Annotated in this window: 47 protein-coding genes (1 of these 47 only partly in view); 30 read left to right on the top strand and 17 right to left on the bottom strand. The window is 40.8% G+C overall.

The annotated features are described in order from the left end of the window. Positions 1–272, bottom strand: the 5' end (the start) of a protein-coding gene (locus V7L12_RS13250) for a glycosyltransferase family 4 protein (RefSeq protein ID WP_335084682.1). The gene continues 799 nt to the left of window position 1, outside the view; only the first 272 of its 1,071 coding nucleotides appear in the window; it begins with the start codon at positions 270–272; its stop codon lies off the left edge, out of view. Positions 273–731: 459 nt separating this feature from the next. On the opposite strand from V7L12_RS13250, the gene xth reads away from it, so the two are divergent. Then, positions 732–1,514: an exodeoxyribonuclease III gene (gene xth / locus V7L12_RS13245; protein ID WP_335084681.1), complete on the top strand. Its 783-nt coding sequence runs from the start codon at positions 732–734 to the stop codon at positions 1,512–1,514. Between the two features lie 110 nt (positions 1,515–1,624). Here the strand turns inward: xth and V7L12_RS13240 are convergent, their stop codons facing one another. Both V7L12_RS13240 and V7L12_RS13235 read right to left on the bottom strand, forming a co-directional pair. Further along, positions 1,625–2,713, bottom strand: a complete 1,089-nt coding sequence (locus tag V7L12_RS13240) for a T3SS effector HopA1 family protein (RefSeq protein ID WP_335084680.1) — start codon at positions 2,711–2,713, stop codon at positions 1,625–1,627. Between the two features lie 110 nt (positions 2,714–2,823). Further along, positions 2,824–4,083, bottom strand: a complete 1,260-nt coding sequence (locus V7L12_RS13235; RefSeq protein WP_335084679.1) for a phosphotransferase — start codon at positions 4,081–4,083, stop codon at positions 2,824–2,826. Between the two features lie 863 nt (positions 4,084–4,946). On the opposite strand from V7L12_RS13235, the gene V7L12_RS13230 reads away from it, so the two are divergent. Further along, positions 4,947–5,195 (top strand): hypothetical protein, encoded by a 249-nt coding sequence (locus V7L12_RS13230; RefSeq protein ID WP_335084678.1) that lies wholly within the window; start codon positions 4,947–4,949, stop codon positions 5,193–5,195. A 257-nt stretch (positions 5,196–5,452) separates the two neighbouring features. Here the strand turns inward: V7L12_RS13230 and V7L12_RS13225 are convergent, their stop codons facing one another. Next, complete coding sequence (locus V7L12_RS13225) at positions 5,453–5,773, bottom strand: TMEM14 family protein (protein WP_335084677.1); 321 nt, start codon at positions 5,771–5,773, stop codon at positions 5,453–5,455. 83 nt (positions 5,774–5,856) lie between these two features. Between V7L12_RS13225 and V7L12_RS13220 the strand changes: the two genes are divergently transcribed. The 3 genes from V7L12_RS13220 (at position 5,857) to V7L12_RS13210 (ending at position 10,057) form a co-directional block, all read left to right on the top strand. Next, positions 5,857–7,194 carry an ATP-binding protein gene (locus V7L12_RS13220; RefSeq protein ID WP_335084676.1) on the top strand — a complete coding sequence of 446 codons (1,338 nt, stop codon included), beginning with the start codon at positions 5,857–5,859 and terminating at the stop codon, positions 7,192–7,194. A 150-nt stretch (positions 7,195–7,344) separates the two neighbouring features. Then, complete coding sequence (locus V7L12_RS13215) at positions 7,345–8,634, top strand: tellurite resistance TerB C-terminal domain-containing protein (RefSeq protein WP_335084675.1); 1,290 nt, start codon at positions 7,345–7,347, stop codon at positions 8,632–8,634. Between the two features lie 94 nt (positions 8,635–8,728). Then, a complete protein-coding gene (locus tag V7L12_RS13210; RefSeq protein ID WP_335084674.1) occupies positions 8,729–10,057 on the top strand; it encodes an ATP-binding protein in 1,329 nt (442 codons plus the stop codon). A 48-nt stretch (positions 10,058–10,105) separates the two neighbouring features. Here V7L12_RS13210 and V7L12_RS13205 read toward each other — a convergent pair whose 3' ends face one another. The 3 genes from V7L12_RS13205 to V7L12_RS13195 form a co-directional block, all read right to left on the bottom strand. After that, a complete protein-coding gene (locus V7L12_RS13205; protein WP_335084673.1) occupies positions 10,106–11,533 on the bottom strand; it encodes a serine/threonine protein kinase in 1,428 nt (475 codons plus the stop codon). A gap of 305 nt (positions 11,534–11,838) precedes the next feature. Further along, on the bottom strand, positions 11,839–12,426 hold the full coding sequence (locus V7L12_RS13200) for a Uma2 family endonuclease (RefSeq protein WP_335084672.1): 588 nt from the start codon (positions 12,424–12,426) through the stop codon (positions 11,839–11,841). 71 nt (positions 12,427–12,497) lie between these two features. Then, on the bottom strand, positions 12,498–13,688 hold the full coding sequence (locus V7L12_RS13195; RefSeq protein WP_335084755.1) for an AGE family epimerase/isomerase: 1,191 nt from the start codon (positions 13,686–13,688) through the stop codon (positions 12,498–12,500). A 219-nt stretch (positions 13,689–13,907) separates the two neighbouring features. Here V7L12_RS13195 and V7L12_RS13190 point away from each other — a divergent pair, with 219 nt between their 5' ends. After that, positions 13,908–14,807, top strand: coding sequence for an aspartoacylase (locus tag V7L12_RS13190; protein WP_335084671.1), 900 nt, complete (start codon positions 13,908–13,910; stop codon positions 14,805–14,807). A gap of 40 nt (positions 14,808–14,847) precedes the next feature. Here the strand turns inward: V7L12_RS13190 and V7L12_RS13185 are convergent, their stop codons facing one another. The 8 genes from V7L12_RS13185 to V7L12_RS13150 form a co-directional block, all read right to left on the bottom strand. Further along, positions 14,848–15,207, bottom strand: coding sequence for a type II toxin-antitoxin system PemK/MazF family toxin (locus tag V7L12_RS13185; protein ID WP_335084670.1), 360 nt, complete (start codon positions 15,205–15,207; stop codon positions 14,848–14,850). Continuing rightward, the gene (mazE, locus tag V7L12_RS13180) at positions 15,194–15,424 is read right to left on the bottom strand and encodes a type II toxin-antitoxin system MazE family antitoxin (RefSeq protein WP_335084669.1); all 231 of its coding nucleotides are present in this window, start codon (positions 15,422–15,424) and stop codon (positions 15,194–15,196) included. The genes V7L12_RS13185 and mazE overlap by 14 nt, the downstream gene beginning before the upstream one ends. A gap of 193 nt (positions 15,425–15,617) precedes the next feature. Further along, positions 15,618–16,412, bottom strand: coding sequence for a Tab2/Atab2 family RNA-binding protein (locus V7L12_RS13175; RefSeq protein WP_334818283.1), 795 nt, complete (start codon positions 16,410–16,412; stop codon positions 15,618–15,620). A gap of 237 nt (positions 16,413–16,649) precedes the next feature. Continuing rightward, complete coding sequence (locus V7L12_RS13170) at positions 16,650–16,988, bottom strand: hypothetical protein (RefSeq protein ID WP_335084668.1); 339 nt, start codon at positions 16,986–16,988, stop codon at positions 16,650–16,652. 42 nt (positions 16,989–17,030) lie between these two features. Continuing rightward, positions 17,031–17,300, bottom strand: a complete 270-nt coding sequence (locus V7L12_RS13165) for a YciI family protein (RefSeq protein WP_289799149.1) — start codon at positions 17,298–17,300, stop codon at positions 17,031–17,033. Positions 17,301–17,405: 105 nt separating this feature from the next. Next, complete coding sequence (gene pheT / locus V7L12_RS13160; RefSeq protein ID WP_335084667.1) at positions 17,406–19,856, bottom strand: phenylalanine--tRNA ligase subunit beta; 2,451 nt, start codon at positions 19,854–19,856, stop codon at positions 17,406–17,408. 311 nt (positions 19,857–20,167) lie between these two features. Further along, the gene (locus tag V7L12_RS13155) at positions 20,168–20,662 is read right to left on the bottom strand and encodes a hypothetical protein (protein ID WP_335084666.1); all 495 of its coding nucleotides are present in this window, start codon (positions 20,660–20,662) and stop codon (positions 20,168–20,170) included. 434 nt (positions 20,663–21,096) lie between these two features. Next, positions 21,097–21,267, bottom strand: coding sequence for a hypothetical protein (locus V7L12_RS13150; protein WP_335084665.1), 171 nt, complete (start codon positions 21,265–21,267; stop codon positions 21,097–21,099). Between the two features lie 419 nt (positions 21,268–21,686). Here V7L12_RS13150 and V7L12_RS13145 point away from each other — a divergent pair, with 419 nt between their 5' ends. Then, positions 21,687–23,006 (top strand): hypothetical protein, encoded by a 1,320-nt coding sequence (locus tag V7L12_RS13145; RefSeq protein ID WP_335084664.1) that lies wholly within the window; start codon positions 21,687–21,689, stop codon positions 23,004–23,006. 272 nt (positions 23,007–23,278) lie between these two features. Here the strand turns inward: V7L12_RS13145 and V7L12_RS13140 are convergent, their stop codons facing one another. Continuing rightward, the gene (locus V7L12_RS13140; protein ID WP_335084663.1) at positions 23,279–24,664 is read right to left on the bottom strand and encodes a response regulator; all 1,386 of its coding nucleotides are present in this window, start codon (positions 24,662–24,664) and stop codon (positions 23,279–23,281) included. Between the two features lie 747 nt (positions 24,665–25,411). Between V7L12_RS13140 and V7L12_RS13135 the strand changes: the two genes are divergently transcribed. From V7L12_RS13135 to V7L12_RS13025, 23 genes are all read left to right on the top strand, one after another. Further along, the gene (locus V7L12_RS13135) at positions 25,412–26,086 is read left to right on the top strand and encodes a vWA domain-containing protein (protein ID WP_322660910.1); all 675 of its coding nucleotides are present in this window, start codon (positions 25,412–25,414) and stop codon (positions 26,084–26,086) included. 50 nt (positions 26,087–26,136) lie between these two features. Then, positions 26,137–26,919, top strand: a complete 783-nt coding sequence (locus V7L12_RS13130) for a PP2C family serine/threonine-protein phosphatase (protein WP_335084662.1) — start codon at positions 26,137–26,139, stop codon at positions 26,917–26,919. 57 nt (positions 26,920–26,976) lie between these two features. Further along, the gene (locus V7L12_RS13125; RefSeq protein ID WP_335084661.1) at positions 26,977–29,142 is read left to right on the top strand and encodes a tetratricopeptide repeat protein; all 2,166 of its coding nucleotides are present in this window, start codon (positions 26,977–26,979) and stop codon (positions 29,140–29,142) included. Positions 29,143–29,469: 327 nt separating this feature from the next. Continuing rightward, the gene (gene rfbF, locus V7L12_RS13120; RefSeq protein ID WP_292781938.1) at positions 29,470–30,243 is read left to right on the top strand and encodes a glucose-1-phosphate cytidylyltransferase; all 774 of its coding nucleotides are present in this window, start codon (positions 29,470–29,472) and stop codon (positions 30,241–30,243) included. A gap of 235 nt (positions 30,244–30,478) precedes the next feature. Beyond that, positions 30,479–31,693, top strand: coding sequence for an L-2-hydroxyglutarate oxidase (gene lhgO, locus V7L12_RS13115; protein ID WP_335084660.1), 1,215 nt, complete (start codon positions 30,479–30,481; stop codon positions 31,691–31,693). Positions 31,694–31,996: 303 nt separating this feature from the next. Continuing rightward, positions 31,997–33,025: an NAD-dependent epimerase/dehydratase family protein gene (locus V7L12_RS13110; RefSeq protein WP_335084659.1), complete on the top strand. Its 1,029-nt coding sequence runs from the start codon at positions 31,997–31,999 to the stop codon at positions 33,023–33,025. Positions 33,026–33,295: 270 nt separating this feature from the next. Continuing rightward, positions 33,296–34,249 carry a glycosyltransferase family 2 protein gene (locus V7L12_RS13105; RefSeq protein WP_335084658.1) on the top strand — a complete coding sequence of 318 codons (954 nt, stop codon included), beginning with the start codon at positions 33,296–33,298 and terminating at the stop codon, positions 34,247–34,249. A 38-nt stretch (positions 34,250–34,287) separates the two neighbouring features. Next, positions 34,288–35,295 (top strand): glycosyltransferase family 2 protein, encoded by a 1,008-nt coding sequence (locus V7L12_RS13100; protein ID WP_335084657.1) that lies wholly within the window; start codon positions 34,288–34,290, stop codon positions 35,293–35,295. A gap of 50 nt (positions 35,296–35,345) precedes the next feature. Continuing rightward, positions 35,346–36,188: a phytanoyl-CoA dioxygenase gene (locus V7L12_RS13095; RefSeq protein ID WP_335084656.1), complete on the top strand. Its 843-nt coding sequence runs from the start codon at positions 35,346–35,348 to the stop codon at positions 36,186–36,188. 21 nt (positions 36,189–36,209) lie between these two features. Continuing rightward, entirely contained in the window at positions 36,210–37,055 is an 846-nt protein-coding gene (locus tag V7L12_RS13090; protein ID WP_335084655.1) for a phytanoyl-CoA dioxygenase family protein, read from the top strand. Positions 37,056–37,187: 132 nt separating this feature from the next. After that, entirely contained in the window at positions 37,188–37,745 is a 558-nt protein-coding gene (rfbC, locus tag V7L12_RS13085) for a dTDP-4-dehydrorhamnose 3,5-epimerase (protein ID WP_335084654.1), read from the top strand. Between the two features lie 375 nt (positions 37,746–38,120). Further along, positions 38,121–39,434, top strand: a complete 1,314-nt coding sequence (locus tag V7L12_RS13080) for an NAD(P)H-dependent oxidoreductase (RefSeq protein ID WP_335084653.1) — start codon at positions 38,121–38,123, stop codon at positions 39,432–39,434. A 188-nt stretch (positions 39,435–39,622) separates the two neighbouring features. Then, positions 39,623–40,723 (top strand): glycosyltransferase, encoded by a 1,101-nt coding sequence (locus V7L12_RS13075; RefSeq protein ID WP_335084652.1) that lies wholly within the window; start codon positions 39,623–39,625, stop codon positions 40,721–40,723. 122 nt (positions 40,724–40,845) lie between these two features. Beyond that, complete coding sequence (locus tag V7L12_RS13070; protein ID WP_335084651.1) at positions 40,846–43,077, top strand: GumC family protein; 2,232 nt, start codon at positions 40,846–40,848, stop codon at positions 43,075–43,077. Positions 43,078–43,890: 813 nt separating this feature from the next. Next, complete coding sequence (hepC, locus tag V7L12_RS13065; protein WP_335084650.1) at positions 43,891–44,610, top strand: heterocyst development glycosyltransferase HepC; 720 nt, start codon at positions 43,891–43,893, stop codon at positions 44,608–44,610. Positions 44,611–44,821: 211 nt separating this feature from the next. After that, positions 44,822–46,672, top strand: a complete 1,851-nt coding sequence (hepA, locus tag V7L12_RS13060) for a heterocyst formation ABC transporter subunit HepA (protein ID WP_335084649.1) — start codon at positions 44,822–44,824, stop codon at positions 46,670–46,672. A gap of 183 nt (positions 46,673–46,855) precedes the next feature. After that, positions 46,856–48,016: a glycosyltransferase family 4 protein gene (locus tag V7L12_RS13055; RefSeq protein ID WP_335084648.1), complete on the top strand. Its 1,161-nt coding sequence runs from the start codon at positions 46,856–46,858 to the stop codon at positions 48,014–48,016. A 64-nt stretch (positions 48,017–48,080) separates the two neighbouring features. Beyond that, positions 48,081–49,073 carry a glycosyltransferase family 2 protein gene (locus V7L12_RS13050; protein WP_335084647.1) on the top strand — a complete coding sequence of 331 codons (993 nt, stop codon included), beginning with the start codon at positions 48,081–48,083 and terminating at the stop codon, positions 49,071–49,073. A 273-nt stretch (positions 49,074–49,346) separates the two neighbouring features. Continuing rightward, positions 49,347–50,561 (top strand): glycosyltransferase family 4 protein, encoded by a 1,215-nt coding sequence (locus tag V7L12_RS13045; protein ID WP_335084646.1) that lies wholly within the window; start codon positions 49,347–49,349, stop codon positions 50,559–50,561. Further along, on the top strand, positions 50,479–51,435 hold the full coding sequence (locus V7L12_RS13040; protein WP_335084645.1) for a glycosyltransferase family 2 protein: 957 nt from the start codon (positions 50,479–50,481) through the stop codon (positions 51,433–51,435). The genes V7L12_RS13045 and V7L12_RS13040 overlap by 83 nt, the downstream gene beginning before the upstream one ends. Before the next feature lie 63 nt (positions 51,436–51,498). Next, a complete protein-coding gene (locus tag V7L12_RS13035; RefSeq protein WP_335084644.1) occupies positions 51,499–52,968 on the top strand; it encodes an O-antigen ligase domain-containing protein in 1,470 nt (489 codons plus the stop codon). Between the two features lie 32 nt (positions 52,969–53,000). After that, positions 53,001–54,134, top strand: a complete 1,134-nt coding sequence (locus tag V7L12_RS13030; RefSeq protein WP_335084643.1) for a glycosyltransferase family 4 protein — start codon at positions 53,001–53,003, stop codon at positions 54,132–54,134. Between the two features lie 324 nt (positions 54,135–54,458). Beyond that, on the top strand, positions 54,459–56,108 hold the full coding sequence (locus tag V7L12_RS13025; RefSeq protein ID WP_335084642.1) for a GMC family oxidoreductase: 1,650 nt from the start codon (positions 54,459–54,461) through the stop codon (positions 56,106–56,108). A gap of 244 nt (positions 56,109–56,352) precedes the next feature. Here the strand turns inward: V7L12_RS13025 and V7L12_RS13020 are convergent, their stop codons facing one another. Next, a complete protein-coding gene (locus V7L12_RS13020) occupies positions 56,353–57,540 on the bottom strand; it encodes an MFS transporter (RefSeq protein WP_335084641.1) in 1,188 nt (395 codons plus the stop codon). Positions 57,541–57,671: the final 131 nt, after the last annotated feature.

The raw sequence follows: 57,671 nt of genomic DNA, 5'->3' as shown, positions 1-57,671 counted from the left end.
ATAATATCGAATTGGGTAGCACGTTGGTAAACTTGGCTTAGTTCTAGCATTTCGTACACTGCATACTCTTTCACATTTGGGTCTAAGCGTAATGCACGTGGATAAACTGCTTCTAAATGAGCCAAAGTTTGAGAATCACCAGAGGCAAATAAAGTTACCTCATGACCGCGACGAACAAGTTCATCAGTCAAGCGACTCACTACCAGTTCTATTCCTCCATAATTAGGAGGTGGAACCCTTTCCCATAAGGGGGCAACTTGAGCGATTTTCATAAGTTTTTCTGGTTCAGTCTATGAAATTGTCCTCAATATAATGAGCGACATCATTATTTTATGAGTAAAGAGCATTTGTACTTACTCTTTTGACATTTAAATTAACCTAACAGGCTAACAAAAGCACAATAACGGTTAACCGCACCGCAAATTTTCTACCAACAAATCTAACTGACTATCGGCGAAAGTCAACTCGGAGCTACACTTCTAACCGTATAGCTAATCTATTATTTGTTGCATCTGTCTTGGGGATCATAAAGAGGTAGAATGTTTTGTAGCAGAACTTACAAAATTAAATATTTGGTAGCTGACAATACTAAAATATTCAATGGGATCAAGTCATTAAAGCTTCATTTAAAGGTAATTAGCAAAAATAACAGAAATTATAAATATTAAGTAATTGTACAATAATTACATAATTTGTAATTAATAATTTACAAAAATTCTGATAATTAACTAATGAAAATCGCTACTTGGAACGTCAACTCAATTCGCACTCGCCTTGAACAGGTTATCGATTGGTTAACCCTGAATCCGGTTGATGTTCTCTGCTTGCAAGAAACCAAAGTTGTGGATGCTGAATTTCCGCGATCGCCTTTTGAGCAGTTAGGCTATAACCTTTATATGTCAGGACAAAAATCTTATAACGGCGTAGCCCTGATTAGCCGCCACCCACTCCTAAATGTCAGTAGCGGGTTTAGAGCGATTTTGCCAGATTTACATCACGAATGGGACGAGCAAAAGCGCGTGATTACAGGTGTAATTGATGGTGTTCAGATTGTAAACTTATATGTTCCTAATGGCGCTGCGGTAGGAACTGAGAAATACGAATACAAACTGCGCTGGTTGACAGCGCTACACGAGTATTTGCGATTGCTTGTGCTGTCACAACCCGCAATTTGTGTGTGCGGCGATTTCAATATCGCCTTGGAAGATAAGGATATTCACGAGCAAGTGAGTACAGAAAATCACATTATGGCAACAGAAACAGAGCGCCAAGCCTTACGGGATATTCTGAAACTAGGATTTGCCGATGCTTTTCGCAAATTCACCACAGAAGGTGGAAATTATAGCTGGTGGGATTATCGTTCCGCCGCCTTCCGTCGTAACTTAGGTTGGCGAATTGACCATCACTATCTCACACCCATCCTGTATGAGCGTGCGACAAGTTGCATCATCGATGTTGCACCCAGAAAATTAACTCAACCTAGCGACCATGTGCCAGTTATTGTGGAATTTTGAATGGGGATTGGGGATTGGGCATTGGGCATTGGGCATTGGGGAAAAACTTGCTGCAACTTCTCCTATAGTCCCTTATCTCCATGCTCCATGCTCCATGCCCAATTAATCAATCAATTTAACGGCTTATATATATCTTCAGAACTAGGATTGAGATAAGGACGCTGTAAATCTATTAGGTGTCGCGCAAAGTGTTGGTCAATAAGCCTCATCCGTTCCTCCATTGCATTTTTACCTTTTTGCCAAGCTTCCAACAAAGCATTAGCGACAATTTGGCAACGGTTCATCCCAAAACTTTCTTGTGCTGCAAATTTTTGGGTTGGTTCCTCAGCTAAACCTAACCCTGGAGCTAAAAATTTGGTAAACAAAGGAATTTCGGGCTGGAAATGGGATTGATTTTCGATATAAACAGTCTGAAGGATTGTGCGGATTGCTGGATAGTCGGGGAGTTCAAAGTAGAGTAGCCCCGAATCATAGCGTCCGTATGCAGACGGGTTGTGGAGAACCTGAAAGCTAAAGGGAATCGAGGCTGCATTTAGTTGCAGCGTCAAGCTTTCCATGAGAGCGATCGCACCAGATGCCGTAAAGTTAAAGTAGATTCGCCCTGCTCCTAAATCAGCATCGGGGTTGCTCTGCTGTTCCTGTCCAACATTGCTCACTGCCAAGTAACAGCCATTTTGCAGTCGATTTTTGGGCATCCAGATTGCTACCATGCCACCCACTTTGGTAGATTTCTTACTGGATTCTAGATGGCAATCTGGCTCAACATAAAGTGTTAAACCGCCTTTAGTTACCGCCATAGTCCCATCAGGTTCTTTCCGCAACACCTGCCATCGAGGGTCAAAGTAACCTATGCCGTGATTACTGGCGTGCAGTTGCTCATAAAAGTCCCAGTCAATCTCTAAAATAGAATTATCTGCTAAATTGTGCTTTTGCGGGCGATTAGTATTATCAGTATTGACTGCCAAAGTACTTTGCAGAGAGCCATTGTAATAGATTCCATAGAGAAAATTTCGCAGCAGGAGAGTGAGATATTTCTGTTGTAAATCTACGGAATTTTGCTGAAATCTATCGGCTATTTTAGTTGGCAGAGCGAAGGGTTGATAATTGGGATGGTAAATACAAAAGTTAGACTCAATTTGGATATTCTGAGCAATATCAAATAGAGAATTTAGCGATTGATTGATAGAGGAATTTAGCATTAATCCATTCAGAAATCAAACTAAAAAAAATAGAATTCAGGAGTCAGAATTTAGAATTCAGAATTTAATTCTGTGTGACTGGTGCGGTAGCGCAGTCTTATCCTTTGGGATTAACAACCACGCAGCCGAGTTTTTTCGTAATAAATCCGAAGTAACTGCTGCTCCTTTACAGGCTGAGGAAATTTATGAATCTTTGCCACAGGATTCAGGATTTCTGACTCTGATATCCCGAAGATGGTCAGTACAGCTTGCTCTGGCATTACAAGTAAACTTTTAGCTACTTGCAGCATACAGAGTTCAGCATTATTAAAGTGTTTCCGGCACGTAACCATCTCCTGAATTTGATGAATTAGTGCCAGCCCCGCAAACTGGATAACCCGCGAAATAAAGTCACGGCAGTATTCTAAAATCATCGGGAAAGCATTCACATAAGCTCTAATGAGGGCAATAAGTGAAGGTTGTAAAATCTCTAACGGTGTTAACGCCAAATGTAGAGATTCTTCTAACCCAATGGTGGGGTCTACAACCAGACTCTTAAGCCAAATTCCTAAATAGCTTGCCAGTAAAGTTCCTAAATCAAAGGCTGGGTCTCCCCAAGAACAAGCTTCCCAGTCAATTAGTCGTACTAGACAATTGTCTAGTTGCTCCCACCTAGAATGAACCAAAATGTTGTTCAATTTCAGGTCGTTGTGAGTTAAGCAGCAAGGATTCCAGCTATATGCCAAATCTGCGATCGCAGATGACAAACTCTCGTATTGTTGACAGAGAACATAGAATTTCAGTGCATCCGTGGGAACAGTCCCAAAAATCTCCGGTCCAATTGACCCTACCCCTTGGGCTGGATTGTAAAACCCATAGCGAAACTCTCCTTGGGGAGCAGTTGCCATAAAATTCCGATATTCTCGACGGTTGTAGGTGGCGCGATGCAGTCCCGCTAAAGTAGTGCCGATGGCAGAGGCAATTTCTTGTGGAAAAATCTCATTGTTGTGGTAGAATATCGCAATCTCTAAATATTCACTCAAGTAGTTGCGGACAAAAATAGAATTTTCTTGGTCAAAATGCACTACCAATGGTGCGTAGTTTACCGCCGTAGGCATAGCTGAAGTATTACCTAGAACTGGAAACTGTTGTAGCAACTGGTGAAACAGCCACTCCTGAAACAATTCATGAGGCGCGCCGTCATTGTTGTTAACGTTACGTTCTTGTTTAATGAGCAGTTGGCGATTATCTGCTAAAGTCACTAGTAAATTGAAATTGTTCTGACTACTTCCTGGCAACTCAGATGTGTCTGATGGGCCATCTTCTGAGCTACACAGACCCGCGTCTTGCAGATACTGGATAACGTTATGAGAAGACAGTGATAATACCATGTATTATTTCCTACCTCATTAAATTACTTAAACTTACCGTGTCAAATTTGCTTGGTCTTAAGAGTTTTCAGTAGATAGGAACTAATGCAAGAAGAGAGATGTGAATAACAATAAAGATTTCTACAATCTACTAATATCCCATATTTGGGAGAAAAACCTGCCAAAATGGCACCAAGTCCTTTGCAATTCCTTTAAAATTTGCTTCAAAATAGCGTGACATCTTTACAGTTTATCAGCATAGTTACTTAGACCGATCTAAAGTAAGTTTTGTGGTAGAGCCGTTTGATATAGCTCCATCTCCTTTTTTTGTGGCAAAGAAGCATCCCCAGCAAAAAAAACTGATTGGCGCAGATGTTCCTTGATATTTAGTAGTCATCCTGAAAGCAGCGAAGAATTTCAGTAATCCTTCGCAGGACAAAGCATGACATTCAACACTATTACTTTTATTTATCATCACAAAGCCAAAAAAACCGGACTTTTTAGGCGGTTAGTTATTATTTTTGTCTGTAATTTTGAGAATTTCTGCCTGGAAGACTTGTTATAACGTCATTTGTGTCACCTAAAAATTGTAGATGACTATGGGCGATCGCAAACAAAGGCTACATGAGTCCATCTTATGTAACTGCACTTTTGTCAAGGTTGTGAAACAGGGTATTTTTCAAGTATGAGTTGTGATGATGCGCTGGCAATGTCTGGTGACAAGCTGCTTCTCTACGAGACGCTCTGGGAATGCGTCTACGCATGACCGAAGAGGACAAGGGGAAAAAAGAAAAAACCCCTTGTCTACACAGTTTCAGAGCAACTAAATTTATCTATGGGGTTTTCCCCTTATCCCCCATCGCCTTGTCCCCTTGTCTTCTTCAATGACCCGACAACCACACGACCAATTTGCGAAACAATATTTAGAATGGCGGGAAGCTACACTACAAGAAGGAGTCCAAGAAGGACAGCGCCAAGTAGTAAAAAACTTGTTGCGTGTACGGTTTGGTTCGCTAAATGACGAATTAGAACGAGTAATTGAGCCTTTGCTACAGTTACCACCGCCAGAGTATAGCCGCTTGTTACTCGAATTATCCCGCGATGAGTTGTTGAGAAGATTTGGCGGTGGTTGAGTTCAAAATATTGACTATAGTTTTAAGGTTTTATACGTATTCAATTGAAAGATGAACAAGGGACGCATAGCTAGCTATGCGCCCCTACCCGTATACCTCATTTAAACAAAAATCGCCATAACTCATTGATAATGCTGAAAGTTATCAGGCAAGGGTAACAAGTCACAGTAATATAAATGTACTAATATAATTCAAAGCAGGCAGAGTCATGCCATATCAAAAAAAACAGGAAGGTGGTTATTGCTTAGAGACTAATGCTACCTTAAAGCCACAAATTGATTCATCATCACCGCCAATGCCAGCATACCCAAAATCGTCATTAATCCCGCAGGCATAAACTTGCGTGTTTTTGCCAGTCGAAATGCAAAGAAAACTACTAAAACAGCAGTAACTAACACTGCTAAAATCGCACCCCAAGTTTGTCCTTGGAGTTGAAAGTAAGCGGCAAGTATTAATAATAAACCGCTAATGCTACCACTTAGAAGTGAAACTCTACTTGTAGCTTGAATGTAGCCAATAACGCCACCAACAATCGCTAATATGCCGTAGGCAAAAGCAGCAACTATACCTAAATTCATTGTTAAAACCTATGTAGACTTTGACTTTACTGCCAGGGTCAGCAGACAATTTAGCATAGCTATTTAGCTATACCACACGATTAATGGATAATAAAGCGATGCCAATGGCAAGTACTTCCTCATATACAAAGGTTCAATATCTCCAGCGCCAAGCAGCCTCACTTTTACTGTACCAATCTGTTCTGCAAGGCGAAGTGGGGATGGCATTTCTGGAACTGTTGCAAGCGATACGTTACACTGAAGCCGATGCACGGGGTTGTCTCCAAGCCTACGGCAGTTACTTTCACGCTTTGGCTGCTAGAAATCAAAACTGGGAAGACTATTTAATTACTCAAATTCTCTTCTCTGAGAATCCTTTTACAAGGCTGGCGGGAGTGCAAGAATTTGAAGATTTGCCCCCAGCTTTAGTAACAGCAGTTCAGCATGATTTACAAGTATTGCAAAGTCTCTATGATTGTAGCAGCGCTTCTTTGAGCGAGTGGGTACAAGGCGTAGCTCACATGCCGATTTCACCAGTAGTGTGGTATAAAGAGCAAGAATTGGGAGGAGTAGAGACAAAATTCATTACATATCTACAAGAGTTAGATAATTGGGGTGATGCTGTAGAAGAGTTAGCAGCTTATTATCGGCAATGTGGCTCTGGTTTATTTGCAGAATATCGCGCTTTACGATGGCAATCTGGGCAGTTTATCGGTATTAGGTATTCTGACCCGGTTAAACTGGGTGCGCTTGTCGGTTACGAATCTCAAAAAGATGCTTTGCTGAAAAATACAGAGTTTTTATTATCAGGAGAGATGGCACTGCATGTATTACTTTATGGTAGTCGCGGTTCTGGCAAATCTTCTTTAGTGAAATCTTTGTTGAATGAATATAGCAATCGCAGCCTCCGCTTATTGGAAGTGGCAAAATCTGATTTAAAAGACTTACCAGAAATTGTGGAACATTTACGAGGTGTGTCACAAAAATTTATTATTTTTGTCGATGACCTTTCATTTGAAGAAGATGATGATGCCTTTAAAGCCCTCAAGGTAGTTTTAGAAGGTAATTTAACGGCGCGTCCTCAAAATGTAGTTGTGTATGCTACTTCCAATCGCCGCCACCTGATTCGGGAGTTTTTTGTGGATAGACCTACCCCCAAGGATAACGAGGAAATCCATGCCTGGGATACGATGCAGGAGAAGCTTTCGTTTAGCGATCGCTTTGGTTTAACCTTGACCTTTGAACCAGCCAATCAGAAAACTTATTTAAAAATTGTACAACATCTAGTGACACAAGCTGAAATTAATATTACCCAAGAAGATTTGGAATTTCAGGCATTACAATGGGCAACTCGTCATAATGGTCGTTCTGGACGTACAGCACGGCAGTTTGTTGATTTTTTAAAAGCAGATTTAAAACTCTCTCCCCGCTTACAGAGATAATTTAAAAAATCAAATCGGATTCCTATATATGTATTTTAATTACGAATTACGTTAGCGTAGCGATAGCGAGTCCGCGAGCGTCATTACGAATTACGAATTAGTATGAGAGCTACTTATTCAGATAATTTAACTACGCTAAAAACCAGCAATATGCAATCAGTAACGATCAGCAATCGATTTATACTAGTGATAGTTGCCTTTAGTGTGAGTTTTGGTCTTAGCCTTGTCCCAAGCTGGGATTTTAATAAAGCCTTTCTCACAGGTGTAATTACTGCCGTTACTATCCATACAACAGCATTATTCATAGACAAGCGGCGCAGAAATTATGAAATGTTTGTTTTAGGTTCTCTCCGCAAGCGAATTAAAGATATGGAGGGATTAAAGGCTCGTGTTGTCAGAGAAATAAATCAAATTGAAGGACATCATAATTTATTATATGCTGAATCACAACAGCTACAAAATCAAGTCATAGAAAGCCGTAGCCAAAGAGATAGTCTACATCGAGAATTAAGAACATTTGCAGGACAAAAGAAGCAATTAGAAACAGAAGTTAGTAGCCTGCAAACTGAAATTAATAATTTGCACAACAATCAAACTGAATTGAATTATGCTTTTTCTCTCCTCACAGCAGAGAAGCGCCGTTTAGAGTCCAATTGTAATGTATCTCGTGCTGAAATCACCCAATTGCAAAGTCAAATTTCCGAGCTAAAACACGAAAAACAAGAAATTGAAAGTAATTTAACTCTTTTAGGCAGACTCAAACCGCAATTAGAAGAAAAATTATACGAACTGCGAATTGTAATTCAAGAACTAGAAGTTGAGACAAATCAAAACAATCAATTGCTTGTAGCAACGAAAACCGAAAGAGAAAATATCCAAGCTATCCTGAATTCTTCACAAGCCCAATTAGCAGAACACAAAGCCGAATTACAGCAATTACAAGGACAAGTTTCATTATTGCAAGAAGAACGAGACTCATTGCAAAATCAAGTATGGGAATTACTACAACAAGTAGAAACATTCAATCCAGAGCCTTTGTCGGATAATTCCCAAGAAGATGATATTGAGTTGTTTCCATTTTCTGAAATAATTGAATCTTCAGATGTCATTGAAAATTCGGAAGTTGAGACATCGGAAAATATCCCTGAAGAATGGACTAATTTTCTCAGAAATCTCCCAGGACATGAGTTACAAGTATTAAAAGCTATAGTTGAACAGGATAATCCCAATAGTGCTATTAAAAAAATTGCCGAAGCAAATATCACTATGCCAAATTTATTAATCGATTCTATAAATGAACGGGCAAATGATACTATTGGGGAATTAATAATTAATTCTGATTCTGAAAGTCCAAAACTTTATCAGGAGCATATAACAGATGTCAAAAAAATGATTGCGATGTATGAAGGTCTCATGGCTAGACATACTTCGTCAAATTAAATTGTTATTGCCGTCGTAAGATTTAGTAGTAAGGTGATGTACCTTACCTACTTATTGCGTGCTTCTGCGTTTAGAATAAAGTGAAGTGTAATACATGGCAAAGCTCAAAATCTCGAAAAAAATCTCCACTGCTTTAATCAATTCCCTTGGTGCGGGGGTAGTACCAAGAGTGGGAGTTGAATATATCGCAGTAGGTCGAGAAAAAGAACTAAAAAGCCTATTACAAAATCTCGATGATATTGCAGAAGGTGTTGCAGCATTTCGCTTCATAATTGGTAACTACGGTTCCGGGAAAAGTTTTTTACTGCAACTAATTCGTAATCGAGCGATGGAGCAAGGTTTTGTAGTAGCTGATGCTGATTTATCCCCGGAACGCCGATTAGCTGGAAGCAACAATGAAGGTGTAGCGACTTATCGAGAATTAATGAGCCACCTAGCTACAAAAACTCGTCCTGATGGTGGTGCTTTAGTCTCTATTTTAGAAGGATGGATTAATAAAATTCAACAAGAAGTGGTTAAAGAAACTGAAATGCGTCCGAATGACGATGGTTTTGATGACCAAGTTGAATCGAAAATTAGGGAAGTAGTTCAGTATATTGAAGATTTAGTTCACGGTTTTGATTTTGGTAGCGTGATTATCGCTTATTGGCGTGGCTATCGAATGGATGATGATAATTTAAAAAATGCGGCGATGCGCTGGTTGCGAGGAGAATTCACTACTAAACTTGAGGCGAAAGCAGCTTTAGGAGTGCGGGTAATTATTGATGATGATAGTTGGTATGACTATATAAAACTGTTGGCGAAATTTGTAGCTGAGATTGGTTATAAAGGACTGTTAATCTTAGTTGATGAAGCTGTACATTTATATCAAATATCTACTACAGTCACGCGGGAAAAGAATTATAATCGACTCCTGGCAATGTTTAACGATACGATGCAGTGCAAAGCAGAACATCTTGGCATTGTCGTTGGTGGAACAACTAAATTTTTAGAAGACCCCAAACGAGGACTTTTTGCAGACCAAGCTTGGCAAAGACGCACAAAAGAAAGCCGTTTTGTTGCACAAGCTAATGTTCAGGAACATTTAGGGCCAGTGATTCGGCTAAATCCGTTGAGTGAAGCAGAAATTTTGACGCTTTTGCAACGTTTAGCTGAGATTCATGCACTCAATTTTGGGTATGAACAGACTTTGACAAATCGTGAGTTGAAGGAGTTTGTGCAAGAAATTATTAATCGCTTGGGTGCAGAAGCATTACTTACACCAGGGGAAATTGTGCGGGATTTTATGAGTGTGCTGAATATTCTTTACCAAAATTCAGGAATTGCATTTGGTGAGTTAATTCATGGCTCTAAATTTAAACCTACTACTATGGGTAAAGATGCGGATGTGGATGAAGATAATGCAGCAGAATTTAGTTTGTAATTAATATGAAAGCAGTATGTCAACAAAGTGTAACGCACCTTACGAAATTTACTCTTCAGTAATTGGTAAGCCAAGCCAATCGCTAAGTTCATGAGTTAGCCAATTAAGTTCTGGAGTAGTAACAGAAAAACTATCTAACTTATTGGCAAAAATTTTATAATTATTTCTCTTTCCTGCCCAGATTATTAGGCAAGGCCTATTAATCTTAAATTGTGTGCGTTCCAGTTGAGTAACATTTTGCTTGAGACTGAGAAGTGGCCTATGATGCTCAATCCCAAAAAGATTAGATGTTTGTGAAATCTTTTGTCTAGTGATACGCAATCGCATTTCCCCAAATAACTCTGGCAAAATATACAAAATCTTACCTAAAAAGCAAACTAAAAATAAGAAGAGTATTATTATTAGAAAAATTCTAAGTGAATCTAAATCGGAAGCCAAAGCTATTATCAAAAACAGCGTAGATAGCCCAGGCAGCATCATAAATGGAAAGAGGAAACAAACTATAATAAACATTTTCCATGAGCTTATAGCTGGAATAATAATTTCTATGAAATTAACATTCTTATTCAAAACTACTTTGCTACCAAGAGGTTTCTCTACCGTTGAAACCGTTGAAATAGTCGCCCTTCTCTGGGTCTGAGTTGCATTTCCAGGTTGTTCTAAGGCTTGCAATGCATCTTCAGCAGAAGTCAAGCGTTTACTAGCAATAGGTTCTGTCATCTGCCTCAACCAAATCCTAAAACCAGAGCTAATATTGGCTACTTGTTCAAATTCAATTCGTAGGTCTATTTGGGGTAAATCGCCTGGATGCTGACCTGTTACCAAGTAAATTAAAGTTGCGCCCAAACTGTAAAGGTCTGAAGCTGGAGTAGCTCTACCATTAAATTGCTCTGGTGGCATATAGCCGTAAGTTCCTACAACTGTCATAGTGCTACTTCTTCTGGCGATGGTTTGCACTGAGCCAAAATCTACTAAGTACACTTCACCCACACTATTACCAGAGCGATTTGTTAATAGAATATTACTGGGTTTGATGTCACGATGAATTACGGGTGGTTGACGCCCATGCAAATATTTGAGAATTTCTAGAATGGCTTTTGCCAGTTCCTTAACTTCTTGTTCACTGAAGCTACGTCCTGCTTCAAGTTGTGCTTCTAGAGACTTGGCTGGGATATAACTTTGTATAAGTGCAAATCCTCTGCTATTAGGTGAATCTAGCTCAAAGTAGTCAAGGTAGCCGGGAATGGCTGGGTGGGAGAGTGCTTTGAGAGTTTCAGCTTCTCGCTCAAACAGTTTGAGGTCGTTCCATTCAAACTCATTATTAAAGGACAGTATTTTGACCACTACTAATTCTTGAGTTTGTAAGTCACGAGTCAGCAGCGTTCGCCGTCCTGCTTTTTTGCCTAGTTGCTGCTGCACTTCATACCGTTTCAATAGTATCTCTTGGTTAGAATCTCCCGATTCCTGACTGGTCATTTGCTCCTGACTCCAAAGCTTTTTCGCTTTTATAGCTTTCTTCCTTGCCCCTACCCCATTGTAAGATTACTTAAGCCAGCAACAAGCATTAGGGAGAGTATTTTTCCAAAATTCGACCTACTATCTACTCAATACTACGTAGGTTTTGCCTAAGAATAAAAATGTGTAGGAATCAAACCCAACAAACCTCGCAAAATGTTGGGTTTCGCAAAGCCTCTACCCAACCTACAATTTTCCTTAACTAACTTATCTGAGCGATCGCAAAAACATAAATAGCTTAACTCACTTTAGGAGACGAGCGAAAATCATTCACTAGCACTCTCTGGAAACAACCGATTCAAGTATAATAATGCATCTTCAAATCCAGGAATCGCTACTAACTGGTTAGATAGAGAAATCTGCTTGCTGAGATAGCTAAACTTATTTTGAGCATTTTGATATGGCTGGCTATGACGCTCAAGTTGACTATCTGGCAAATTCACAATCCAGTAATGATAAATTCCGGCTTCTGCATACAAAGACAACTTGGTTGTTTGATCGTAATCTATGGTTTTATCCGAAATTTCAATTACTAACAAAATATCTTCGGGATACGGATGATGAGCAAGATAATCTTCATCTCTTCCTCGTGCAATGACAACATCCGGCTCAGGCTCACTCTGATTAGGAAGGGTGATGGGATCTTGTCCACGGATGACTGCTTGATCGCCTAAAAGCCGATCCAATTGACGGCATAGGATAGAACTACAAACTGTATGAGGTGTTCCCTTTGCTGTCATTTGAATCAGTTCCCCTCGAATTAACTCAATATGATTGGCCTCTGTGAGAAATCCGAGTTCAATCAATCGATGGTATTCAGCGATCGTAAATCGCTTAGGTGTCACAGCATTCATGAGACATCTTTCCAATAGTACTTGTACACTAGCAGAGATTAAACTGACTGCGTTGTTTACCGCCGCAGGCATCACAATGCCTCAAACTGCTGCCAACAAAGGTACAATGCACGCGGTACGTGGAAACATCCTTTCCATTTGCCACCTTTAAGGTTCAATAATACTTCTCCACGCCGATTGAGATAGCCAAACCATTCACCGTATTCTGAATCAGCAAAATGTGACCAGGTGTAATCGTGCATCTTTTGATACCATTCCCAACACACCTCACGCCCACTCAAGCGATAGCCCATCGCTAATGCAACCAAAGACTCTAGGTGAACCCACCACAGCTTTTGATCCCATTCCAATTGTTGTGGGGGATGACCATCTGCATCCATAAAGTAATACAATCCGCCGTACTCGCTATCCCAAGCAAAATTCAGGATGTTTAGCACCACATCAACGGCTTGGTTAATAGTTTTGGTGTCGTTTTTCCGACGCGCGATATCCATAATGAACCACATCGCTTCGATACCGTGACCTGGATTAATCAGCCGTCCCTCAAAACAATCTATGTGGGAACCGTCAGGGGCAACATTTTCGTACATTAGTCCCCGTTCTTGGTCGAGAAAATCGGTCATCACTTCCCGGACTGTCTCAGCTAGGACATTCTCTAGTGTTTCCTTTGGCAGCAACCATTCCATTTCTAGAGTCAGGTTGGCTAAAATCATCGGTACAGCCAATGATTTCATCGGGCGTGTGCCGGAATAGGTTTTATTATATTTGCCCTTGGGGTTATCTTTGCGGCGTAATACGTTGTTATAAGCCTGCATCGCCACATCCCTTGCCCATTCTTCACCGCCAGCGAGTGCATATTGACTAAATGCCATCGCTGCAAAGCAATCAGAAAAGATGTTGTAAGGTTGAACCAGTGGTTTCCCTTCACGGGTGAGGGCAAAGTACCAGTTACCATCGCTATCTCTGCCATGTTGGGCGAGAAAATTAGCGCCGTTGCTGGCAATTTTCAGCCAATTTTCGCGTTTTTCTAGCTGGTTGTAAAGCATAGAAAAAGTCCACACCTGGCGGTTTTGCAGCCAGATTAATTTGTCTGTATCATAAATTTTGCCTTCGCGATCGAGGCAGGTGAAATAGCCGCCTTGCTGCCAATCAAGAGAATATTTTTCCCAAAAGGGGAGTACGTCGTTGAGGAGGGCGTTTTTGTAAAGTTCAGCGTAGGCGTAGCCCGCACTTCGACAAAGCTCAGTGACCACCGGAGGCATCGCTTGAAAATCATACTCCATAAATTTCCTCCCCTTTTGTGCTAAAACCAACAGCTTAACAGTTATCATACTTTGGCTCGAACATGGAGCGTAGGCGTAGCCCGTCGTAGACATCGCGTCAGTCTTTTACAAGATTTAGTCAGCAGCAGTTATACTTCTATCTTGTATCTTGCAGCATTCTCAATAACTGTAGGGTAGTTTTTTAGATATGAGGTTGTTATGAGTCAGATTGAACGAGTTGCGATCGTTGGAGGAAACCACGGTAATGAGTTAACAGGAGTACATTTAGTTAAAAAGTTTCAGCAATATCCTAATTTAATTAACAGGGCGAGTTTTGAAACTCTGGCATTACTTGGTAATCTCAAAGCTATTGAAGAAGGCAAACGATACATTGACAAGGATTTAAATCGTTGTTTCACTAATCAAGGCTTACAAAATCCCCAACTCTCAAGTTATGAAGATACGCGGGCAAAAGCAATTAAACAGATATTGCAACCGCCAAATCAGCCTTTTGTAGATGTAATTGTTGATTTGCACAGCACAACTGCCAATATGGGGTTAAGTCTGATTTTTTCTGATCTGCATCCTTTCTTACTTCGATTAGGTGCTTATTTAAGTTCTATTAATCCTTTAGTGAAAGTCTGTATTAACCAGCAATCTCAAGAAAATGGTTTTCTCCGTTCTTTGTGTGAATTGGGTTTTGTTATAGAAGTTGGGGCTGTAGCTCAAAATGTTTTAAACGCCGAATTATTTCAGGAAACAGAACAGCTTATGTATGCAATTTTAGATTATTTTGAAGGGTGCAACCAGGGGAATGTTCCGCAGACAAGCAACCACCTTACACTTTATAAATACATTGGAACTGTCGATTATCCTAGAAGCGATGCCTACGGCGGGCTGCGCCTACGCGGGGAAATTCAAGCCATGATTCACCCCCAGCTTCAGTTTAGGGATTATGAACCTTTGCATCCAGGCGATCCAATGTTTCTGACTTTTGAAGGAAAAGATATTTTCTATGAGGGAGAGTCTACTGTTTATCCTATTTTTATTAATGAAGCGGCTTACTACGAGAAAGGAATTGCGATGTATTTAAGTCAAAAGCAGGAAGAAATAGTTTAATTTGTTCATCGCCTTCGCCTCACTTTTATCTCTAACAGCCCTAAACCACAAATCCCAGAACTACATTTAAAGCTGTATGAATAAGTTCCCAGTACTCTGACTCCAATACACCAACCAAACCCAAAATACGACTATGATCAACAGCACGAATTTGCCCAACATCAATAAAACGGTCTTGGTCTAGCCCATTATTTAGTGTTGCTTTTATATTGACAACATAGGGGGCTTGTTTAGTCCCGGGGCGAAATGGTATGACGATTGTCAGTAATCCATACTGATTCATGATGTCATTTTGCACAATCAAACAAGCGCGGATTTTTCTTGCTTCAGCCCCCACTGTTGGATCAAGATTCACCCAACGTATTTCTCCTCGCCGATAAGTTAAATTACTCCCTGGCATTTATGCCATCTCCTGCAACGCCATCCCAAGCCGCAATTTCAGCTTGATACTCTGCATCTTCAGCATCCTGCTTGAGGGCTGCAATCATTTCTGCTGCTAAAATTCGGCGGCGGTGTTCTGCCAGCAGTGTATTAATGTATGCACTACGGTTCCCCTGTGCATACTGATCTATAAATTGCAAAATGTCTTCTTCTAAAGTAATTGTGACTTTGAGCATTTATAATTAATTTTTAGTATTACTATTTAGTATGACTTTATTATCATACTAAAATTTGCTAAACTTATACATCTGGCCTATATAGGCAAATTACAGTAAAGCGTAGACACATATTCGCTTGCAGTCAGACATCGCTTTAGTCGATTTCTTTAGCTATAAAAATTAAGCAGACAAATATTTTTGGCAATTAATATCAATTTTCTGCCCGCAATAACCAAAAGCCGCTATAAGTCATACCAGAATCATCGGGTTGAACTAACAAAAAATGCAATCCTCGGCTTTGCTGTTTGCGTTGTTCAAATGCTTGAGCTGCTGTTGTAACTTCTGGATCTTCAAATGTGGCAACAATCCATCTATCCACCAAGCTAGCTTCTAATATTAAGCCATCCGGTGCGCCAGAAATGTAGTTCAAGCTTACGGGACGGGCTTGCTGCAACCACCGTGCTAGGCGCATTGATTGCCGTCCACCATAAATGACTACACCAGGAACAGGGACTGTTGATGCTAAACCCAAATTGATTGGTTTGAGATGTTCTGGGATGTGCAAAATGGGAATGGGGCGATCGCTAAATCTCGTTTCTACATCACTAGCTGCTAGAGTCGCAAAACGCCATTGTTCTCCCCAGAGGTTTTCTGGTAATGGTGCTGGGGGTGGTTTATCCAGCGTTAAGGGATATTGCTTTTCTTGTAACCACTGCTTTAACGCCAAGGTGTGGCGGGTAGGTTCGACATTAATACTTAAATTGCGTCCCGCCGCCTCAATTAAGCTTAGTGATTGAGGACGAAATACCTGAATTACATCTGGCAATTTTTCACCAGCAGCTAGCTCAAGTTGAGTGGCAACCCAATTAGAATTTGCTGCTGACTGGAGACAGGTGGCTTCATACTTAAAGCTGCGAGTTGCGTCACAAATCAACAACTCCCATAAAATTTGTCCAGACGCATCTTGTGAGGGACGACGATAAAAATCAACCTGCCAAATTTTCATAATGTGGTGAATGGGGAAAAATCAATTCAAAATTCAAAATTCAAAATTCAAAATTCAAAATTGTACCCTTATAGGGAAGCAAGCTAGCAAGAGCGTCTTGTAGAGAAGAAAAAGACTGGGGGTGATGTAGCTTTAGCTTTCCATAAGGTGGGAGATGGGGGAAAGTTACAGCTATTTTCAGGTAAATAGACCACGCGGTAGGGGCGCAAGACCTTGCGCCCCTACGACAGGTGTGGTTCAAATACATGAAAACTGCTGTAAAACTGAAAGTTTTAAGCTCAAAGGCTCAACGTTCATGCTCAAAGGTTCAACATTCATGCTCAGAGGTTCAACATTCATGCTCAGAGGTTCAACTTCCGAGTTCAAAGGTTCAACTTCCGAGTTCAAAGGTTCAACATTCATGCTCAGAGGTTCAACTTCCGAGTTCAAAGGCTCAACATTCATGCTCAGAGGCTCAACGTTCATGCTCAAAGGTTCAACATTCATGCTCAGAAGCTCAACTTCCGAGTTCAGAGGTTCAACTTCCAAGTTCAAAGGCTCAACTTCCGAGTTCAAAGGTTCAACATTCAAGCTCATCTTCCCATGCCCAATGCCCAATGCCCAATGCCCAACACCAATTTATAAAGCCTGAATCCATTCTTTGACTGAATATTCAGTCCAGATGCCATTTTTCCAGTAAGGATCGTTTTCAATTAACTGGCGCACAGTGGCTTCGTCTTCGGCTTCGTAAATCCCAAAAACTTTTGTAACATCCTTGGTGGGGCCGATGGTAATCAGCACACCGGATTCTTTCTGTTTTGCTAATCCGTCTAAATGAGCTTGACGATAGGGGGCGCGTTTTTCGATAACGTCTTCGCAGTAAGTTCCCCAGAGTACATATTTAGGCATAGCTAAGACTATTTTGGATTTTGGATTTTAGATTTTGCAGTCAGTGCATTGGGGAGTGAGGAATTATTAATTTCTCATTCCTAGCAAATGACAAATGACAAATGACTAACTTCTCAAGTTGACGCCGAATTTTTCCACCAAGGCTTCGCGGACTTTATTGTGTACTGGTTCCACTTCAGCCTCAGTAAGAGTGCGATCGCTAGCCCGATAAATTAAGCGGAATGCTAAACTCCGCTGTCCTTCGGGGACGTTTTCACCACGATATTCATCAAATAATTCCACTGATTCGAGCAAATCTTTACCAGCTTTGGTAATTACTTTTTCAATTTCGGCAACTGAGATTTTTACAGGTGCGAAAAAGGCGATGTCGCGATCGCTAGCTGGATATGTAGAATAAGGCTGGAATGTGGGGACGAGAATTTCAGCTTCTTCCAGAGAATCTAAAAGCACATCTAGATCCAATTGAAAAACATAAACGGAATCTGGTAAACCTTTTTCTCGTCGCAGTTGGGGATGGAGTTGCCCAAAAATCCCCAGTCTGTTACCCCGAATCCACAGAGAAGCGGTGCGTCCTGGATGTAAGCGCTCGTCGCGGCGATCGGGTTGAAATTCGATTTGCAAGCTAAGTTGCCGAAATACACTTTCTAAAATGCCTTTGGCTTCAAACCAGGTGATCGGTTCTTCGCGTCCACTTTTTGACCATTTGCCAAGGGTGCGATCGCCTCCGATAATTCCCGCCAAGGCTTCTGTTTCTTGCAAACCGTCTTCTTCTTGCCAGAAAATTTGCCCGATTTCAAAACCGTTGAGGGCACCATTACCCTGCTCTAAATTGTATTGAAAAGCATCAATTAACCCCGATATCAAATCGGTTCGCAGGGCTGAATATTCAACAAATAAGGGGTTTGACAGTACGATATTTCTGTCTTCTCCTGGTTTGACTAAAGAATAGTGGATTAATTCTGTCAATCCTTCAGCCCGCAGGAAAGCTCGTAACTTGCGAATCAGTTCTTGATCTAAAGGCAGATAACCAGCTTCCGCTTTTTCTGGTAAAGTATCGCAGAATTTGTTGTAGCCATAAAGACGGGCGATTTCTTCAATTAAGTCAATTTCTCGCTCTAAGTCGCGGTAACGATAGGGTGGGACAGAAACTGACCATGTAGGTTGATGGGTGCTATCTTCTCCTGAAGAAGTTAACTGACACCCCAATGCAGTCAGGATGCGCTCAACATCCTGTTTTTGCAGTTCACCTGTGTCTTCTTCTAAATCGATGGGCCCCAATATCTGATTAACTCGGTCTAAACGCAGGGCGATAGAACGACTCCAGGTAGAAGGATCGGGGCGGGTGTCAGCAATTTCTTGCTGAACTATAATTCCACTAGCTAATTCGCTAATTAAGGATAAGGCGCGGCGATTAGCTATTTCCAACTCAGCCCGGTTAACTCCCCTTTCATATCTGCCAGAAGCCTCACTTCTTAACCCTACACTCCGAGAAGAACGGCGAATTGCCACGGAATCAAATAAAGCTGCTTCTAGAACTAGGCTTTGAGTACCTTCATGGACTTCCGTTTCTTCCCCACCCATGACTCCCGCCAGTGCAACAGGTTTGTCGTTAGCGGTGATTAACAAATTTTGGGTTGCTAGGGCGCGAGTTTGTCCATCCAGGGTTTTGAGAGATTCTCCATTATTGGCGAAGCGAACGCCGATGCTTAAATTTTCGCTACTTGCAACAGATTTTAGGCGATCGCAGTCAAAGGCGTGCAGTGGTTGTCCCCATTCCAACAAAACATAGTTAGTAATGTCCACCACATTACTAATGGGACGTACCCCAGCCGCCCGCAAACGCTGTTGCAGCCATTCGGGAGATGGAGCAATTTTCACCTGTTCAATTACCGTACCAATGTATGCAGGACAAGCTTGGGTATCGGCAATTTTTAAAGCTAAATTTCCGGTATTTTTGGGAATAGAGACTTCAGCAGGTTCAGGAATGCTCAACTTTCCACCGGTTAAAGCTGCTACTTCTCTGGCTACGCCTACCATACTTAGAGCATCAGCGCGATTGGCAGTTGCGGTAAGGTCTAAAATTACATCATCTAAACCCAACAACGGCCGGACATCACTACCCAATGGTAAATTTTCCTGGGTAAAAATATGAATTCCGTCTATATCAGTGGGCAAACCGAGTTCCTTTAAAGAACAAATCATGCCCTGAGAGGGGACACCACGCAGTTTTGCAGGTTTGATTTTTAAATCAATTTTGGGTAAGTAAGTACCAGTAGTTGCCACTGGGACATAGATATCTGCCTTCACATTGGCAGCGCCACAGACAATATTTAAAGTCTCACCTGTACCGATATCCACTTGGCAAACACTCAATTTATCGGCGTTGGGATGGGGTTGACGCTCAAGCACTTTGCCAATAACCACGCCATTTGCCCAAGTGCGGCGGTCTTCAATTTCTTCAACCTCAAACCCTGCCATTGTCAGGGTTTCGGCTAATTCTTCTGGACTAAGTTTTATCTCTACTAGTTCGCGCAGCCAATTTAGAGAAATACGCATGGAATGTGCTTGTTTTAGGAATCGTCTTTTGCTCTTATTTTAGGGTGCCTGCTAGCGATCGATGGCTACTCGTCCCGCAAGGCTTACCCTTTCACTTGAACAATCCTACTACGTTAGACTAGCAATGTAAAAATAAAGTAAATACTGAGAATGTATCTATGCAGGGAAGTAAGACATTATTTTTATTTGGTTGATTTTGAGGTTAAACTACATACCCCCGGATTTCTCGCTTGTGAAAAATCCGGGGGTTTTGTTTTAGAAAAAAAGCGTGTCAACCCCTTTAGGGAAGTCAAAAGTCAAAGGTTAGTCATTTAGTTTCTACTAACAACAATTTTAACAATGTAGTCTTGGAGCGCGATCGTCTTTCCGTTGATTGGGTACGGAGAAACCCTGATCAATTTCACCGAAGATTTATCTGAAAGTTGAATTGGTAAAGGATCGCGACCTGGGATCAGGGTTAGCGTTAATGTTGAAACTTGCTTCCCATTTTTTATGATGTCTAATCCAATAATAACTTCCCCTTGCCAAATACAAGTTACATTAGAAGGACACCGAGAATCCTGGATAACTTCTGAAAATTTGATTTCAAGATTTTCAGTCGGGAGGTAAGCTGTCTTTCCATATTTAATATAAAATGGAGTATCTATAGTTCCAACTTTAGCCATCAATTGTTGATGATTACCTTGAGCAATTGATTGGACTTCGATTCTTGAAGGCTTGATATTTGATAAAATTCCATAGCTAGGAAGACAATTTACTCCACTAACAAATGTTAAGATAACTGCTGCGCTCACTACACTTTTCATTTTTATACTCCATAGTCAAGAATTTTATGATTAATTGAGCCAGAAAGCAGGCTGATAAATTGTTCTGTTTTCTGCTAGAGTGAAGCTTCAAAATACAAAATGCAATTAGCTAACGCGATGTGCGTAGGCGCAGCCCGTCGTAGACATCGCTTATTGCATAACCATTACGATTGAGAGCCGTTTGGTTTTTCACGCTTGAGCTAAAATACCATAAAACCAGCAATCTAAATACACAAGCTTTTTTCTGATTTCAAAAACTTCAACAGTGCTTTTCAAAGAATTTGTTGCTTAATTTATCTTGAAGATTGGCTGTAGTTTTACTTTCTAGCATTATTACTCCATATTTTAGCAATTATTACATTATGTAAAAGGGACATTATTTTTTCTCTGTTCTCAACAAGCCCAGTTTTTTGCGATGAGCAATGACCACGATTTCACAAGGCGTAGCCCATCGTAGACATGGCTTTGAGACTTGGAAAATAAATCAAATGAGAAATACTGATTTTTTCGTTGGTTCTTAACATTGGTTGCGATCGAGAGTAATTTAGATGCGTTTGCTTTGGCGATCGCAGAACTTGAATCTTTAAAACTCGATAAAATCTCACAAGTAATATTTTCTCACTCAATAGACTACAAAAATCACACTTCACTCTTTTTTGTAGTGTAATTACATTACATTGTATTGTAAAACTCCAAAGAGGTAAATTTGCCCTGTTTGTGCCGAAAAATCACTAGATAAACTGCCTCTAAAGCTTTCACCATAAGGATTGCCGGACATTTTTCTGAAATCTACCTCAACAAGATCGAAAGAATAGACAATCCAATCTAAAAAATCGGCAATACAATCGAAATTTTGTTCATTTTAAATATAAATTTGATTTTGTACACTTTTACTAAATGTGGTGATTGCTGTTTTTATTAGTATTTTTTATTGAAAATACAAGTAAAAAAATGCTTTCATTTATGCCGTTGATCTTCCTCTTGATAGAGGTATTTCAGTTTGAGTAATAGGAATTTAATTCTAATGGCAACTTCTGGCAATAGCAATCAAACTACTGGGTCACAAAGTACTAGCAACAATTTAACTGGTAATGGCAATTTTTCTTTCAGTGATGGCAAATGGCAGTCTACCGATGGCAGCAGTCTAGATAGTGGCAGTGGCTTTGGTGGCGCTGCTAGTGGTAGTAATACTTTCGCTTCCTTCATCGGTGGTGGTAACTCATCCACAACCAGTGAAGATGGAAAGTACAAATATAATTACGAGCGACCACTTGACGAGCGGGCTTTAACTGATACCAATAATCCGTTCAATCAACTCATCGGAGTCGTTGGCGGTGATATTACTGCCTTAGGTGATGGTAGCAACCCCTTTGGTGGTGCTAACGCATCTGGTGGCGGTAGCAACCCTTTAGCTGGTGGTGGCGCATCTGGTGGCGGTAGCAACCCCTTAGCTGGTGGTGGCGCATCTGGTGGCGGTAGCAACCCTTTAGCTGGTGGTGGCGCATCTGGTGGCGGTAGCAACCCCTTAACTGGTGGTGGCGCATCTGCATCTGGTGGCGGTAGCAACCCCTTAACTGGTGGTGGCGCATCTGCATCTGGTGGCGGTAGCAACCCCTTAGCTGGTGGTGGCGCATCTGGTGGTAACGCATCTGGTGGCGATAGCAACCTCCCTGGTAACTTACCATTTGGCAGCACTCCGCCTTCCAAGGAAAGTGGTAGCAACCTACCTGAAACTGGCAACGGTCAACCTGTACCTTATAAGAGCGACAACTGGATATCTGATATTCAAAAATTAGATGGTGCAAATGCTATCGGTAACAGTGGCCAAGGTAACGGTAACTGGCTATTTGGTAGTAACAACACAACCGACGGTAATGGTAACTGGAATTTTGGTAGCGGTAACACAACCAACGGTAACGGTAACTGGAACTACGGTGATGGCAGCAAAACCGAAGGTAATGGCAACTGGGGCTTTGGTAACGAGAACACAACCAACGGTAACGGTAACTGGAACTTAGGCAATAACAACGACATCCTTGGTAATGCCAATACATTACCTGGTAGTAAAAACGACATCCTTGGTAGTGGCAACACTGCCAATGTAACTAACAGCAATCTCCTTGGAAACCGGATTGAAGCCAGTGGTGATGACAAAACACTCATTGGTAATGAAGGCTGGAATTTCCCTGTTAGTGGCGAACTGATATCGCTAGGTAGTACTAAGCCTAGCCAAAATATAGGAACTGATGTCAGCAGTTTACTCAGTAGTTCTGACCTTGTAACATCCGCCATATCAAATCCAGGCTACAACAACCCAAATTATGATTTCTCTACCATAGCCTAAAAGTTTATAGCAGATAGGAGCCAGTTTTTGCATCGGTATGTCTGTCTATTGTAGCAATGACCTTTTTGCCAACTTGAGTTGATTACATTTTGAATACAATACTTCTGGATTAAGCTTTGCAGTTGACATTGCTCTCATTGAGCGGCGCAAGAATCAACCTTCTAGCACTTCAAGAATTTCAATCTGTAATTAACCCAGAAGTATTACTCTTTGAAATGTAGTGGGTAAGGTATAGAAAAAATAATTAACCGCAACTCATTGAAGTGGTTAATTTAAGTCAAATGCATAAAGACTATTTTCAGTAATTCGGCGCGAGTAAACGGTTTAGTCAGATATCCAGAAGCCCCGACTAATTTCGCTTTTACTTTGTCTACAATCCCTTTATTTCCAGTGACAAAGATAATAGGAGTGTTTTGAAATAGTGAATTGTTTCGTATAATCCGGCACAACTCATAACCATCTATTCCTAGCATGTTTAAATCCAACAAAATTAAGTCTGGTTTGTGCCTTATAATTGACAAAACTGCTTTCACTGGATCGTTAATAGTCACTACAGAAAAATTTTCATTTTCTAAGAAATAACTAATTTCTTTAAGAATTGTAGGACTATCATCTACAGAAACAATTTTGTGAACTTTTTGTACCGTTACAGTAGTAGCCGTTACTCTTTGGGAAGTAGAATTTATGTTATTTGATATTGTTGGTTCCTGAAAGTTTTCTTTTGAAGGAGTAGAAATCTGTGGTAATCGCTGAACAGTAACTATTTTCTCTTCAGGAATATTTGGGTAAGAATTGACAGTATTACTTAGTTCTTCTTTGGTGTCAACTAACCCTGAAATCAATTTTGAGAAAAGCGATTGCTCCTCAAAAATCTTTGGTAATTTATCATAAGGTGGATCTGGTTCATGGAGAATAATCGCACCCTTAAGGATGTAAGGGTATAAATTGCGAGCTAGTTGAATTTCATCTTGATTCAAAATTACAGCCAGATGACACAGGCTAAAACCCTTCATCCAGTTAATTAAATCTGGCTGTATATTTGGTAAATCTTGGTCATCAAACTTGCTGTTAATCAACAGATATGGACGTTGATATAGAGAAGAAATTTTCGGTATAAAAGCCTGCCAATTCTGTAATCTTACTTGGCAATACTCTAGAATTTTCTCTACACCTAGCCTGCAAATTTTTGGCATTCTATCGAGTGGTTCTGTTAATTCATAAGTACCTTCTTTGATGAGCAAAAATGATTCAATTACCTCTTTAACTAATTCTTGAACCAGCACAGCTGCTTGTGTAGAATGTAGATGTTGTTGACTAACAAGCCAGGATATAGCCTGATACTCAGGAGGGTGGCTTCTCGAATTACTGTCATTTTTGATTAACTGACTGTGTGAGTCAGGTTCAAACATCAGCCGTACTTGAACGCGAACCTCATTAGTAAGGAGTGGAATTTGCTGGCTGAGGCGTCGCAAATGGCGTTCTAGTCGATCAAATGGTTCCACAGAATGGGTAGCGTAAGTTATTTTGCCCTGTTCTAAGTAAATCGACCAAGAAACTGAGTTACTCAATACTTGTAAACAAGTACTGTCGGAACAATTGGATAATTGTCTTAACAAACTTAGAGGACGTAGTTTGGTGAATGTACCTGAGTTATTCATATTTTTCAAGTTTTTTGCGGAATCAACAACCGAACATTTGTAGATTTAAAATATGAGCTATAAAGTATTCTCTTATTTGTAATATTTTTCTACCCATAAATCATTTATTTGAAAATATGTACATATATTAAAAATTGTAAGGCTTATAATTTATTTGTTACATTTGGCACATTTTACTTAATTTCTCTCAAAAAACAAGTAGGTATGAATAAAGGTAAGCATCTATCATAGCTAGATTATCAGTAGATGTTGGTTAATTCTGGATTTGACTAACTACTGACAACTCTTGAGTGAAGACCTTAATAATGACGTTTATTTATGCCCACTCACTTCAAGAGGCAAATTTGATTCCAAGTTCGCGCAGTTACACTGGTATACTTATAGAGTTAACGAGCTTAATTATGGTTAATTACTTTTCCTTAAAGAAACGATTCTTCTACATAAAATCTTTAAAAACTTATCTAGGAAAGTTTACGTATTTATTGTACTGTAGGTTTAGTGGATATAACTTTTTGGTAGATACATTACAACAGGTAATGCTGGGTTTTGATAAACTATTTTTTGCTAAACTAAGCTGTACTCAAGTTCATCTTAAATATATAGAGAACTTCATGAAAATAATTTGTTTAATAAAGATTAGAGCATCTACCAATAGATACTATATTCTATAGTCGCCTCGGCGATTGAAACTATATACTCTGAGCAAAGGGAAATAAAGCTTTGGACTTTAACATAACACAAAAAGTTATGCATGATACATTAAGACTTGATGAAGTAGTAGAATTTGCTGAAAACCCAGAACCACGTTGTCCTTGTGTACTTTTATTAGACACATCTGGATCGATGCAAGGAGAGCCGATTGAGGCTTTAAATCAAGGTTTACTAAGCTTAAAGGATGAATTAGTCAAAAATTCCTTAGCCGCCAGACGGGTGGAAGTGGCGATCGTCACTTTTGATAGTAATATCAATGTAGTACAAGATTTTGTGACTGCCGATCAATTCAATCCGCCTATTTTGACAGCCCAAGGCTTGACTACAATGGGTGCGGGAATTCATAAAGCTTTGGACATAATTCAAGAGCGGAAATCTCAGTATCGTGCCAACGGGATTGCTTATTATCGTCCTTGGGTATTTATGATTACCGATGGAGAACCCCAAGGTGAGTTAGAGCAAGTGGTAGAGCAAGCATCCCAGCGCCTACAGGGAGACGAGGCGAACAAGCGGGTAGCATTCTTTACAGTTGGAGTAGAAAATGCGAATATGACGCGTTTAAATCAAATAACTGTACGTACTCCCTTAAAGCTTAAAGGATTAAATTTTATCGAGATGTTTGTCTGGCTGTCAACTAGTATGTCGGCTGTTTCTCATTCACAAGTAGACGAACAGGTAGCACTACCGCCGATTGGTTGGGGGACTGTTTAATTAAAAATTGCAGCTTGATGTTTACACAGCTAGCTGCTTGAAAAAAATTTATGAACATATCAAAACAGATTGCTCAATGGCGGATTGTGGCTGCGTCTGTATGTGGTACAAGTCACTTAAAAAACAATCAATTATGTCAGGATGCTCATCACTGGCAGATATTGTCAGATAATGTTTTAGTGGCGGCCGCAGCAGATGGCGCGGGTTCTGCTAGCCTTGGAAAAGTGGGAGCGATGGTTGCTGTGGAGACAGCAATAGAAAACATTTCTACCAAAGAGCTGACCCGAAAAAGTTTGACTGATGATACATTGGTGCGATCGCTCTTAAATGATGCCATACTAGCCGCCAAAAAAGCTGTGGAGGATGAGGCGGCTACTTGTGACAAACAGCCTCAAGATTTAGCAACTACCTTAATTATGCTGGTTGCCACACCAGAAGTTGTAGCTGTAGTTCAGATAGGCGATGGTTTGGCAGTGGCTAAAGATAGTATGGGCAACCTGCTGGCACTGACGATGCCTGATAGTGGTGAATACATCAACGAAACCACTTTTTTAACTTCGCCTAATGCCTTAGATACAGCACAAATGAGATTATGGCGCACAGACATAGTAAACGTTGGTATTATCACCGACGGATTACAAATGCTGGCTTTGAATATGGTTGTTGGCGAACCTCACAAACCATTCTTTTTTCCGCTGTTTGAATTTGTCGCCAATACCGAGGATAAGACAGAAGCGAAGGAGCAATTGGTAAAATTTTTACGCTCAGAGCGGATTACACAACGCACTGATGATGATTTAACACTCATTATAGCCGCATTCAACGACTCATGAGCAATCAATCTACAGGTTTCACATCTTACAATAACTCCCGTTAGCGGTAATTTCATTATGCAGGTACTACGTTGTTCCCCCAGAAAAGAAATCCTCAGTCTCAATGTCAGTTTGGGACGTGGCGGTGAAGCTTGTGTTTATGCAGTGCCATCTGATAACGACTTGGTGGCGAAGATTTACCACAAGCCAACCACTGCCCATGCAGAAAAACTCCAAGCGATGCTTGCCAACCCGCCAGAAAACCCTACAGCTAGTTTAGGGCATATCTCTATCGCTTGGCCAGAGGATTTATTACGGGCGGCAGATGGCAAAAATTGCATCCTGGGCTTTTTGATGCCACGTATTCAGGGGATGCGTCCAATCATCGACTTTTACAACCCCAGAACCCGTCGTCAACACTGCCCCCTATTCAACTATCAGTACCTGCTCCGCACGGCTCGTAACTTGGCGGCGGCTTTTGCCGCTTTGCACGCTAGTGGATATTGCATTGGTGATGTGAACGAGTCTAATATCCTCGTCAGTGACACAGCACTGGTGACTTTGATAGACACAGACTCTTTCCAAGTAACCAACCCAAACAGCAATGTTGTTTATCGCTGTCCAGTAGGTAAACCAGAGTTTACTCCACCAGAACTACAGAATAAAACTTTTGCCCAGCACGATCGCGAAATCTCTCACGATTTATTTGGGTTAGCGGTGCTAGTATTTCAACTCTTAATGGAAGGCACCCACCCATTTTCGGGGATTTTTCAAGGTGCGATTGAGCCACCACCTTACGAAGCACGCATTGCATCGGGTCATTTCACTTACAGCGGAAAGCGTTACGTACCCTACCTGCCGACACCCATTGCCCCCCCTTGGGAAATTCTCCATCCTAGCTTACAAGAACTATTTGTCCGTTGTTTTGAAGAGGGTCACAACAATCCACAGCTGCGCCCCAGTGCCCAGACTTGGCTCTCAGCAATCGCTGAAGCCGAAGATTCCCTGATTACCTGCACAACAAATCCCCAGCATCGCTACAACAACCACATGCGTAGCTGTCCGTGGTGTGAACGTACCGTGCGATTAGGTGGACGCGACCCCTTTCCATCACATCGGGCTATAGAAGCTAGAGAACATCTCCAACCGCGAATCAAAGCGAAAAAACGCTACACTCAGACACCGCATTTTCCCCAGCGAGCCATGTCACCGCAGCTAGCTAATTACTGGCAGCCAATGACTCCCAGCGGTTCATATTATAAACCTTCCAAAAAGTCAAAGTTGTACCCAATTATTTGTTGCTTGCTGGGTTTTGGTTTATTGGGATATGCAGACGTAATGATTAAATTTACTCAGCCGTTGGTTTCCCAAAATGCTTACACCCAACAAACAATTAAGTCTCCCCAGCCAAATAATAAACTCAGCTTCGCTGATTCTTATCAGCAAGGTTATATTGCTTATAAAGAGCGAGACTATGACAAAGCAATTGTCAATTTTAGCCAAGCAATTGAACAAGAACCTACACATGCTAGAGCAATTGTAAATCGTGGCAATGCCCGCTATAACCTGAAAGACTATGAAGGAGCAGTTACAGATTATAGCCAAGCTCTGAAAATCAATCCCAATCAAATCAAAGCTCTGGTAAATCGGGGCAATGCCCGCTATATGCTCGCCGAATATAGCAACGATCCTGATAGAGAATATAATCTAGCGATCGCTGATTATAATCGAGCCATTGGTCTGGATAATAATGAAATTGAAGCTTATGTCAGACGGGGGATTGTCCGCGCCCAAATGGCTAAATACAGCGGTGAATCTCAACAAGTTTACAAAAAAGCGATCGCAGATTTTACTCAAGCAATAAAACTTAATGTCTCAAAAGCCGAAGCTTACTTCCAGCGAGGTGTTGTCTATTATCAAATTGCTCAATATAGTAGCAATTATCAGCAAGAATATAATCAAGCGATCGCTGACTTTAACCAAGCATTAACCCTAAGCCCCAAACTAGCAAAAGCATATCTCAAACGAGGTATGGTTCGCTATGAACTGGCACAATATGGCGGTAGTGAATCTAACAAAAACCAGACGAAAGCTGTCGAAGATATACAGGCATCTGCCAAAATATTTCTTGAGCAAGGTGACATGGATAATTATCAGCAAGCACTCAGTAATATGTGCGTAGTTGTAGAAAACAAATGTGACCCTTTATTCCAAGGCTCAGTTAATGTGGAAAAAACTAACTAGAAATAAGTAAATTTTCTGACTTGCATATTATTGGTTTTGATTTAAAAAATCAAGCCTGACTAGGGTTAGCGCCAGCTAACCCTAGTTATTTTATGGGTGACATTTTTATTTAATTAAGTAATTTATTTGCATATTTGTAGATGTTCATAGAGCTTTTATATAGAAAAGATTTTAATTTATCTTCCCTTTATAATTTCACCAGAAAATACAGTTAGATTATTGACGGAGAAACAGAAATCAGAAATCAAATTTTCTCCATCTAAGTGCATCCTCTTCATCTCGAAAAAGTCAAATAATCATATCCCTACAAATCTTCGAGGTAATTGCATGAAAGCGGTGATTTTGGCTGGAGGTCTTGGCACACGCCTCAGTGAAGAAACTAGTATTAGACCCAAGCCGATGGTTGAGATTGGTGGTAAGCCAATTCTCTGGCACATAATGAAAACATACTCTGCCCACGGCATTAATGATTTCATCATTTGTTGCGGTTATAAAGGTTACATCATTAAAGAGTATTTTGCTAACTACTTCTTACACATGTCAGATGTTACCTTTGACATGCGATTTAACCAGATGAACGTGCATTCCGGTTATGCTGAACCTTGGCGTGTCACCTTAGTAAATACGGGTGATAATACAATGACAGGCGGACGCTTAAAGCGAATCAGCGAACATCTTGGTAACGAGACTTTTTGCTTTACTTATGGCGATGGTGTCAGTAATATTAATATCACCGAGCTAATTAAGTTTCACAAAGAACAAAATAGCTTAGGAACACTTGCCGCTGTTCAACCAGCCGGACGTTTTGGTGCTATTTCTTTAGGATATGAGCAAACCAAAATCACCAGCTTTCGGGAAAAACCGGAAGGTGATGGAGCTTGGATTAATGGTGGTTATTTTGTGTTAGAACCAGAAGTAATCAACTTAATTGCTGATGACTCTACGGTATGGGAGCAAGAGCCATTAGAAAAGCTAGCTGATATGGAACAGCTATCTGCTTTTAAACATGATGGGTTTTGGCAACCGATGGATACTTTACGTGATAAAAACTATCTCGAAGGGCTGTGGAAAAACAATCAGGCTCCTTGGAAGGTATGGTAGCCGCTAGGCGGAAGTCAAAAGGAGCCAGTGCGTTGGGCGGCTCTGCCGACTTGTTCGCGCAGCGTCTCCCCTTGGGAGAAGCAACTGGCGTTCAAAAGTCAAAAGTCAAAAGAACTTTATTTTGGGCTTTTATTTTGATATTTTATGATATGGCATGTTGGCTTCTGTCTTAATGTACTAGATTGTAACTCCAAAAAACACTTATTTACTCTGGCTCTTAGCTACAATAATACTAATGTATGATTTTGCGATTATAGGTGGGGGAATAGTTGGACTCTCAACAGCGTTGGCTTTAGGAAAACGCTATCCCAATGCGCGTATTTTAGTACTAGAAAAAGAGAGCCAATGGGCATTTCACCAAACTGGCAATAATAGCGGGGTAATTCATTCTGGTATTTACTACAAACCAGGAAGTTTCAAAGCTAAATTTTGTCGTGATGGTTCTCGTTCAATGGTAGAATTCTGCCAAGAGCATGGAATTGACCATGAAGTTTGTGGTAAGGTAATTGTTGCAACTGAAGAACAAGAGCTATCACGCTTAGAAAATCTCTACCAACGCGGTTTAGACAATGGCATAGAAGTCCAGAGAATTAGCCCCGAAGAAGTCAAGGAAATTGAACCTCACGTAAGATGTGTAGGTGGAATTCGGGTATCCTCAACTGGTATTGTTAATTACAAGCAAGTTTGTTTAAAATATGCCCAGCTAATTCAACAGCAGGGTGGAGATTTGTACCTAAATACAAAAGTCCTGAAAATCTCTCCAAGTGGTAAAAACCAGGTACTGCAAACAAACAACGGCAACTTTGAAACCCGCTTTGTAATTAATTGTACTGGATTGCATAGCGATCGCACCGCCAAACTAGGTCAAGTTGAACCCCAAGCAAAAATTGTCCCATTTCGGGGAGAATACTACGAACTCACCCCAGAAAAACGCTATCTGGTCAAGACACTAATTTACCCAGTTCCCAATCCAGATTTTCCCTTCTTGGGTGTCCACTTTACCCGGATGATTGATGGTAGCGTCCATGCAGGGCCAAACGCGGTTCTATCGCTCAAACGCGAAGGTTACAAAAAAACCGACTTTGACTTACGAGATTTTCTGGAAGTCATCACCTATCCCGGTTTCTGGAAGTTAGCAGCTAAACACGCTGATGAAGGTATCCAAGAAATCATTCGTTCTTTTAGCAAAGCAGCCTTCACCAGAAGTTTACAAAAACTAATTCCCGAAGTGCAAGCAGAAGACTTAGTTCCCACCCATGCAGGAGTCCGTGCTCAAGCCTTAATGAAGGATGGCAAGCTTGTAGACGACTTTTTAATTGTTTCCGGTCAAAACTCCATTCATGTTTGCAATGCTCCTTCTCCTGCTGCCACATCTTCTCTAGAAATCGGCAAAGCGCTTGTAGCAGAAATTCCCCAACTTTCGCATCTAGAGAGTGTAGTAACTGCATAGATAGCATAGTTGTTATTTCCGGGACTGCTGAATTAAGGGATGAATCTTGTATAGTGGGCATCTTTGCCTGCCTGGAAACACAAAGGAAAGGTAAGACACCCATCCGAAAAAAGTATCATGCATCAATTAAGAACCGCTATAAGTGCTGCTACCCAATGAGTAAGCCTGCAAAGGTTTTAGTAACTACATAACGAAAAATGTAGCGGTTCCCTTCTAAATGCAACACACTCTAGGGCGTACATCTATGCGTCCAGCTAAACGAAGAATTTAACTCATCAACACAATACAAAGGAATTAACCACAATGAAAATATTAGTAACTGGAACAGAAGGCTATCTAGGTTCGTTATTACCGCCTCTGTTAATCGAACGAGGACATGAAGTTATTGGTCTAGATACTGGTTTCTATAAAGTTGGTTGGCTGTACAACCCTAGTGGAGTCACACCCAAAACCCTTAACAAAGATATCCGCAACATCACCCCTGATGATTTAGAAGGTATTGAAGCCATAGTTCACATGGCGGAACTCTCCAACGACCCAGCCGGACAATTAGCACCTAATATTACCTACGAAATTAATCATGTAGGTTCAGTTCGTCTAGCTAGTTTGGCTAAGGCTATGGGTGTGCGTCGCTTCGTATATATGTCTTCGTGCAGTGTCTACGGTGTTGCTACCGCAGGTGATGTCACAGAAGAATCCGCAGTTAATCCCCAAACAGCCTACGCAGAATGTAAAACTCTCGTAGAAAGAGATGTCAGACCACTCGCTGACGATGACTTCTCGCCCACCTTTATGCGGAATGCGACAGCCTTTGGTGCTTCTCCCAGAATGCGCTTCGATATTGTTTTAAACAACTTAGCAGGGTTGGCATGGACTAGCAAAGAAATCAAAATGATTAGTGATGGCACACCTTGGCGACCATTAGTTCACGCATTGGATATTTGCAAAGCAATAGTTTGCACCTTAGAAGCACCACGGGACATTGTACATAACCAAATCTTCAACGTGGGAGATACAGCGAATAACTATCGCGTTAAAGAAATCGCAGAAATTATTGCTGATGTTTTCCCAGATTGTAAATTATCCTTTGGTAACAACGGCGCAGATAACCGCAGCTATCGCGTATCCTTCGAGAAAATCAACACAATCCTACCCGGATTTAAATGTGATTGGAATGCCCGACTTGGTGCCCAGCAGCTATTTGATTTATTCAGTCAAATACACATGGCTGAAGATACTTTCTTGTTTAGAGGATTTACTCGTTTAAAACAGCTAGAGTATCTAATTCGGACAGAGCAAATTGACAAAGATTTCTTCTGGAATAAAAAGTAGCTAAAGTTGTCTTGCAGCAACGGACAAATAATCTAAGCTTCCGAATCAAATAGTGTTGATTCGGACTTACTCCATCCACTTATTTGCAATCATTGAATTAAATTTTATGGCACTCATCTCAGCATTAGTAAACGAGTTAGCCATCTGAAAGATAAAGATATTGCTGCTGGACTGCATTGTATAGAAATTTACATAAAAAGCCAAAGAAACAAAGCATAATTTATTAAATTTTCTCTTGAAAGCTAAATTAGAAGGTAAATCAATCGCTATATGAATAAATTGCTGACTATCGCAATTCCTACATTCAATCGTGCCCAAATTTTAGATAAACAACTTATTTGGTTAGCTAAATCTATTAAAGGGTTTGAGTCTGACTGTGAAATCTTTATTTCTGATAATTGTTCTACAGATAATACCCAAGAAGTTATTAAAAAGTGGCAGATAATTCTTAGTAATGTCACATTTACATCAAACAGAAATAGTGAAAATATCGGGGTTATGGGTAATATTGCTTGTTGCTTAAAAACCCCAAATAGTAAATATGTTTGGACAATTGGTGATGATGATCCAATTCAAGAGAGAACCCTAGATTATGTGTTAAGAACACTAAAAAAACATTCAGATTTAGCACTAATGTTTTTAAACTTCTCTGGTCGTCAAAAACGAACAGGCCAACTTGTTGTCGAACGCTGGTTGAATAGTGATAACGATGAATTAAGAGTTGATGGTAAAACTGTATTTCAAAGTTATCTGAATGAAAATTTTGGTGGTGTACTTTTTATATCAGCAGCAATTTATCGCACAAATCTAGTGCAACGCGCTTTACAAAACTGGCCGTCTGCTACTAATAATTGGGCCTCTCAAGCATATTGGACTGCATTTTGCGCTGCTCATGGAAGTGTCATCGTCACTAAAGACACTTATTTAGAATGTACTATGGGCGCTAGTCTTTTGGATCTTGACCCAACATGGAACTTTAGAATGCGATATGCTTACATACCTGAAGTTTATATAAAACTACTAAAGGTAGGATATCCTCATAAATTTTGTCAAGAAATGATTTGGCAGAATTTCCATCAAAAAACTGATTTAAAAATCCTATTAGGTGCTTTAAAACGTTGGCCTTTCTTGACAATCAAGATATTTATTTCTTACCTACGTTTGTTAAGCATATCAGCTTTGGCAATTCTTTATTCACCTAAACAGCTAGAGACTAGCCTGTAACCATTAATATATCAATTTATTAACTACTATTTCTTACCATGCAGAAATTACTGACCATTGCTATACCAACTTATAATCGTGCCGAATTACTGGATAAACAGTTAGCATGGCTAGCTCAAGCTATCAAAGGTTTTGAAGATGATTGTGAAATTTTAGTTTCTGATAATTGTTCAACAGACAATACTCAGGATGTGATTAGAAAATGGCAAATAATACTTAGCAGTATCCCATTTAAATCAAATAAAAATCATCAGAATTTAGGCGTTGTCAAAAATATTATGTATTGCCTAAATTCTAGCACAACAAAATATATTTGGACAATTGGTGATGATGACCCAATTCAAGATAGAGCCATTGCTTATGTGATTAGCAAACTGAAGCAATATGAAGATTTATCATTATTGTTTCTCAACTTTTCCGGTCGGAACCAAATTACTGGTGAACCAGTTCATCCACCAACAATTGTTGGTAATCGCTGGTTTGATATAGATAATGAAGATGGTGATGGTGATGGTAAAGCTATATTTGAACATTGTTTCTCAAAAAGTGTTGGTGCAGTCATTTTTCTGACTGCTACAATCTACCGCACTGATTTAGTGAAATGCGCTCTACAAAATTGGCAAGATGCTGAGAATAACTGGATATCTTTAGCATATTTAGCCGGGTATTGTGCTTCTAATGGTCGTGTAATTGTCACGAAAGAGACTTATTTGGAATGTGTTGTGGGTGTAAGTTATTGGCAGAAAGAACCAAAATCTGCACTGTTAATGCAATACAAACACATACCCGAAGTAATTTTGAAATTGGAGCAGAGTGGATATTCTAAGCAGTTTTGTAGGCGGATGCTTTTGCAAAACGGTAAAGAAGTCAACTTGAAAGTCTTCTTAGGTGCTTTAAGAAGATGGCCTATGTCCGCCATTAAGACAGTAGTCCCATTTTTGGCGTTAGTCAGTTTATGTGCTTTTGATGTGATGGTTTCTAAAGAATTTAGTTTAGCAGAATCAAATGAAATACCTGCTCAAGAAATGCGGAGCTATAAGCCATAAGCTACTAAATTACTAATAAATTGACATTGAAACTAGAAAGAATTTACTACATGTTTAATGTAATTAAACGCAAAATATCTACACTATCTGCTGACTTTCAATATTATGTAGCTCGTTGGAAGCATAGCAGAAATCTGCCAGCATTGGAAGGGCGCGATCGCAACATCCTTAAGGCTCTCAAAAAAGACGGTGTTTGTGTCACAACACTGGCAGATTTAGGCTTCAACTCTAGCTCTGAACTACTCAAAGCTGCTTACCAGCAATTGTCTCAGATGGAAAATCCCAACAACGACCATCTAGATGAAAAGTTGCCACAAATTTACACAGTTACAGGTTTACCAGAATTTTATGCGTGGGGAATGGAGAAAAGACTTCTCAATCTCATCGAAAATTATATTGGTCTTCCTATTGCTTTTCACGGTGTACATTTACGTAAAGATTTCCCTAGCAAACATCAGTTTGGCACACTATTATGGCATGGCGATTCCGAAGACCGTCGCATTATCAAAATCTTTATTTACTTGAATGATGTCGAAGAAAAAACTGGGCCTTTTGAATACATTCCCCGCTCTTTAACTTCCTTATTTAGTTGGAATTATATTCGGCTGTTCTACAAACTTTGGAAGTCAGGCTATAGGGGCATCGATGATGAAGAAGTGAAAACAGTCATCCCCAAATCAGCTTGGAAATCCTGCCCAGGCCCAGCAGGTACTGTCTTGATTGTAGATACGAAAAATACTTTGCATCACGGCATAGTCCGCACAGAAGAACGCTCAACACTATTCTTTTGTTACACCGCCAACCCTCCTGAAAAACCAGAACTCTGCACCCAATACTGGGATGATACTTATCCCAGAGCAGAGTTAAGGCAACAAGTAGAAAATAGCCGATAGCGTATTAAAGGTAGTCATGCCATGCTGATCAAGATTAAACGCAAAATATCTTCACTGGGATCTGAGTTAGTTTACAGATTAGCACTTTTGAAACACGCTGCTTATTTGCCTGTACTAGAAGAAGGCGATCGCCAAATTATTGACGAGCTTAAATGTGATGGTATTCATATTACCACACTGGCTGAATTGGGATTTGATTCAACATCAGAATTGCTCAAGGCAGCTTATAGTTATTCGTCCCAAATGGCATCTGTCAATCATGACGATTCAAATGAAAAATTTCCCCAAGTTTTCACAGTTACATATTTACCTGAATTTGCTGCTTGGGGAAGTGAAAAAAGGCTCCTAAACATCATTGAAAACTACATTGGTCTGCCAATCATTTTTCATGGTGTACATCTCCGCAAGGATTTCCCTAATAAAAATCAGTTTGGTACACAACTATGGCACAAAGATGCAGAAGACCGCCGCATGATCAAAATTATTATTTACTTAAATGATGTGGAAGAAAAGCACGGACCCTTTGAATATATTCCAGCCTCTTTAACCTCTTTGTTTAGATTAAACTATTACCGTACTTACTACAAGCTTTGGCAATCTGGTCATTTAGGCATCACAGATGAAGAACTAAATGAAATTATCCCGAAAGAGGCTTGGAAATCTTGTACAGGATCGGCAGGAACAGTCATTATTGTAGATCCCAAAAAAGCAATACATCACGGTACATTACGCACAGAAGATAGGCTAACTCTATTCTCGTGCTACACGTCTAATTCTCCCGAACGTCCAGAAGTTTGTACTCAATATCGGGACAATACTTTTCCCCAACCAAAGTTAACTGAACCAGTCATTAAGAGCACAATCTAGTTCAGTCAAAGCAAGCTACTTGTTAATCTAAAAATCCACTCAATACTATTGTTGATGAGTTTTGTAACAAGTTAACTTTTCAAATTTGCCAAGTTTTGTTGTCGTCAATATTCCTATCGAGGTTATTCATTCATGATCTTCACTCAAACTGCACTCAAAGACGCATTCATCATTGATTTAGAAGAAAAGCCAGATCACCGTGGTTTTTTCGCTCGGTCTTTCTGCGCTCAAGAATTTGAAGCACACGGATTAAAGCCAACAGTTGCCCAATGTAACCTGTCTTTTAATTACAAAAAAGGCACTATCCGGGGAATGCACTATCAAATTCTGCCAGCAGCAGAAACAAAATTAATTCGCTGTACTAAAGGCGCAATCTACGACGTAATTATTGATATGCGTCCTGAATCTCCTAGCTTTTTATCACACATTGGTGTAGAGCTAACCCCAGAAAATCGCCGCGCTTTATATGTTCCAGAAATGTTTGCTCATGGCTATCAAGCACTCACCGATGAGACTGAAGTTGTATATCAAGTGGGTGAATTTTACACTCCAGGATATGAAAGAGGTTTACGCTATGACGACCTATTCTTTAACATTGATTGGCCTCTAGATGTGACTGAAATCTCCGAGAAAGATTTAAATTGGCCTTTGTTGAGAATGATGACTGTTGGCGGTACAGCTTCCAGATAACTATAGACTATTTCTCTGTGCCAGGTGTTTTCCGCACAACACACTGGCTCCTCTGCATGAGGTAAGGTACTTCCAAAAAATATACTATCGCTATAGAGGCAGGGGGCAGGGAGCAGTGGGAAGGAATATGCAAGAGCAAATCATACCAAAGAAAAGTTTGCCCAAGCCTACAGAAATGCTGTGGAGCAAATTATCAAAAATAATAGCCGGAAAAACAGACTGCTGTTATAGCATCTAGCAAGTAACCAGTTAGTAGCTATTATTAATGATAATTTCCATGAAAATGTACTTAATGTTTAGCTGTAACGAATTATTAAGTGCAAAATTATCAAGAATTTGTAACACAACAAACAGTTCCAAAAAGGAGTTTAGTTCATGATTATTATCGATCGCGCCTTACGAGCCAGAGCAGCAGCAGGAAATCCTATTAAGGTGGGAATGATTGGTGCTGGTTTTATGGGTCGAGGAATTGCCAACCAAATTGTCAATTCAGTGCCAGGAATGGAGTTAGTTGCTATCTCTAATCGCCAGATTGGTGCAGCTAAACAAGCTTATTCGGAAGCAGGAATTGAAGATATTCAAGTTGTTGCAACTGTCAGCGAATTAGAAGATGCGATCGCTAACGGTAAATATGCAGTCACAGAAGACGCTAAGTTACTGTGTCGAGCTGAGGGCATCGATGCATTAATCGAAGTCACAGGTGCAGTGGAATTTGGCGCTGGGATCGTTATGGAAGCGATCGCCCACCGCAAACATGTGATCATGATGAATGCCGAACTCGATGGCACCATTGGCCCCATCCTGAAAGTGTATGCCGACAAAGCAGGTGTGATTCTCAGCGCTTGTGATGGCGACCAGCCAGGGGTACAAATGAACCTCTATCGCTTTGTAAAAAGCATTGGTTTAACTCCCTTATTGTGCGGTAACATTAAAGGACTCCAAGACCCCTATCGCAATCCCACCACCCAGGAAGGATTTGCTAAACGTTGGGGTCAAAAGCCCCACATGGTGGCTAGCTTCGCCGACGGAAGCAAAATTTCCTTCGAGCAAGCGATCGTTGCCAATGCCACAGGCATGAAAGTCGCCAAACGGGGAATGTTGGGATACGACTTCAGCGGTCATGTCGATGAAATGACCCAGTTATATGATGTTGAACAACTCAAAGAACTGGGCGGCATTGTCGATTATGTAGTTGGAGCAAAACCAGGCCCAGGCGTATATGTATTTGCCACTCACGACGACCCCAAGCAACGCCACTATCTCAACTTATACAAATTAGGCGAAGGCCCACTTTACAGCTTCTATACTCCTTATCACCTCTGTCATTTTGAAGTTCCCTTGTCCGTAGCGCGTGCTGTTTTATTTGGTGATGCTGTGATGTCTCCACTAGCAGGCCCGCTAGTAGATGTTGTCACCACCGCCAAAATCGACCTGAAAGCAGGAGAAACCTTAGATGGCATCGGCTACTACATGACCTACGGACAATGTGAAAATTCCGATATCGTCCAACAGCAAAATCTTCTACCAATGGGTTTAGCTGAAGGGTGCCGCCTCAAACGAGATATTTCTAAAGATCGAGTCCTCACTTATGAGGATGTAGAATTACCTGAAGGCAGACTCTGCGACCAACTACGAACTGAGCAAAACACCTATTTCGCTCCAGAAAAAATCTTAGTAGCAGTTGGATAATATCGGTTCTCAAAATATTTGCCACAAATGAATTAGCTGTAGGGGCGTACAGCTGTACGCCCCTATATATTTGTCGCCAGAATTTCATCAAGAGGATAGAAAGCTATACTGCGGGACACTAAAGTTGTTGATAGTAACTTGCTGGGGAGCGTTTCAACAAACTCGATCGAAACTTTAGGTCAAATTTCATGAAAATTGCTCTCGTCCATGATTATTTAACCCAGCGAGGTGGGGCAGAGCGTGTGTTTGAACTGCTTTGTAAGCGCTATCCTGAAGCAGATATTTTCACATCTTTGTACGATCCCCAAAAAACGATTGATCTAGGCGATCGCATAGTTAATACAACCTTCTTGCAAAAGATTCCTGGTGCAGCAAAATATTTTAGGTCAATGGCTCCTTTATATTTTCCTGCCTTTCGTGCCTTGGATCTGCAAGAGTACGATTTAATTATTAGTAGTAGCACCAGCTTCGCCAAAGCAGTGCGAAAAAATCCCAATGCCCACCACATTTGTTTTTGCCATAACGTTACCCGTTTCTTATGGGATACAGCAACTTATTTAAGAGAATACGGGGACTATAGATATTTTGCTCCTTTAATCGAACAAGTATTTCAAGTAATGAGAAAGGTAGACCTGAAATATGCACAGGAGCCTGACCTTTACATTGCTAATTCCAGTGTTGTTGCCCGCCGGATTGAAAAGATTTATGGCAAAAAGGCAATGATGGTGAACTATCCAATTGATACTAGTAAATTTGTTTTTTCAGATATAAAAGATGAATATTATCTGGCCTCCGCCCGGATGATCAGTTATAAGCGACTTGATATAATAGTCGAAGCTTTTAATTGGTTAGGGTGGCGGTTATTAATATCTGGTGATGGGCCAGAACAAGCACGGTTAAAATCCAAAGCATTACAAAATATTGTGTTCTTGGGACACGTAAGTGATAAAACCCGTAAAGACTTGTTTTCCAAAGCCAAGTCTATTATTGTCGCAGCCTTAGAAGATTACGGGTTAGTTCCGGTAGAGGCTAATGCTAGCGGTACACCAGTCATCGCTTATGGAGCAGGTGGAGTATTAGATACTCAAATTCCAGGTGAAACAGGAGTTTTTTTCAAAAGACAAACACCCGAATCTTTACAAGTTGCCTTACTAGAAGCCAATGGCATTTCTTGGAATTACGATCGCATCCGTAATCATGCAGTAACAAACTTTTCAGAGAATGCCTTCTTTGGTAAGGTTGAGCAAATTATTAACCAAGCTTGTGGTGTGCATCAATTATTCATTTGATTTCTGAATTTTCCATTATCAGATTACCTATTTATTTTCTCTCTCGTCCTTGGCGGTTCGTAAAAAAATAGGTATTCTTCGGAGAATCTCTTAGCGTAAGTCTTGAAGACAAGGATATAAAAGTGGTTCAAACTAGTCTAAATCCTCATCTAGCTCCAGCTTCTGAAAGTGAACCAAGTTACGGGCAAATGTTTGCCGTATTTGTGCGGAGATTTCCTTGGTTCTTAGCAGTATTAATTAGTTCTATTGCTATTGCCAGCATAGTAACTGTAAAGACAAAGCCTACTTATAAAAGTTCTATGCAACTGCTAGTAGAACCTAACTATCAAGGTAAAACCGAAGGTGGTGCTGGGGTAGACAATCAGTTTACTGACTCTAACGTGGTCATAGATACTGCCACTCAGCTTAACTTGATGCAAAGTTCGGGACTCATCCAAAAAGCAGTTGATAAACTTCAATCTAATTATCCAGATATAAGTTCAGCTGAAATTAAAGCTTCTTTGGTCTTAACTCAAATCAGGAGCAAAGAAGATAATGTCGCTACTAAAATATTTCAAGTTGAATATACCGCTGGAAATCCTGAAAAGACCCAAAAAGTTCTGGATGCAATTCGACAAGTTTATCTAGAATATAACAAACAACAACAGAGTTCGCGTTTACAAAAAGGTCTGCAAATCATCAGGGAACAGTTAAGTAAAGCTAGTGAAGAAGTAAACGCGGCTGAGACAAATTTACAAAGATTTCGCAGAAATCAGAACTTAATCGATCCAGAGTCACAGGCGAAAGCGATTGAAACAGCTTTGAACAATCTTTCCCAAGAAAGACAGACAACTCGTGCTCAGTATGGGGAAGCTTTAGCACGCCAAAAATCTTTAGAAGAACAACTTAACCGTTCTCCCCAAAATGCTCTAGTTGCTTCTCGTTTGAGTCAGTCTACTCGCTATCAAGGCTTACTAAACGAAATCCAAAAAAGCGAATTGGCACTAGCACAAGAACGCTTACGCTTTACAGATCAAACTCCAAGTGTGCAAAAGCTCAAAGAACAGCTTCAGGGCCAGAAGGAATTATTGCAACAAGAGGTAGGAAGAACTTTAGGCGGAAAGTCTGCTGGTGCATTGACTTCTGGAGATTCTCTTCTCGAAAAAGGACAGTTGGGTCAAATCGATCTCAGCCTTGCTGGTCAGTTAGTAGAAACGCAGACAACTATAGTTGCTTTAACTGCTCGCGATCAAACTTTGGCTCAGAAAGAAAACGAGCTGCGTTTTGAAATCAAACGCTTCCCGCCTCTGTTGGCTTATTACAATCGGATGCTACCGCAGTTGCAATTTAGTCGTGAAAGATTAGAGCAGCTTTTAAGAGCAGAACAACAATTACGGCAAGAACTTTCCAAGGGTGGATTTAATTGGGAAGTGGTAGAAGATCCCCAAAAAGGCGCACAATTAGGCCCCAATCTCCAACAGAACTTGCTGTTAGGTGCTGTGGTTGGCTTAATGTTAGGAGGCATTGCTGCCTTTATTCGCGAATCGGCTGATGATGCAGTTCACACCACTGCTGAGTTAGAGAAGCAAATGGCCATGCCGTTGTTGGGAACAACTCCCAAGTTACCGCCAGCCAAACCCAGAGAATCAATGATCAAGTTGCCTTTTGGCAAACCAGAAGTTCTCGCTCCCTGGACGATTCAGGTATTGCAATCTCCACCGCGTTGGGAATCGCTGGATCTGATTTACAAAAACATTGAACTTTTAAATACTGTTACTAATTTAAAATCTTTGATGATTACCTCGGCTTTAGCCGATGAAGGTAAATCAGCTTTGGCGTTGGGTTTGGCAATGAGTGCTGCTCGTTTACACAAAAGGGTACTGCTGATTGATGCCAACTTACGCGACCCCAGTTTGCACCATCAACTGAATCTTCCTAATGAGCAGGGACTTTCAACTCTATTAGCAAGTGATACAACTCTACCCAACCAAATTAGTCTTCAATACTCAGGTTCCGCCTACATCGATATTTTGACCGCTGGTCCCAAACCTACCGACCCAGCTAATCTGTTGAGTTCTCCTCGGATGATGCAATTAATGGCAGCATTTGAGGAAAACTATGATTTGGTACTGATAGATGCTCCCCCAGTTCTCGGCTTAGTCGATGCCATGCTTACCGCATCATCTTGTCGTAGTGTGATTATGGTGGCAAGCATTGGGATTGTGACGCGAAGTCAGCTTAATCAAGCGACAGCTATGTTGAGTAAGTTAAATTTGATTGGGGTTGTAGCTAATGGGGTATCAAACTCTAGTAGTAATTACGTACCTAATATCAAACAACAGCAATTGGCTCTACGTCAAGCTGTAGAAAAGTAGCTAGTACTACTAGATGATAAATCCCCGACTTCTTAGAGAAGTTGGGGATTTTGCGTTTTGCATTTTTTCTCGTTTCTAGCCAGAGGCTAGAAATGCTATTCATTGGGCTGCTGCCGCGAGTCAAAGAGGCGGAGCCTCAAGGATAGGCATTCCCAGTCTGAAACTGGGAACGATACAATCTGCTAAAAGCTGCTTCTAGACTGGCTTTTACCTTAAATTAACAGCAATGATTCATGAATTGCCCCTACGTTTTGATCAATCAAATTGAATTTTGTTGCAATCGGGAAGAATTCAGTATATTTATGCTATCTTTATGAGTTTTCAGAGAAATCACTGACTCTTTAAAGAATAAATAAAGAAGTTATTTGAGCGATCGCTATTTCTACATAGTCTTATATTCTAGAGATTAAAGCACCTTCATAAAGGCTAGAAGACAAGAGCAGACTGGTTTTTTAAATCTATCGAGACAATGAACACCTCAGCGTAATTAAACGTAGATATAGATTCATGGGTAATTTCCCTCTACACTTCTCTACTGTCAGTAGTTTCCGGAAAATCAAGATTTGCCCATGAATGTTAATAGTAGCGGTGATTGCTACCTATGTAATTAATATCTGTCTAATTTGTAAATCTCTACATCAGCAGAATTCTACGCAATACGTGCTTGGCTGAGTGGCAAATACTATAGCATATTTTTGCCCTCAATTATCTCCAACTTTTTGGACTTACAACAAGATTCGGATTTGGGTCTTTGGCATTAATAGCCTTTGATAACGCCTCAGTAATTCACTCCTGTATAAACCCAAAGACATTATGACAACTTCAATAATTCCAACTCTAGAGAATTTATATGATGTAACCCAGGAAGACCAAGATAATCGTGGGTACTGCACACTCCTGTGGCGACGGGGTAAGCTGTTGGTCAAACCGCTTGGACGAGTGAAACAACCATATCTGACTTCATTAGATAGTAAGCGATCGCTAGTAGAATGTTTACAACATTCTCCAGTAAGTTTGGTCAGTATAGATCCAAAATTGGGTGAGGCTTTGCTCAAATTTTGGGCAGATGCATGTGAAGCAGCTCAAAAACCAATATTCCTAAACATACCTGCTGGCAAAAAACTTCCTAACCAACCCTTGAGACAATTGCAGCGAGTAATTGATTGGATTGCTGCTTTCGTATTGCTGCTATTAGTAAGTCCAGTCATGTTGGGATTGATTGTATTGATGCAGGTTTACTCGCCAGGGTCACTTTTTTGTCATGACTGGCGTGTTGGGGAACGGGGTAAACTCTTTCAAGCGATGAGCTTTTGCACCCACAATACCACACCGCTAGCGCGTTGGATGGGTAAATACAATCTCGACAATCTGCCACAGTTATTTAACGTGCTACGGGGTGACATGAGTTTAACCGGATCTCGTTGTTGGACTTTGGAAGATGCAGTACAGCTAAATAAATTACCAGAAATTACAGCTTCTTGGGAAGTAGAGGCACAGTCTCATCGATTACATCTGGATAGCCAAACTCTGTAGTTTATCTGTGCGGTAATTGATAATTTAATTTACCGCACTGAGGCTCAAACAAAAATTGTTTATGTAGCATCTATAGAGTAATCCGGTTCTAGATAATTGGTTTTTCAAGACGTGAAAAATCGCGTCTCTACATCAGGGTTTTATTGCTCATTCTGAACTGTATTGAGCTATAGAGGTCTATCTACCTTGCCAAACTATTATGATAAAATCCATGAATTTACAGCTTCCTCAACCACTCAGTAATCTGCTCAAAGCTAGCAGTTTTTGGCAGGACAACTATTTGATATTGCGAGAATTTAAACATTTTCGCAAAATTGCAATTTTAGCTCTGGTTTTCTCGATTTTGGCGGCAACATTTGAAGGTGTAAGTATTGGTTTCTTACTTTCCTTTTTGCAAAGCTTAACTAGCCCCAATGCTCAACCTGTCCAAACAGGAATAGAATGGTTTGATCTTTGGATTTTGGGAGCCAAGACATCAGCAATTAATCGTTTATATCGCGTATCTTTGCTGATTCTATTGAGTACTTGGTTACGTGCCACCTTCAATTATTTTTCTCAAGTTTATACTGAATTATCTCAACTACATCTTGCCGATCGCTTACGTAAGCAAATTTTTGAACAGTTACAATCCTTATCACTAAGTTACTTTAGTAAAACTCGTTCTGGTGAACTAATTAACACAATTACCACAGAGATTGAAAGAATCAGACAAGGTTTTAGTGGCGGAGCTTTTTTAGTAACTAGAGGACTCACAACCTTTGTCTACTTAATATCAATGTTTTTGATATCATGGCAATTGACGGTAATATCAGCATTACTATTTACACTTTTAGGTGTGGGGTTGTCAAATCTGAATGCTAGAGTCAGAGAATCAAGTTTTGGTATGACAACTGCTAATGCTAATTTTACATCAACAGCCATAGAATTTATTAATGGCATTCGCACTGTTCATTCTTGTGGTACTCAAGAATTTGAGCGTCAGCGTTACTATAAAGCTAGCGATAAGGTAATAAGTAGTACAACAAAGGTTGTATTTACCTGGACACTTGTGAAGCCAATTGCCGAAGGGGTAGCGACTACGGTATTGATCGGAATGATTATTTTGGCATTCACTAGTCTTGTCACGAATGGAACGCTACAAGTTGCTTCTTTGCTAACCTTTTTCTTTGTACTATTTCGCTTTATCCCATTTGTGCAAGATATTAATGGCACGAGAGCATATCTTAGTACTTTACATGGTTCAGCAGACAATATTAAAAATCTGTTGACAAGTGATGAAAAATATTACTTTAAAAATGGGAGAGTTGAGTTTAAGGGATTAAACAGGTCAATAGATTTAGTATCTGTGGATTTTGGCTATGATGATGAAAATCTAGTGCTGCATAATATTACCCTGACGATTGAAAAGGGAAAAATGACAGCATTAGTCGGAGCATCTGGCGCAGGTAAAACAACTCTTGCCGATTTGATTCCCCGATTTTATAATGCTACAGATGGATATCTTTACATTGATGAAATCGATATCCGGCAGTTTGAAATTAACTCTCTACGTCGCAAAATAGCTGTCGTCAGTCAGGATACTTTTATCTTCAATACTAATGTTTGGCAGAATATTTCTTACGGGACTCCAAAGGCGACGAATGAGGAAATTCAAGAAGCCGCTAAACTAGCGAATGCACTAGAATTTATTTTGGAAATGCCCGAAGGTTTTGATACCCAATTAGGAGATCGGGGTGTTAGGTTATCTGGAGGACAAAGACAGCGAATTGCTATTGCACGAGCTTTATTGCGGAACCCAGAAATTTTGATTTTGGATGAAGCAACTAGCGCCTTAGATTCGCTATCTGAGCGCTTAATTCAAGATTCATTAGAAAAGCTATCTGTTGGTAAAACAGTAATTGCGATCGCTCACCGTCTTTCTACTATTTCTAAAGCAGATAAAGTTGTAGTTTTAGAACAGGGACGGATAGTAGAGCAAGGTAAGTATCAAGAACTGTTGGAACTAAAAGGCAAGCTTTGGAAATATCATCAAATGCAGTACGAAGTAAGGCAGCCAGATTAGAAACAACATCCAATTCCCAAAGCACTTACAACACATTAATCGGCTGTACATCTCTACAGCCGTAAACCCCTAAATATGTATCAATAATTTTGCCAAATAGTAAAAAATAAGATTTTAAACACTTATTATCCCTCTAAATAAGTTATTAAAATTAGTCTTATATACTTGAAAGTCATAGAAAAAATGTCCCAGGAAATCTTTGACAAAGACCTAATCTATCAATGCTCAAATTTTGGTGTCGGTGGGAGCGGAGGTGTTGAAACTTACTTAGCTTCTCTGTTTGAACATCGACCACCTGATGTTAGCGCTCGTGTGATCAAATCACTTAAAAATATCGATCAAAGCCAGTTCAAACTGCTACACATCCATAGTCCAGATTTGCTATTACAGCTTACAGGCGAATGTCCTGCTATCTTCAGCGTTCATAATCACTCATTCTACTGCCCTAGTGGCACAAAGTATTTAGCAGAGCAACGGACAATCTGCGATCGCAACTTCTCTTACTTAGGATGTACCTGGGGTAAATTAGTAGATAAATGTGGTAGCCGTAGACCTTTAAGAACTCTTAGAGAACTTCAAACCACTCATCAGTTTTTAGATGTCTTGAAAAGGCTAAAAATTACTTTCATTGCTAATAGCGAATATGTCCGGCAAGAGTTAATTCAAAACGGTGTATCCCCAGAACAAACTATAACGCTACACTGTGGAATATCTATACCAGAAACAGCAACTTCCCCCCTCAGCTTGGAAGTACATCAAAATCATAGAATTTTGTTTGCTGGACGAATTGTTTCTGATAAAGGTCTGGAATGGTTACTCAAAACCTTAATACATACAGATCCAAAAATTCAACTTGATATTGCAGGTGAAGGTTGGGAACGACCACGGTTAGAAAAGTTAGCAAGTACACTCGGATTGAATAAGCGCATCACTTGGCATGGTTGGTGCGACTCGGATAAATTAGATAAACTTTATCAACAGTGTTTTGCAGTCATTTTTCCCAGTGTTTGGCCTGAACCTGCCGGTCTTGTAACTCTGGAAGCATACTCTCGTTGTCGACCTGTAATTGGTAGTGCAGTCGGAGGGATTCCAGAACATTTACGAGATGGAGAAACGGGTATTCTTGTTCCAAGCAATAATATCCAAAAGCTGGCTGATGCTATTAATGAATTGTATAGAGATTATCAAAAAAGTCGATACATGGGTGAGCAAGGTCATACTTTATTGATGAAGGAATTTACAATGGCTGCTCATGTAAATAATCTCCGAATAATTTATGCAAAAACAATAGCTGAATTTCCTTTCCAAGCCAACAAATTATATAGTATTTCTCAAGCTAAATAAGCTAAATTTGGTAAAAATATCAAATAGTGCATCTTTTACTTAGAAAATATAAAGGGAGAAAAATATGTTATTACATCAAGAATGTCAACAACCTTTAGTCAGCGTTGTTATCCCTACCTATAATCGACCAGACTATCTCAAGCAAGCGATCGCAAGTGCTATAAAACAAACTTATCAAAATATTGAAATTATTATTTCTGATAATTGTAGTTCAGAAAATCCCCAAGCAATTGTCGCATCTTTTGGTGATTCACGCATCAGATTTTGGCGACATCAGCAAAATGTGGGTATGTTAGCTAATCAGCAGCATGGCTTTAAGATGGCGCGAGGTAAATATGTTGCTAGTCTCCATGACGATGATATTTGGAATGAAGACTTTTTAGCAAAGCTTGTACCACCACTAGAAGCAAATTCTGATTTAATTATCGCTTTTTGTGACCAATATATTATAGATGCTAATGGTATAATTAATCATGCTGGTACCGAAGAAAACACACGCGCTTTCAAGCGAGACAAACTAGCAAAAGGAATTCATCAACCTTTTTCAAAAATTGGGTTGATAGATAAAAGTATACCTACTGCTGCATCTTGCGTGATTCGGAATAATTTGGTGGATTGGTATAGTATTCCCTCAGAAGTTGGTGGGATGTGGGATTTATATTTAACCTATCTATTCTGTACATCTGGTTATGGCGCTTACTATTGTCCAGAAAGATTGACGCGATATCGTGCCCATGAGCAAACTGATACTATGCTCAGTGGTAGTCGAGATGTGCAAGCAAAAATTCGCAAAGCTAAAAGCGAAATGTTTTGTTATCAAGTATTTATGGAAGACCCTCGGTTACAGGAATTTAGAACTCATTTTCAACAGAAATGGTTAGAAGCTAATACTACTTTGGGAATTGGTTTTCTACGAAGCGAACAGATAGCCGCAGCACGTCCTTATTTTTTGCAGGCGCTGAATCAACAAAAATTTAATGTGCGAACGATGGCAGCACTTAGTCTTAGTTTTACTCCGCGATTTTTAGCAAGTAAGTTAATCGGAATATCGAAATAATATATCAACATCTCTGAGTTGGGAAATTTATTAGACCTCTTGCAAAAGTCCCCTAACACCCCTCCCCGCAGGCGGGGAGGGGAGAATTTGACGTAAGTCAAAGGCGGGGTGGGGTTCTTTTTTTGATTTATGCAAGAAGTCTATTTGTTGAACGTAGACGCAGAGCGCCCTGCCGTAGGCTAATGCAAAGGGATGAAAAGAAGATTATTTTTAAATTCTTTCTCTGCGCCTCTGCCTCTGCGTGAAGCTCTTTATTCTTAAAAAAGGTAGTGTATGAAACTTTGTATTGTTACTCATAAAATCAAAAAAGGTGATGGTCAAGGACGGGTAAACTATGAGGTTGCTAAGGAAGCAATTCGTCGTGGTCATCACTTGACATTATTAGCTAGTGAAGTCGCACCAGAACTAGAAGACAATAGCCAAGTTAATTGGATTAAAATTTTAGTCAAAGGCTATCCTACAGAATTTGTACGTAATTTCATATTTGCCCAAAAAAGTGCAGATTGGTTACGTAAACATCGCTCTGACATTGATTTAGTTAAAGTCAATGGAGCAATTAATATGGCTGCGGCCGATGTGAATGCTGTACATTTTGTCCACAGTTCATGGTTGCGATCGCCTGTTCATATTTCTCGCAACCGCCGCGATATATATGGTTTTTACCAGTGGCTATTTACGGCGTTTAATGCCCGTTGGGAAAAACAAGCTTTCCAAAAAGCACAGGTTGTGGTGGCTGTATCTGAAAAGGTAGCCCAAGAATTAGTCAACATTGGTGTACCGCGTTCTCGGATTCGGGTAATTGTTAATGGTGTAGACCTAGAAGAGTTTAACCCTGGTGAAAGCGTAGGCGATAGGCATCGCCAAAAATTAGGTTTACCGGAGAATGTCACCCTAGCCCTGTTTGCTGGAGATATCCGCACACCCAGAAAGAATTTAGATACAGTATTACACGCCTTGGTAAAAGTTCCCGATTTACATTTGGCGGTGGTAGGTCATATCGAAGGTAGTCCCTTCCCCCAACTAGCGGCATCCTTGGGGTTAAGCGATCGCGTGCATTTTGTGGGATTTCGCCGTGATATCCCCGAAATTATGCGGTCAGTAGATTTATTTATTTTTCCTTCCCGATATGAAGCTTGTAGCCTCGTATTGTTAGAAGCACTTTCTTCAGGACTACCAGTAATTACTGCCACAGCTACCGGGGGTGCAGAGTTGGTGACACCAGAATGTGGCATCGTCTTACCCGACTCAAATGATATCGATGCTTTGGCTGTGGCGATGATGTCCTTGGTAAGTGTAGATATGCTAATGCAGCAAATGAGTCAAGCTGCTCGTTCTGTGGCAGAACAACACAGCTGGACTGCTATGGCACAAACTTATGTGGATTTATTCGAGGAGTTAAGCAAGAATGCGGAACACCGTTCTGATACCGACTTATCGCCGTCCACAAGACCTCTCACGCTGCCTTTTGGCGCTACAGGAGCAAACTAAACCAGTCGATCAGGTGATAGTGGTTGTCCGCGATACGGATGCAGAAACTTGGCAATTTCTTGCCCAATACACAGCGCACAACTTGCCACTGCATACCGTGAAAGTGACACAACCGGGGGTAGTAGCAGCTCTCAACGCCGGACTAGCAGCAGTGGAGGGCGATATTGTTTCCATTACTGATGATGATGCCGCACCTCACCCCGATTGGTTAGAGCGGATTGCGGCTTGCTTTACCTGCGATAGTCGCCTCGGCGGACTGGGAGGGCGTGATTGGATATACCACGGCAGCAAATTAGAAGACGAATCCCGCCCAGTAGTAGGACAGTTGCAGTGGTTTGGGCGAGTGATTGGCAACCATCACCTGGGAGTAGGAGAACCCCGCGAAGTCGATATTCTCAAGGGCGTGAACATGAGTTTTCGTACCCAAGCTATCGGACAACTACGCTTTGACGAGCGGATGCGTGGTACTGGAGCGCAGGTACACTTTGAAATGGCATTTACCCTGGCATTAAAGCGGGCTGGTTGGAAAATAATTTACGATCCTCACGTTGCTGTAGATCATTATCCAGCACAACGTTTTGACGAAGATCAGCGAAATAACTTTAATGAAATTGCCTTTATTAATTTAGTCCATAATGAAACCTTAGTTTTACTAGAGCATTTACCATTTATCCGCCGGATTGCATTTTTGTTCTGGGCAGTATTCGTGGGTACATGCGATAGTTTGGGCTTACTACAATGGCTGAGATTTTTACCTAGCCAAGGGCAGTTGGCGGGGAAAAAGTTATTAGCATCTTGGCGTGGACGTTGGCAGGGATATAAACAATTCAAAATTCAGAATTCAGAATTCAGAATGAGGCAGAGCCTCGAATGACTTCATTCCCAGGCTCTAGCCTGGGAACGAGTTGAACTTATTTATATGTACATCTAAAATTGAATGAATTCTAAGCAGATACTTTTCAATAGTTTTTTACAAGAAAACTATTCTCCTGAAGAGCGATCGCTACAGGGTTGGATGGCGATCGCAGGCTTTATATTACTAACTGTAGTTTGCTATTTTGGTGGTGTTACTGCTGCATTGCGCCTAATTTACCCGGCGACAGCTTTAGTAGTAGCCTTATTTTTATACTTGCGGCATCCCATTCTCTACATTGGCTTTACCTGGTGGATTTGGTTTCTCACACCCTTAGCTACCCGCTTAGTTGACTATCGGGTGGGCTGGGATGCTAGCCGTCAAATGCTCATAGCACCCTACTTAGTGGTGTTTATTACGATAGCAACATTCTTGCGACACTTTCCCCGCGCTTCTCGCCAAGGGGGTTTGCCGTTTGTTTTAGCTTTTATCGGAGTGTTTTATGGCTTTCTCATCGGTCTAATTTACAACCCACCTATCCCTGTAGCACGCGGATTGATGGATTGGCTCAGTCCGGTTATTTTCGCTTTTCACTTATTTATAAACTGGCGAGATTATCCCAGCTATCGCCAGAACATTCAGCGAACATTTCTCTGGTGTGTGTTGATTTTAGGAACTTATGGCGTATATCAATTTGTGGTAGCTCCTGAGTGGGATAGATACTGGCTCATACAATCAAAATTATTCATGAGTTCTGGAAACCCTGTACCTTTCGGGATGCGCGTCTGGAGTACATTACACTCAGTCGGCCCCTTTGGTTCTGTTATGCAGGCTGGGTTACTGTTGTTATTTACAGGTTCAGGAAACTTAATTTTTCCGGCTTCAGCTGTTGGTTACTTATCTTTTCTATTAACACAAGCACGTACTAATTGGGGAGGCTGGTTATTTGGAATAATTATGATTATGGGTTCAGTCAGAGCCAGAATTCAAATGCGCTTAATTACCATAATTGTGGTCATGGCTATTTGTGTTGTGCCATTGACAACTATCGAACCAATTGCTGGGGTAGTGGCAGCACGTTTTGAAACTTTTTCTAATATTCAAGAAGATGGCAGCTTTAAAGATAGATCGGGAACTTACGACAGAAATCTTGGTTTAGCCCTTTCTAATGGTCTAGGTAACGGCTTAGGAAATATTTGGAAGGTCAACGAAAAAACTGGTCAAATTGAAGTAGTGGTAATTGATAGTGGCATTTTAGATATGTTTTTCACCCTTGGTTGGTTTGGAGGCATATTTTATATGGGTGGATTAATCTTCTTAATTATTAGTATTAGCAGCTATGGTGAAGGTCGTTTCGATAGTTTTGTCAGTGCTGCCCGCGCCATTGGGATCAGTTCTGCTTCACAATTAGTTATCGGTAGCGGTATGTTGAGCGTGTCAGGGATGATTCTTTGGGGATTTTTAGCTATGGCTATGGCAGGACATAAGTACTATAGTAATCCTCAGATGCTCTCCAACATTCCTAACTTCTCTAATAAATCGAGGATCTCATAAATATTACAACTTAAATAGGACTTTTATAAATTATGAAAGTAATTATTGTCATGCCACTGGCCGAGCAACGAGGCGGTGGTGAAATGATGCTTTGGGATTTGGTGCAGCAGGGACGTAATGCTGGTGTTGAGTGGCTGGTGATATTTTTAGAATCCGGGCCGATGGTTGAACAAGTAAAGTCTCTGGGTATTGATGCGCGAGTTGTAGAAAGTGGACGTTTACGCCAAATTCACCGTTTTATTGGCGCTGTTTTGCGGATAGCTGCGATCGCTCGCCGCGAACGTGCAGATATAATTGTCAATTGGATGTGGATCGTGCATATATCTGGAGGTTTGGCGGCGATGCTGGCGGGCTTGCCTGCTGTCTGGTATCAACTAGAAGTACCTAGTGATAAAACTTGGTTGGTGCGACTCGCAACTTTAATTCCAGCGCGGGCAATTATCACCCTTTCGCAAGATGGTAAGCAAGCACAGGCAGAGATTTGGCCCCACAGACCAACACCTTTAGTTTATCCTGGTGTCGCATTAGACCGATTTGAGCCTAATGCTTTGCCATCTCCAGAAGAAGCACGGCGAAAACTAGGCTTACCTTTACACGGGCCGTTGATTGGAATTGTGGGACGATTGCAACGATGGAAGGGAATGCACGTATTGGTGCAAGCGATGCCCAAAATTTTACAGAAGTATCCCGATGCCCATTGTGTGGTGGTTGGCGGTAAGCACGATTTGGAACCAGATTATGAGGACTTCTTAAAAGCCGAAATCGCCGTTTTAGGCTTAAAAGACCAAGTAATTATGGCTGGACTACAGCGTAATATCCCGGAGTGGGTACAAGCAATGGATGTATTCGTTCATGCATCGGATAAAGAGCCGTTTGGGATTGTGATTATTGAGGCAATGGCCCTGGGTAAACCTGTAATTGCTGGCAGTGCAGGCGGCCCGACAGAGATTATTACCGATGGTATGAATGGACTATTAACACCTTACGGCGATGCAGATAAATTAGCGATCGCAATTCTCCGCTATCTTGACGAGCAAGAATTTGCTCGAAGTGCGGGAATAGCTGCCAGACAACGCGCCCTCGATTTTTCAACGCAGAATTATGCCCAAAATTTTATTAATGCAATTCGCTCTGCAATGCCTACTCCTCTATCGCAAAAGTTTTGATAGGTTTGTAGTAAATACTTTAGTGCTTAGAGGATGTTTGAAAAGTGTTTGACTGTGATTTTAATCACCCCCCTTAATCCCCCCTTGTAAAGGGGGGAAACTAGAAAATCCAGTTCCCTCCCCTTTATAAGGGGAGGGTTAGGGTGGGGTAAAAAAATATTTGATACATCAACTATGACTTTTCAAACAACCTCTTAAATATTTTCGGACTAAAGTCCTTACTACAAAAATATTTACGCCCCGTAATTAATCCGATAAATCATTATAAAACTCTCTGCGCGTCTGCGTCAGACAACAAATATTTATGCAAAAGGAACTAGATCAATGTTGATTGATAGCCGCAAATTGCCGATAGATGAAGTTATCAATACTGAAGTTTGTATAGTTGGTGCTGGCCCAGCAGGAATTACACTCGCACGAGAATTAATTGGGCAAGATTTTCGAGTCTGCTTACTAGAAAGTGGTGATTTGGAATTTAATCAAGAAACTGCATCTCTTGGTGAAGGTGAAACTGTTGGAGATCCTTTTCCACCACTGCAAGATATGCGTCATCGTCAATTTGGTGGATTGGCTAATGTCTGGAATATTGAAATTAATAAAAATCAACTTGGTCTGAGGCACGTGCCGTTAGACGAAATAGATTTTGAAAAACGAGATTGGGTGCCCTACAGTGGCTGGCCTTTTAGTAAATCTCACCTCAATCCATTTTATGAGCGCGCTCAAACAGTCTGTAAACTCGGTTCTTTTGCTTATGAAGCCGAGGCTTGGGAAAATGCTCAATCTCCTCGGACACATTTCACCAGTGACCGAGTTACTACCAGTATGTTTCAGTTTGGTCCACGTGATATTTTCACTAATGAATATCGCCACCAAATTAATCAATCTCCCAATATAACTATATTTCTCAACGCCAATGTGGTAGAAATTGAGGCAGATGAAACAGCCCAAACAGTGAAACGCGTACAAGTTGCTTGTTTATCTGGTCATAAATTTTGGGTTGTTGCAAAAGTATTTATTTTAGCCGCAGGTGGGATTGAAAACGCGCGTTTATTGTTATTGTCAAACCGGATTCAAAAGAATGGATTAGGCAATCAACATGATTTAGTGGGTAGATTCTTTATGGATCATCCTTTTATCCGTTGTGGTATGCTTGTTCCGCAAAATCGCAAAATCTTTAATTCGATGGCTTTGTATGATTTACGCCGCGTGAATAATGTCACAGTCATGGGAAAATTTGCCCTAACGGAACAAGTGATGCGCCGCGATAAATTACTAAATATGACCGCGTTGTTATATCCCAGAGATGAAAGATTTAGATCAGCAGCAAAGGCTTCTGCAAAAATTTTGTTCTCTTCAGTTCGACAAAGACAGTTACCTAAAAATATTTTTCAGCATTTGCAAAATGTGATTACGAATATTGATGATTTAGTAGCTGATTGGTATAAGTATAATTTTAAAAAAGAATATTTATTCCCTGATTTGAGTCATGGAGGATGGTCTGACCATGAAGGTAATGAACAGAAATATACAAAGTTTGAAGTTCTCAGCCAAACTGAACAAACCCCAAATCCAAATAATCGAGTGACACTCTGTAATCAATTAGATAAGCTTGGCTGTCCGCAAGCAAAATTAATTAATCATTGGAGCGAAATAGATATTTGCAGTGTGAAGCGATCGCAGCTAATATTTGCACAAGAGTTTGCTAGTGCCGGACTGGGTGAGTTGCAGATTGAATTGGATGGAGATCGTCCATTTGCTTCTCTTAGTACCCATCACAATATGGGAACAACACGTATGCATCACGACCCAAAACAAGGAGTAGTAGATGCAAATTGTCAAGTTCACGGCATCTCTAATTTATTCATGGCAGGTAGTTCTGTTTTCCCTACAGGAGGCTATGCTAATCCTACGCTCACCATTGTTGCCTTGGCAATTCGATTGGCAGACCATCTGAAATCACAATTTTGTCACTAAATATAGCAGCAAGGTGTAGGGCACGGTATACCGCATTGGTGTCAACTTAACGTAAAACCCGCTTGGTGAGAACGTTTTGCCCTCACCCCCAGCCCCTCTCCCATCCGTGAGAGGGGAGCAAAAGATTCAATTCCCCTTCTCCCTTGGGAGAAGGGGTTAGGGGATGAGGGCGTGAGGTGATGTGTAAAACACCTACCCAATATAGCTTTCAGCTTAAGTTGACACGTATGGGTATACCGTGCCCCTACTTGCCTCTTACCGAATGTTGCACCAGCCAGCAATGTAAGCCCACCATTAAGAGCGCCAATGGCAGCATCAACATTGGGATAATATCTAAACTTGCCCAACTTGCAAGCCAGCCTGCTCCAGTGGGTATAATCGCTGCCCCCAAACTGGCGGCACTAGTGGCAATGCTAACAGCCGCAGGAACATGAGGGTCAGGTAATCGTTGAGGAATTAACCAAATGGTTGCAGGAAAAATAGCTGCCAACCCAAAGCCAATCAACGGTAAGCTAATCCATTGATCTGGCAGTTGCCACCAAGCAAGCAATCCAATGATCACCAGACTGAGCGACATACTGATTGTGCGGACTGCCCCAAGCCATTGCAAGAAATAACCTAAGATGAAACGTCCCAATGTTAATCCCAGCCAGTAGGCACTAACGCTGTAACCAGCAATCAGCGTGGGAGTGTGACGAGCGACAGACTGCACAGTGTATGCCCAGTTGCCGATGCAGGCTTCAGTGCCAACATAAACCAGCAAAAGTAGCCCAGTTAGCAGTACTATCGGGTTTTGGAGCGCTCTGCCCAGATTTTCTAAGGCAGTTGTATTCGATGCCAATACCCGTTGTGTCATTGGTGTGTAGTTGAAGATAATTACGCCCAGCACGCTGACAATTAATAAGCTGACAATCCCAGCTAATACCCCATAAACCTGTCGCCAGTTCATGCCAATTGCTAACAAAGTAGTAGCGATCGCAGGGCCTGAGAGCGCGCCAATACCATAGAAAGCATGGAGCAAACCAATCAAACTGGCACTGCGAGAATCTTGCACAATGTAGGTGTTAATGCCTGCATCAATCAACCCAATGCCCAATCCCAACCCCGATCCGGCGGCAACCATGAGAAACCAAGAGGGTGAGATGGCATAGATCGTCAGTGCCATCGTCAGCGCACCCGCAGCAATCAACAGCATTCGGGCTAACCCCAACCGACTACTTACAAGACTGCTGGTGAATGCTGCCAGAATGTAGCCGCTAATTTGACTGAGAAACAGCAGAGTGACCGTTGCTGGAGTCAGGTTATAGGTAGACAGAATGGAGGGCAGAAGAACTCCTAATCCCGCTTCAGCAATGCCAATGGCAATAAAGGCATAAAAGGCGATCGCCGAACCTATCCACAGAGGCGGTAGGGTGCGTTGATAGTCTCTCATTGGCTGGAATGCTCCTGGATCAGACAATTTAACTGCTGAGATTTACTCAATTAATCATCCTCAAATATCACTTCATATTTATCTTTCTGTAGTCATGTACTGATACAACCTAAATTATTTTATTGGAGTTA

The organism is Nostoc sp., from assembly GCF_036918245.1.
Lineage (GTDB): Bacteria > Cyanobacteriota > Cyanobacteriia > Cyanobacteriales > Nostocaceae > Nostoc.
The sequence above is the reverse complement of the archived record's forward strand: the minus strand, read 5'-3'. Positions and strand labels throughout refer to the sequence as shown.

Excerpts from the sequence above, each read along its gene's own strand:
- xth (WP_335084681.1), top strand. The coding sequence starts at position 732 with ATGAAAATCGCTACTTGGAACGTCAACTCAATTCGCACTCGCCTTGAA.
- V7L12_RS13240 (WP_335084680.1), bottom strand. The coding sequence starts at position 2,713 with ATGCTAAATTCCTCTATCAATCAATCGCTAAATTCTCTATTTGATATT.
- V7L12_RS13235 (WP_335084679.1), bottom strand. The coding sequence starts at position 4,083 with ATGGTATTATCACTGTCTTCTCATAACGTTATCCAGTATCTGCAAGAC.
- V7L12_RS13230 (WP_335084678.1), top strand. The coding sequence starts at position 4,947 with ATGACCCGACAACCACACGACCAATTTGCGAAACAATATTTAGAATGG.
- V7L12_RS13225 (WP_335084677.1), bottom strand. The coding sequence starts at position 5,773 with ATGAATTTAGGTATAGTTGCTGCTTTTGCCTACGGCATATTAGCGATT.
- V7L12_RS13220 (WP_335084676.1), top strand. The coding sequence starts at position 5,857 with ATGGATAATAAAGCGATGCCAATGGCAAGTACTTCCTCATATACAAAG.
- V7L12_RS13215 (WP_335084675.1), top strand. The coding sequence starts at position 7,345 with ATGCAATCAGTAACGATCAGCAATCGATTTATACTAGTGATAGTTGCC.
- V7L12_RS13210 (WP_335084674.1), top strand. The coding sequence starts at position 8,729 with ATGGCAAAGCTCAAAATCTCGAAAAAAATCTCCACTGCTTTAATCAAT.
- V7L12_RS13205 (WP_335084673.1), bottom strand. The coding sequence starts at position 11,533 with ATGACCAGTCAGGAATCGGGAGATTCTAACCAAGAGATACTATTGAAA.
- V7L12_RS13200 (WP_335084672.1), bottom strand. The coding sequence starts at position 12,426 with ATGAATGCTGTGACACCTAAGCGATTTACGATCGCTGAATACCATCGA.
- V7L12_RS13195 (WP_335084755.1), bottom strand. The coding sequence starts at position 13,688 with ATGCCTCCGGTGGTCACTGAGCTTTGTCGAAGTGCGGGCTACGCCTAC.
- V7L12_RS13190 (WP_335084671.1), top strand. The coding sequence starts at position 13,908 with ATGAGTCAGATTGAACGAGTTGCGATCGTTGGAGGAAACCACGGTAAT.
- V7L12_RS13185 (WP_335084670.1), bottom strand. The coding sequence starts at position 15,207 with ATGCCAGGGAGTAATTTAACTTATCGGCGAGGAGAAATACGTTGGGTG.
- mazE (WP_335084669.1), bottom strand. The coding sequence starts at position 15,424 with ATGCTCAAAGTCACAATTACTTTAGAAGAAGACATTTTGCAATTTATA.
- V7L12_RS13175 (WP_334818283.1), bottom strand. The coding sequence starts at position 16,412 with ATGAAAATTTGGCAGGTTGATTTTTATCGTCGTCCCTCACAAGATGCG.
- V7L12_RS13170 (WP_335084668.1), bottom strand. The coding sequence starts at position 16,988 with ATGAGCTTGAATGTTGAACCTTTGAACTCGGAAGTTGAGCCTTTGAAC.
- V7L12_RS13165 (WP_289799149.1), bottom strand. The coding sequence starts at position 17,300 with ATGCCTAAATATGTACTCTGGGGAACTTACTGCGAAGACGTTATCGAA.
- pheT (WP_335084667.1), bottom strand. The coding sequence starts at position 19,856 with ATGCGTATTTCTCTAAATTGGCTGCGCGAACTAGTAGAGATAAAACTT.
- V7L12_RS13155 (WP_335084666.1), bottom strand. The coding sequence starts at position 20,662 with ATGAAAAGTGTAGTGAGCGCAGCAGTTATCTTAACATTTGTTAGTGGA.
- V7L12_RS13145 (WP_335084664.1), top strand. The coding sequence starts at position 21,687 with ATGGCAACTTCTGGCAATAGCAATCAAACTACTGGGTCACAAAGTACT.
- V7L12_RS13140 (WP_335084663.1), bottom strand. The coding sequence starts at position 24,664 with ATGAATAACTCAGGTACATTCACCAAACTACGTCCTCTAAGTTTGTTA.
- V7L12_RS13135 (WP_322660910.1), top strand. The coding sequence starts at position 25,412 with ATGCATGATACATTAAGACTTGATGAAGTAGTAGAATTTGCTGAAAAC.
- V7L12_RS13130 (WP_335084662.1), top strand. The coding sequence starts at position 26,137 with ATGAACATATCAAAACAGATTGCTCAATGGCGGATTGTGGCTGCGTCT.
- V7L12_RS13125 (WP_335084661.1), top strand. The coding sequence starts at position 26,977 with ATGCAGGTACTACGTTGTTCCCCCAGAAAAGAAATCCTCAGTCTCAAT.
- rfbF (WP_292781938.1), top strand. The coding sequence starts at position 29,470 with ATGAAAGCGGTGATTTTGGCTGGAGGTCTTGGCACACGCCTCAGTGAA.
- lhgO (WP_335084660.1), top strand. The coding sequence starts at position 30,479 with ATGTATGATTTTGCGATTATAGGTGGGGGAATAGTTGGACTCTCAACA.
- V7L12_RS13110 (WP_335084659.1), top strand. The coding sequence starts at position 31,997 with ATGAAAATATTAGTAACTGGAACAGAAGGCTATCTAGGTTCGTTATTA.
- V7L12_RS13105 (WP_335084658.1), top strand. The coding sequence starts at position 33,296 with ATGAATAAATTGCTGACTATCGCAATTCCTACATTCAATCGTGCCCAA.
- V7L12_RS13100 (WP_335084657.1), top strand. The coding sequence starts at position 34,288 with ATGCAGAAATTACTGACCATTGCTATACCAACTTATAATCGTGCCGAA.
- V7L12_RS13095 (WP_335084656.1), top strand. The coding sequence starts at position 35,346 with ATGTTTAATGTAATTAAACGCAAAATATCTACACTATCTGCTGACTTT.
- V7L12_RS13090 (WP_335084655.1), top strand. The coding sequence starts at position 36,210 with ATGCTGATCAAGATTAAACGCAAAATATCTTCACTGGGATCTGAGTTA.
- rfbC (WP_335084654.1), top strand. The coding sequence starts at position 37,188 with ATGATCTTCACTCAAACTGCACTCAAAGACGCATTCATCATTGATTTA.
- V7L12_RS13080 (WP_335084653.1), top strand. The coding sequence starts at position 38,121 with ATGATTATTATCGATCGCGCCTTACGAGCCAGAGCAGCAGCAGGAAAT.
- V7L12_RS13075 (WP_335084652.1), top strand. The coding sequence starts at position 39,623 with ATGAAAATTGCTCTCGTCCATGATTATTTAACCCAGCGAGGTGGGGCA.
- hepC (WP_335084650.1), top strand. The coding sequence starts at position 43,891 with ATGACAACTTCAATAATTCCAACTCTAGAGAATTTATATGATGTAACC.
- hepA (WP_335084649.1), top strand. The coding sequence starts at position 44,822 with ATGAATTTACAGCTTCCTCAACCACTCAGTAATCTGCTCAAAGCTAGC.
- V7L12_RS13055 (WP_335084648.1), top strand. The coding sequence starts at position 46,856 with ATGTCCCAGGAAATCTTTGACAAAGACCTAATCTATCAATGCTCAAAT.
- V7L12_RS13050 (WP_335084647.1), top strand. The coding sequence starts at position 48,081 with ATGTTATTACATCAAGAATGTCAACAACCTTTAGTCAGCGTTGTTATC.
- V7L12_RS13045 (WP_335084646.1), top strand. The coding sequence starts at position 49,347 with ATGAAACTTTGTATTGTTACTCATAAAATCAAAAAAGGTGATGGTCAA.
- V7L12_RS13040 (WP_335084645.1), top strand. The coding sequence starts at position 50,479 with ATGCGGAACACCGTTCTGATACCGACTTATCGCCGTCCACAAGACCTC.
- V7L12_RS13035 (WP_335084644.1), top strand. The coding sequence starts at position 51,499 with ATGAATTCTAAGCAGATACTTTTCAATAGTTTTTTACAAGAAAACTAT.
- V7L12_RS13030 (WP_335084643.1), top strand. The coding sequence starts at position 53,001 with ATGAAAGTAATTATTGTCATGCCACTGGCCGAGCAACGAGGCGGTGGT.
- V7L12_RS13025 (WP_335084642.1), top strand. The coding sequence starts at position 54,459 with ATGTTGATTGATAGCCGCAAATTGCCGATAGATGAAGTTATCAATACT.
- V7L12_RS13020 (WP_335084641.1), bottom strand. The coding sequence starts at position 57,540 with ATGAGAGACTATCAACGCACCCTACCGCCTCTGTGGATAGGTTCGGCG.